The sequence below is a fragment of the Streptomyces sp. NPDC088252 genome (genome assembly GCF_044740965.1).
Taxonomy (GTDB): domain Bacteria; phylum Actinomycetota; class Actinomycetes; order Streptomycetales; family Streptomycetaceae; genus Streptomyces.
Genome location: NZ_JBIURS010000013.1, coordinates 102,323 through 144,862, shown reverse-complemented (window position 1 = coordinate 144,862; position 42,540 = coordinate 102,323). Strand labels below are relative to the sequence as shown.

At 71.3% G+C, this 42,540-nt stretch carries 36 protein-coding genes and 1 pseudogene; 25 read left to right on the top strand and 12 right to left on the bottom strand.

Translation table 11 applies throughout. The features are described 5' to 3' along the window. Nucleotides 1–137 precede the first annotated feature (137 nt). The gene (locus ACIOHC_RS25955; RefSeq protein ID WP_030933606.1) at nucleotides 138–494 is read right to left on the bottom strand and encodes an iron-sulfur cluster assembly accessory protein; all 357 of its coding nucleotides are present in this window, start codon (nucleotides 492–494) and stop codon (nucleotides 138–140) included. A gap of 223 nt (nucleotides 495–717) precedes the next feature. Here ACIOHC_RS25955 and nadA point away from each other — a divergent pair, with 223 nt between their 5' ends. After that, nucleotides 718–1,917, top strand: a complete 1,200-nt coding sequence (nadA, locus tag ACIOHC_RS25950; protein WP_351083297.1) for a quinolinate synthase NadA — start codon at nucleotides 718–720, stop codon at nucleotides 1,915–1,917. A gap of 552 nt (nucleotides 1,918–2,469) precedes the next feature. Further along, nucleotides 2,470–2,751: pseudogene (locus tag ACIOHC_RS25945) on the top strand (tetratricopeptide repeat protein); the annotation flags it as partial. Nucleotides 2,752–2,902: 151 nt separating this feature from the next. Here the strand turns inward: ACIOHC_RS25945 and ACIOHC_RS25940 are convergent. The 5 genes from ACIOHC_RS25940 to ACIOHC_RS25920 form a co-directional block, all read right to left on the bottom strand. Then, on the bottom strand, nucleotides 2,903–6,058 hold the full coding sequence (locus ACIOHC_RS25940; RefSeq protein WP_365694054.1) for an efflux RND transporter permease subunit: 3,156 nt from the start codon (nucleotides 6,056–6,058) through the stop codon (nucleotides 2,903–2,905). 164 nt (nucleotides 6,059–6,222) lie between these two features. Beyond that, on the bottom strand, nucleotides 6,223–6,918 hold the full coding sequence (locus ACIOHC_RS25935; RefSeq protein WP_351083293.1) for a response regulator transcription factor: 696 nt from the start codon (nucleotides 6,916–6,918) through the stop codon (nucleotides 6,223–6,225). Further along, a complete protein-coding gene (locus tag ACIOHC_RS25930; protein ID WP_351083291.1) occupies nucleotides 6,915–8,174 on the bottom strand; it encodes a sensor histidine kinase in 1,260 nt (419 codons plus the stop codon). Before ACIOHC_RS25930 ends, ACIOHC_RS25935 begins: the two co-directional genes overlap by 4 nt. A gap of 277 nt (nucleotides 8,175–8,451) precedes the next feature. Next, nucleotides 8,452–8,730 (bottom strand): hypothetical protein, encoded by a 279-nt coding sequence (locus tag ACIOHC_RS25925; RefSeq protein WP_351083289.1) that lies wholly within the window; start codon nucleotides 8,728–8,730, stop codon nucleotides 8,452–8,454. Between the two features lie 9 nt (nucleotides 8,731–8,739). Beyond that, nucleotides 8,740–9,522, bottom strand: a complete 783-nt coding sequence (locus ACIOHC_RS25920; RefSeq protein ID WP_114248945.1) for a PspA/IM30 family protein — start codon at nucleotides 9,520–9,522, stop codon at nucleotides 8,740–8,742. A 296-nt stretch (nucleotides 9,523–9,818) separates the two neighbouring features. Here ACIOHC_RS25920 and ACIOHC_RS25915 point away from each other — a divergent pair, with 296 nt between their 5' ends. From ACIOHC_RS25915 to ACIOHC_RS25905, 3 genes are all read left to right on the top strand, one after another. Next, entirely contained in the window at nucleotides 9,819–10,418 is a 600-nt protein-coding gene (locus ACIOHC_RS25915) for a DUF3043 domain-containing protein (RefSeq protein WP_351083287.1), read from the top strand. Nucleotides 10,419–10,513: 95 nt separating this feature from the next. Beyond that, nucleotides 10,514–11,272, top strand: a complete 759-nt coding sequence (locus tag ACIOHC_RS25910) for a methyltransferase domain-containing protein (RefSeq protein WP_365694049.1) — start codon at nucleotides 10,514–10,516, stop codon at nucleotides 11,270–11,272. Between the two features lie 196 nt (nucleotides 11,273–11,468). Then, on the top strand, nucleotides 11,469–12,545 hold the full coding sequence (locus ACIOHC_RS25905; protein WP_351083284.1) for a trypsin-like peptidase domain-containing protein: 1,077 nt from the start codon (nucleotides 11,469–11,471) through the stop codon (nucleotides 12,543–12,545). 92 nt (nucleotides 12,546–12,637) lie between these two features. Here ACIOHC_RS25905 and ACIOHC_RS25900 read toward each other — a convergent pair whose 3' ends face one another. Beyond that, nucleotides 12,638–12,847: a hypothetical protein gene (locus ACIOHC_RS25900; RefSeq protein WP_351083283.1), complete on the bottom strand. Its 210-nt coding sequence runs from the start codon at nucleotides 12,845–12,847 to the stop codon at nucleotides 12,638–12,640. A gap of 128 nt (nucleotides 12,848–12,975) precedes the next feature. Between ACIOHC_RS25900 and ACIOHC_RS25895 the strand changes: the two genes are divergently transcribed. From ACIOHC_RS25895 to ACIOHC_RS25875, 5 genes are all read left to right on the top strand, one after another. Further along, entirely contained in the window at nucleotides 12,976–14,178 is a 1,203-nt protein-coding gene (locus ACIOHC_RS25895; protein WP_351083281.1) for a bifunctional adenosylcobinamide kinase/adenosylcobinamide-phosphate guanylyltransferase, read from the top strand. Nucleotides 14,179–14,254: 76 nt separating this feature from the next. Continuing rightward, nucleotides 14,255–15,094 (top strand): class I SAM-dependent methyltransferase, encoded by an 840-nt coding sequence (locus ACIOHC_RS25890; RefSeq protein WP_351083279.1) that lies wholly within the window; start codon nucleotides 14,255–14,257, stop codon nucleotides 15,092–15,094. Between the two features lie 95 nt (nucleotides 15,095–15,189). Then, complete coding sequence (gene cobT, locus ACIOHC_RS25885; protein ID WP_351083277.1) at nucleotides 15,190–16,302, top strand: nicotinate-nucleotide--dimethylbenzimidazole phosphoribosyltransferase; 1,113 nt, start codon at nucleotides 15,190–15,192, stop codon at nucleotides 16,300–16,302. 85 nt (nucleotides 16,303–16,387) lie between these two features. Beyond that, nucleotides 16,388–18,193, top strand: a complete 1,806-nt coding sequence (locus ACIOHC_RS25880; protein ID WP_351083274.1) for a phosphatidylglycerol lysyltransferase domain-containing protein — start codon at nucleotides 16,388–16,390, stop codon at nucleotides 18,191–18,193. Continuing rightward, on the top strand, nucleotides 18,190–18,924 hold the full coding sequence (locus ACIOHC_RS25875; protein WP_351083272.1) for a hypothetical protein: 735 nt from the start codon (nucleotides 18,190–18,192) through the stop codon (nucleotides 18,922–18,924). The genes ACIOHC_RS25880 and ACIOHC_RS25875 overlap by 4 nt, the downstream gene beginning before the upstream one ends. Here the strand turns inward: ACIOHC_RS25875 and ACIOHC_RS25870 are convergent. Continuing rightward, nucleotides 18,867–19,628, bottom strand: a complete 762-nt coding sequence (locus ACIOHC_RS25870) for a hypothetical protein (RefSeq protein ID WP_351083270.1) — start codon at nucleotides 19,626–19,628, stop codon at nucleotides 18,867–18,869. The two genes, ACIOHC_RS25875 and ACIOHC_RS25870, sit on opposite strands and share 58 nt — an antisense overlap. A gap of 88 nt (nucleotides 19,629–19,716) precedes the next feature. On the opposite strand from ACIOHC_RS25870, the gene ACIOHC_RS25865 reads away from it, so the two are divergent. Further along, complete coding sequence (locus ACIOHC_RS25865) at nucleotides 19,717–20,496, top strand: adenosylcobinamide-GDP ribazoletransferase (RefSeq protein ID WP_365694045.1); 780 nt, start codon at nucleotides 19,717–19,719, stop codon at nucleotides 20,494–20,496. Nucleotides 20,497–20,617: 121 nt separating this feature from the next. Here ACIOHC_RS25865 and ACIOHC_RS25860 read toward each other — a convergent pair whose 3' ends face one another. Then, on the bottom strand, nucleotides 20,618–21,457 hold the full coding sequence (locus ACIOHC_RS25860; RefSeq protein WP_365694043.1) for an endo alpha-1,4 polygalactosaminidase: 840 nt from the start codon (nucleotides 21,455–21,457) through the stop codon (nucleotides 20,618–20,620). A 259-nt stretch (nucleotides 21,458–21,716) separates the two neighbouring features. On the opposite strand from ACIOHC_RS25860, the gene ACIOHC_RS25855 reads away from it, so the two are divergent. The 7 genes from ACIOHC_RS25855 (at nucleotide 21,717) to ACIOHC_RS25825 (ending at nucleotide 32,285) form a co-directional block, all read left to right on the top strand. After that, nucleotides 21,717–23,273, top strand: coding sequence for a leucyl aminopeptidase (locus tag ACIOHC_RS25855; protein ID WP_351083264.1), 1,557 nt, complete (start codon nucleotides 21,717–21,719; stop codon nucleotides 23,271–23,273). Between the two features lie 326 nt (nucleotides 23,274–23,599). Next, entirely contained in the window at nucleotides 23,600–24,988 is a 1,389-nt protein-coding gene (gene lpdA, locus ACIOHC_RS25850; protein ID WP_351083262.1) for a dihydrolipoyl dehydrogenase, read from the top strand. A gap of 62 nt (nucleotides 24,989–25,050) precedes the next feature. Beyond that, nucleotides 25,051–26,844, top strand: coding sequence for a 2-oxoglutarate dehydrogenase, E2 component, dihydrolipoamide succinyltransferase (gene sucB, locus ACIOHC_RS25845; protein WP_389637295.1), 1,794 nt, complete (start codon nucleotides 25,051–25,053; stop codon nucleotides 26,842–26,844). A 147-nt stretch (nucleotides 26,845–26,991) separates the two neighbouring features. After that, nucleotides 26,992–27,615, top strand: coding sequence for a GntR family transcriptional regulator (locus tag ACIOHC_RS25840; RefSeq protein ID WP_351083259.1), 624 nt, complete (start codon nucleotides 26,992–26,994; stop codon nucleotides 27,613–27,615). 271 nt (nucleotides 27,616–27,886) lie between these two features. Beyond that, nucleotides 27,887–30,556 (top strand): pyruvate dehydrogenase (acetyl-transferring), homodimeric type, encoded by a 2,670-nt coding sequence (aceE, locus tag ACIOHC_RS25835; protein ID WP_365694461.1) that lies wholly within the window; start codon nucleotides 27,887–27,889, stop codon nucleotides 30,554–30,556. 174 nt (nucleotides 30,557–30,730) lie between these two features. Next, nucleotides 30,731–31,702 (top strand): YafY family protein, encoded by a 972-nt coding sequence (locus ACIOHC_RS25830; RefSeq protein ID WP_351083254.1) that lies wholly within the window; start codon nucleotides 30,731–30,733, stop codon nucleotides 31,700–31,702. A 61-nt stretch (nucleotides 31,703–31,763) separates the two neighbouring features. Continuing rightward, complete coding sequence (locus ACIOHC_RS25825; RefSeq protein WP_351083300.1) at nucleotides 31,764–32,285, top strand: DUF4240 domain-containing protein; 522 nt, start codon at nucleotides 31,764–31,766, stop codon at nucleotides 32,283–32,285. 27 nt (nucleotides 32,286–32,312) lie between these two features. Here ACIOHC_RS25825 and ACIOHC_RS25820 read toward each other — a convergent pair whose 3' ends face one another. After that, complete coding sequence (locus ACIOHC_RS25820; protein ID WP_351083252.1) at nucleotides 32,313–33,083, bottom strand: SDR family oxidoreductase; 771 nt, start codon at nucleotides 33,081–33,083, stop codon at nucleotides 32,313–32,315. Between the two features lie 148 nt (nucleotides 33,084–33,231). Between ACIOHC_RS25820 and ACIOHC_RS25815 the strand changes: the two genes are divergently transcribed. Next, on the top strand, nucleotides 33,232–33,867 hold the full coding sequence (locus ACIOHC_RS25815) for a TetR family transcriptional regulator (RefSeq protein ID WP_351083250.1): 636 nt from the start codon (nucleotides 33,232–33,234) through the stop codon (nucleotides 33,865–33,867). Nucleotides 33,868–34,046: 179 nt separating this feature from the next. On the opposite strand, the gene ACIOHC_RS25810 is transcribed toward ACIOHC_RS25815, so the two are convergent. Further along, a complete protein-coding gene (locus ACIOHC_RS25810) occupies nucleotides 34,047–34,574 on the bottom strand; it encodes a GNAT family N-acetyltransferase (protein WP_351083248.1) in 528 nt (175 codons plus the stop codon). Between the two features lie 129 nt (nucleotides 34,575–34,703). Here ACIOHC_RS25810 and ACIOHC_RS25805 point away from each other — a divergent pair, with 129 nt between their 5' ends. Both ACIOHC_RS25805 and ACIOHC_RS25800 read left to right on the top strand, forming a co-directional pair. Then, nucleotides 34,704–35,603: a TIGR01777 family oxidoreductase gene (locus tag ACIOHC_RS25805; RefSeq protein WP_351083246.1), complete on the top strand. Its 900-nt coding sequence runs from the start codon at nucleotides 34,704–34,706 to the stop codon at nucleotides 35,601–35,603. Between the two features lie 229 nt (nucleotides 35,604–35,832). Then, entirely contained in the window at nucleotides 35,833–37,140 is a 1,308-nt protein-coding gene (locus ACIOHC_RS25800; protein ID WP_351083244.1) for an NAD(P)/FAD-dependent oxidoreductase, read from the top strand. A 45-nt stretch (nucleotides 37,141–37,185) separates the two neighbouring features. Here the strand turns inward: ACIOHC_RS25800 and ACIOHC_RS25795 are convergent, their stop codons facing one another. Beyond that, the gene (locus tag ACIOHC_RS25795; protein ID WP_351083242.1) at nucleotides 37,186–38,937 is read right to left on the bottom strand and encodes a regulator; all 1,752 of its coding nucleotides are present in this window, start codon (nucleotides 38,935–38,937) and stop codon (nucleotides 37,186–37,188) included. Nucleotides 38,938–39,200: 263 nt separating this feature from the next. On the opposite strand from ACIOHC_RS25795, the gene lipB reads away from it, so the two are divergent. From lipB to ACIOHC_RS25775, 4 genes are all read left to right on the top strand, one after another. Continuing rightward, complete coding sequence (gene lipB, locus ACIOHC_RS25790) at nucleotides 39,201–40,013, top strand: lipoyl(octanoyl) transferase LipB (RefSeq protein WP_351083240.1); 813 nt, start codon at nucleotides 39,201–39,203, stop codon at nucleotides 40,011–40,013. 144 nt (nucleotides 40,014–40,157) lie between these two features. After that, complete coding sequence (lipA, locus tag ACIOHC_RS25785) at nucleotides 40,158–41,123, top strand: lipoyl synthase (RefSeq protein WP_351083238.1); 966 nt, start codon at nucleotides 40,158–40,160, stop codon at nucleotides 41,121–41,123. Nucleotides 41,124–41,452: 329 nt separating this feature from the next. After that, nucleotides 41,453–41,653, top strand: a complete 201-nt coding sequence (locus ACIOHC_RS25780; RefSeq protein ID WP_114244165.1) for a hypothetical protein — start codon at nucleotides 41,453–41,455, stop codon at nucleotides 41,651–41,653. Between the two features lie 19 nt (nucleotides 41,654–41,672). Beyond that, on the top strand, nucleotides 41,673–42,380 hold the full coding sequence (locus tag ACIOHC_RS25775; RefSeq protein ID WP_351083236.1) for a DUF4191 domain-containing protein: 708 nt from the start codon (nucleotides 41,673–41,675) through the stop codon (nucleotides 42,378–42,380). The last annotated feature ends 160 nt before the right edge of the window (nucleotides 42,381–42,540 follow it).

Here is a 42,540-nt window from a genome sequence, read left to right as displayed (position 1 = left end):
CCCCGCCCCCGCCCCGCCCGGCCGGCCCGCGCCCCGCGCCCCCCCCCCCCCCCCCCCCGCCCCCCCCCCCCCGCCCCCCCCCCCCCCGCCCCCCCCCCCCCCCCGCCTCTGTGTCGTTCCGCGAGTGCCTTCAGGGCTCAGCTGAAGGAGTCGCCGCAGGCGCAGGAGCCCGTGGCGTTGGGGTTGTCGATCGTGAAGCCCTGCTTCTCGATGGTGTCGACGAAGTCGATGGAGGCACCGCCCAGGTACGGAGCACTCATCCGGTCGGTGACGACCTTGACGCCGTCGAAGTCCTTCACGACATCGCCGTCGAGCGAACGCTCGTCGAAGAAGAGCTGGTAGCGCAGGCCCGAGCAGCCGCCGGGCTGGACGGCGACGCGCAGCGCCAGGTCGTCACGGCCTTCCTGCTCCAGCAGGCCCTTGACCTTGGCTGCGGCGGCGTCGGACAGGAGGATGCCGTCGCTCACGGTGGTGGTCTCGTCCGATACGGACATCTGCTTCTCTCCCGGGTTGTACGGAGACTGCTTGCCGACGTTGCAACCGTCGGGACCGCGGATTCATTCCGGGCCGAGCGCTTGCCTGTTCCATTCATGCTCGCACACCGGCCGCTCCCGGGGATGCGTCACATCGACACTATGGCCATCGTCAAAGTGACGTGAACCGGATATGATAGATAACGTCAATTAGACGAAAAGGCTCAAAGAAAGGGTACGTGACGTGACCACGGCCCACCCCGTCCAGGATCTCGACGTCCAGCCGACGCCCCTCGCCCTGCTCCTGCTCGGCCGGGAGGCCGACCCGAAGAGCGAGCGCGGCGTCGAGTGCCCCGGCGACCTGCCCTCCCCGTCCGACCCGGACCTCGTGGAGCGCGCCCGCGCGGCGAAGGAGAAGCTCGGGGACAAGGTGTTCGTCCTCGGCCACCACTACCAGCGCGACGAGGTCATCCAGTTCGCGGACGTCACCGGCGACTCGTTCAAGCTCGCCCGGGACGCGGCGGCGCGCCCGGAGGCCGAGTACATCGTCTTCTGCGGCGTGCACTTCATGGCCGAGTCCGCGGACATCCTGACCACCGACGACCAGAAGGTCGTGCTGCCGGACCTGGCGGCGGGCTGCTCGATGGCCGACATGGCCACCGCCGAGCAGGTCGCCGAGTGCTGGGACGTGCTGACCGAGGCCGGGGTCGCCGAGCAGGTCGTCCCCGTCTCGTACATGAACTCCTCCGCCGACATCAAGGCCTTCACCGGCCGGCACGGCGGCACGATCTGCACCTCGTCCAACGCGAAGCGGGCGCTGGAGTGGGCGTTCGAGCAGCGGGAGCCCTCGGCGGGCAAGGTGCTCTTCCTGCCCGACCAGCACCTGGGCCGGAACACCGCGGTCCGGGACATGGGGATGACGCCGGCGGACTGCGTCCTCTACAACCCGCACAAGCCGAACGGCGGCCTGACCGCCGAGGAGCTGCGCAACGCCAAGATGATCCTGTGGCGCGGGCACTGCTCGGTGCACGGGCGCTTCTCGGTCGACTCCGTCAATGACGTGCGCGAGCGCATTCCGGGCGTCAATGTGCTGGTGCACCCGGAGTGCAAGCACGAGGTCGTGGCGGCGGCGGACTACGTCGGCTCGACGGAGTACATCATCAAGGCCCTGGAAGCCGCCCCGGCCGGCTCCAAGTGGGCGATCGGCACCGAGCTGAACCTGGTACGGCGCCTGGCGAACCGCTTCGCGGCCGAGGACAAGGAGGTCGTCTTCCTCGACAAGACGGTGTGCTTCTGCTCGACGATGAATCGCATCGACCTGCCGCACCTGGTGTGGACGCTGGAGTCGCTGGCCGAGGGGAACCTGGTCAACCGGATCGAGGTCGACCCGGAGACGGAGAAGTACGCGAAGCTGGCGCTGGAGCGGATGCTCGCGCTGCCGTAGGGGGTGCTGCCCGCGGCATGGCCGTGAGGCCCGGTCCACCGCTGGACGGTCGGTGGACCGGGCCTTCCTCTCGCTCGACAGGAGTACGGAACCTCCCGAGCCGCCTGGTTTCCTCCATATGACACCCGAACGGCCCTCTCCGTAATTACGCTGCTTCATCCACGGCAGAAGCGCACATTCACGGCGGTACGGCGCCGCATGACGTCTCGCAGCCGGGTCGACGACATGATGGTCGTCGTCCTGGGCATTCTCGGCAGTCGGCCGACGGACATGGACGGACACGAGGTCTGGGGCCTCTCGGGCCCGGCCCTCTGCGGCGCACGGTCGCCGGACATACGGGGCCACGACCGGGTGGCCGGGGGCGGACCGGTGCGGACGCTGAACAATGTCGGCCGACCTGGCCCAGGCTCTCGTCCGCACCGACGACCGCGCGTCGGCGATCCGGGAATTCGACGAGGTCGTGGCGGAGTCCGCTTCCGCCCGCCCCGCAACCGCCCGGCTCTCGGTGTCGAGCGGAGCATCTTCCTGCTGGACTGCCCAGGTACCCAGGCCTCTTTGGCAGCCGGGGACGGCGACGCGCTGCTGCACGCGGCCGTCGAGGGGCAGGTCTTCGACGGCAGGCTGTCCTCCCTCACCCACGCCCAGGCGGGCATGGTGCTCTCCGGGGCCGTCGAAGGCATCGAACCGGACGAGCTGGCCACGCTCCTCCCCCGCGCACCCGAGGAGACCCGTGCCCGGCTGCTGAGGGAGATCCTCGCCCTCAGCGTCCGGCACGCCCACCCGCACGGCGAGACGTGGCTCCGGATCGTCCAGGCTCTCAGCGGGGCCGCCTGACGCTCACCGCCCCGCACTCGTCGTCCGGGCCGCTGCCCGGGGCGCGTTCGTCTCCTCGCTCAAGTAGGAGCAGAGCTCAAGCAGCAAGCAAACCCGAAGAGGCCTGTCCCACGCGCGCGCGTGGGACAGGCCCCTCGTCGTACCGGGCAGGTCAGGCCTTCGCGGGCTCGGGCTCCTCGGAAGTGGTCTCCTCCGGCTGCGCCGGAGCGGACGGACCCGCCTTCCTGGCCCGCTTGATCGCCTTCTTCTTCGCGCGGCGCTCCTTGCGGAGCTCGACCATCGCGTAGAGCGTCGGCACGAGCAGCAGGGTCAGCAGCGTCGACGTGACCAGGCCGCCGATCACCACGACCGCGAGCGGCTGCGAGATGAAGCCGCCCTCGCCGGTGACGCCGAGCGCCATCGGGAGCAGGGCGAAGATCGTCGCGAGTGCCGTCATCAGGATCGGGCGGAGCCGGTGGCGGCCACCCTCGACGACTGCCTCGACGACGCCCATGCCCTGCGTCCGGTACTGGTTGATCAGGTCGATCAGCACGATCGCGTTGGTGACCACGATGCCGATCAGCATCAGCATGCCGATCATCGCCGGCACACCCATCGGGGTGCCCGTGACCACGAGCAGGCCGATGGCTCCGGTCGCCGCGAACGGGATGGAGACCAGCAGGATCAGCGGCTGGACCAACGAACGGAAGGTCGCCACGAGCAGCATGAAGACGATCGCGATCGCGGCCAGCATGGCCAGGCCGAGCTTCAGGAACGCGTTGCTCTGGTCCTCGGAGACACCGCCGATGGTGGCCGTGGCGCCGTCCGGGAGCTTCAGCGCGTTGATCTTCGTCTGGAGCGAGGCGCTGACCGCGCCGGTGTTGTCACCGACGGGCCTGGCGGTGATGGTCGCGGCGCGCTGGCCGTCGATCCGGGTCATCGAGACCGGTCCGGGGACCAGTTCGACATCGGCGATCCGACCGAGCTTCACCGGGCCGAGCGGGAGGTTCTTCAGCTCGGCCATCGTGGTCGCCGGGTGGGCGGACCTGATGACGACGTCACGCTCGGTGTCGTCCATGATCGCCTTGCCGGCCGGGGTCCCCCGCACCGCCCCGGCGACCGCCGCGCCGAGCGTGGCCTGGTCGAAACCGGCCTCCGCGGCCTTGGCGTTGGCCTTGACCGAGATCCGCGGGACGCTCTGCGCCAGGTCGCTCTGGACGTCGGTGACGTCCTTGAGCTCGGCCACCTCGGCCCGTACCTCTTCGGAGGCCTTCTTCAGGACGTCCGCGTCGGCGGCCTTGACCACGACGCTGAGGTCCTGGCTGCCGAAGCTGCCGCCCGCGGAGACGGTGGTGTCACCGATGCCGTCGAGCTTGCCGAGCTCCGTGTCCAGGCGCTTCTGCACGGCCTCGGAGTCACCCGCGTCCTTCAGGGTGATCTGGTACGAGGCCTGGTTGGATCCCGTACCGCCGCCGAAGGCCGCCATGAAGCCGGAGGAGCCGACGGTGACCTGGTAGTCCTTGACGCCCTTGTCGTCGGTGAGGACCTTCTCGACCTTCTTGGCCGCCGCGTCGGCCGCCGCCAGGCTGGTGCCGGGGGCCAGCTCCTGCTTGATGGAGAGGACCTCCTGCTCGCCCTGGTCGAAGAAGTTGGTCTTCAGCAGCGGGGCCATGCCGAAGGTGCCGAGCAGCACCACGATGGCGATGACGATGCTGGTGACACGGCGCCGGGTCGCGAAGCGCAGTACCGGGACGTACAGCCGCTGGAGCCGGCTGCGGGCTTCCTTCTCCTCGGCCTTGCGACGGGCCTCGTCCGGGTTCTCCGTGCTGCCCTTGGGGGCGCGCAGGAACCAGTACGACAGGACGGGGACGACGGTCAGCGAGACCAGCAGGGAGGCCAGCAGGGCCGCGGTGACGGTCAGCGAGAACGAGCCGAACAGTTCACCGACCATGCCGCCGACGAGACCGATCGGCAGGAAGACGGCGACCGTGGTGAGGGTCGAGGAGGTGACCGCACCGGCCACTTCCTTCACCGCGGTGATGATCGCCGACTGGCGCTCCTCGCCGTAGCCGAGGTGGCGCTTGATGTTCTCCAGGACCACGATCGAGTCGTCGACGACACGGCCGATCGCGATGGTCAGCGCGCCGAGTGTGAGCATGTTGAGCGACAGGTCACGGGTCCAGAGCACGATCAGCGCGAGGACCACGGAGAGCGGGATGGAGACCGCGGTGACCAGGGTCGAGCGCAGCGACGCGAGGAAGACCAGGATCACGATGACCGCGAAGAGCAGACCGAGCGCGCCCTCGGTGGTCAGACCGGAGATCGCCTTGGAGACGGCGGGCCCCTGGTCGGAGACGACCGTCAGTTCGGCGCCGGCGCCGAGGTCCTTGCGGAGGTCGGGGAGCTTGTCCTTGACCGCGTCCGAGATGGCGACGGCGCTGCCGTCCTTGTCCATCGTGGCCATCACGGCGAGGCTCGGCTTGCCGTTGGTGCGGGTGATGGAGACCGCGCTGGACGGCTCCTGCTTCACCGTGGCCACGTCGCCGACGCGGACCGGCTTGCCGGACCTGCCGGTTGCCGGGTCCTGGCCGGTGACCCTCAGGTCCTCGATCTGCTTCAGGGAGGTGAAGGCGCCGCCGACCTGGACGGTACGGCTCTTGCCCGACTCGGAGAAGGAGCCGGCGGGGACCGTGGCGCCGCCCGCCTGGAGCGCCTGGGAGAGCGTCGCGGCGTTCAGACCGGCGGCGCTGAGCTTCTTGTCGTCGGGGGTGACGGAGACCTGGAGGTCCTGCACGCCGTCGACGGAGACCTGGCCGACGCCGCTGATGTTCTCCAGGGCGGGAACGACCGTGCGGTCCAGCTGGTCGGCGAGGGCCTGCTGGTCCTTGTCGGAGGTGACGGCGAGGACGACGGTCGGGATGTCGTCCGTCGAACCGGCGACGACCTGCGGGTCCACGGAGTCGGGAAGCTGGGTGCGGGCGCGGTTCACCGCCTGCTGGATGTCGGCGACGAGCTGCTTGGTGCCCTCGCTGCCGAAGTCGAAGGTCGCCATGATGACGGCGTTGCCCTCGCTGGCGGTCGAGGTGGTGCCGGTGACACCGTCGACGGCCTTGACGGAATTCTCAAGCGGTTCGACGACCTGCTTCTCGACCACATCGGGGGACGCACCCTGGTAGGGGGCGAGCACCGACACCATCGGGAGTTCGATGGTGGGCAGCAGCTGCTGCTTGAGCTGCGGGATCGCGATCGCTCCGAATACGAGCGCGACGATCGAGATCAGTCCGATCAGGGCCCGTTGCGCGAGGCTGAATCTGGACAGCCAGGACATGGGTGGGTCTCTCTTCTGTGGCTTACGCGGCAGATGGGCGGGCGGCTGGGGGACAGACCCGACCCACCTATACGATCGCCGACCCGCAAGGGCTCGGGCGTCGGCCCAGGGTCGCTTTCTTATGCCGCGCATACCGCAGGTGGAGTACGCCGTATCTCCACCCGTTACTCCACCCGGGGGCGCACCAGGCCCGATTCATAGGCAATTACCACCAATTGGGCCCGGTCCCGGGCGCCCAGCTTCGCCATCGCCCTGTTCACATGGGTCTTCACGGTGAGGGGGCTGACCACGAGCCGCTCGGCGATCTCGTCGTTGGAGTGCCCGCCCGCGACCAGGACCAGCACTTCGCGTTCGCGGCCGGTGAGCGCGGCGAGCCGGTCGGAGTACTCCGCGCCGCTCGGTCCGCCGCCGTCCGAATTGCCGCCCTGCGCAAGGAAGCTGGCGATCAGCCCCTTGGTCGCGGCCGGTGAGAGCAGCGCCTCGCCGCCCGCGGCGACACGGATGGCGTTGAGCAGTTCCTCCGGTTCCGCCCCCTTGCCGAGGAAGCCGGAGGCCCCGGCCCGCAGCGACTGCACCACGTACTCGTCCACCTCGAAGGTGGTGAGCATGACGACCCGCACGTCCGCCAGTTCCGGATCGGCGCTGATCATGCGGGTTGCGGCGAGTCCGTCCGTACCGGGCATCCGGATGTCCATCAGCACCACGTCGGCACGGGTCGAGCGGGCCAGCGCAACGGCCTGCGCGCCGTCCGCCGCCTCGCCGACCACCTCCATGTCGGCCTCCGAGTCGACCAGCACCCGGAACGCGCTGCGCAGCAGCGCCTGGTCGTCGACGAGCAGCACCTTGATGGGCGGCGTCATGTGTTCTCCCCCGTCCGGCCCGCCGTGCCCGGCTCATCCGGCTCTGCCGTGCGGGCCTCGACGGGCAGGATCGCATGGACCCGGAATCCACCGCCGTAGCGGGGCCCGGCGGTGAGGGAGCCACCGAGCGCGGTGACGCGTTCGCGCATGCCGAGGAGGCCGTGCCCGCCGCCGTCCCCGTTGTGTACTCCCCCGCCCGAGCCGTTGTCGATCACGGTCACCTCGGCCGTGGCCCCGACCCGTACGACACTGACCTCGGCCCTCGCCCCGGGGCCCGCGTGCTTGCGCACATTGGTCAGCGCCTCCTGGATCACCCGGTACGCGGCCAGGTCGACGGCTGCGGGCAGCGGCGGCCGTCGGTCGGTGCAGGCCACCTCGACCGGGAGCCCGGCCCGCCGGACGGTGTCCACCAGCTCGTCGAGGACCGCCAGGCCCGGGGCCGGTTCGGTCGGCGCCTCCGGGTCGCCGGACTGACGCAACAGCCCGACGGTGGCCCGCAGTTCGTTCAGCGCGGAGCGGCTCGCCTCCCGGACGTGGGCCAGCGCCTCCTTGGCCTGGTCGGGGCGCTTGTCCATGACGTGGGCGGCGACCCCGGCCTGAACGTTGACCAGGGCGATGTGGTGGGCGACGACATCGTGCAGATCGCGGGCGATCCGCAGCCGCTCCTCGGCGACCCGGCGCCGGGCCTCCTCGTCGCGGGTGCGCTCCGCCCGTTCGGCGCGCTCCCGGATCGCGTCGACGAAGGCCCGCCTGGAGCGGACGGCGTCCCCCGCGGCCCCGGCCATACCGGTCCAGGCGAAGACGCCGAAGTTCTCCTGGCTGTACCAGGGCGGCGTGCCGAAGAGCATCGCGGCGGCCGTCAGCGCGGCCATCGTGAGCAGGCCCACCCGCCAGGTGGTGGGCCGGTCGGTGCGGGAGGCGACGGTGTACAGCGCGATCACGGTGCTCATCACCACCGGGGCCGGCGGGTCGAACCGCACCAGCTCGACGACGGTCAGCGCGGCGGTGGCCGCGAGCACCGGCATGGGGTTCCGCCGCCGCCAGACGAGCGCGACGGCGCCGAGCACCATCAGGAGCACGCTGGTCGCTTCGGGCGTACGGGTACCGAAGGTGGGTCCGTCGGGTCCGTTCGGCTCGACGAACGATCCGATGATCATGGCCACGAGCACGGCCAGGGCGAGCGCCGCGTCCAGCGCGAGGGGATGGTCGCGCAGCCAGTGCCGGACGCGCTGAACCCCGGTTCCGAGGGTGGTCACGTCAAGCTACGTTACGGCGTGTCGCGCGGGAATCGTCCCGGTCGTACGGAGGCATCGGCGCGGAACGCGCGGCTCGACGGAGCACCTGGAATGCACGGCACCCGGAATACGTCGAACGTCCGGAACGCGGTTCGGCCGGCACATCGGCGCCCCGTGCCCGGAGCGCGGTCCGGACGGCGCGGCCGGCCGGGCCCATCGGACCGGACACGTCGGTGCCCCGTGTCCGGCGGACCGGACACGGGGCACGGACTCGTGCGGGAGCTGGAGAACGCCCGGCTCAGCCGGGGATCAGACCGTCGTCCCGGAGCATGGCGCGCACCTCTTCGAGGGTCGCGTCGGACGACGGCAGGATCAGCCCGGACGGCTCCAGGGAGTCGTCCGGCAGGGGTGTGCCGAGCTCGCGCACCCTGGCGAGGAGCGCGTGGAGGGTGGAGCGGAAGCCGGGGCCGTCGCCGCGCTCCACCTCGGCGAGCAGTTCGTCGTCGAGCTCATCGAGCTCGGCGAGGTGACTGTCGGCCAGTGCGACCTGGCCCTCCCCCATGATCCGTACGATCATGACGCTGCCTCAACTCTTGTCGAACCTGTGCGGGGACTGCGACGACTGCTGCTGCGCGGCATCCTGCGGGCCGCCCTCGATCGCCTGCTGCTGGGTGGAGCCGCCGGCCAGCTCGGCCTTCATGCGCTGCAGCTCCAGCTCCACATCCGTACCACCGGAGATCCGGTCCAGCTCGGCGGCGATGTCGTCCTTCGCCGTCCCGGTCGGGTCGTCCAGGGCTCCGGAGGCGAGCAGTTCGTCGATCGCGCCGGCCCGTGCCTGCAGCTGCTGGGTCTTGTCCTCGGCCCGCTGGATCGCCAGGCCGACATCGCCCATCTCCTCGGAGATCCCGGAGAAGGCCTCGCCGATCCGGGTCTGCGCCTGGGCAGCGGTGTAGGTGGCCTTGATGGTCTCCTTCTTGGTCCGGAAGGCATCGACCTTGGCCTGAAGCCGCTGGGCCGCGAGAGTGAGCTTCTCCTCCTCGCCCTGCAGCGTGCTGTGCTGCGTCTCCAGGTCGGTGACCTGCTGCTGGAGCGCGGCGCGCCGGGACAGCGCCTCGCGGGCCAGGTCCTCGCGGCCGAGCGCGAGCGCCTTGCGGCCCTGGTCCTCCAGCTTGGACGACTGGCCCTGCAGCTGATTCAGCTGCAGCTCCAGCCGCTTGCGCGAAGTCGCCACGTCGGCGACCCCGCGGCGCACCTTCTGAAGCAGCTCCAGCTGCTTCTGGTACGAGTAATCGAGGGTCTCGCGCGGATCCTCGGCCCGGTCAAGGGCCTTGTTTGCCTTCGCGCGGAAGATCATCCCCATACGCTTCATGACACCGCTCATGGGCTTCGCGCGCCCCCTTCTGACGGACTGAGCTCCAGCACTCCAACAGAACCCACAGTACGGGCCCTGTCTCTATTACCGCACTGTTCGAGCACGGATGTGCTCCTCCCCAAGGACGACTGCGCCCGGTCACCACTCCGGCCCAGGGAGTAGGTGGCGGTCGGGGAAACCGGTGACGACGTCCGTGCGGAACCCGTGGGGACACCGGCGAGGACGCAGGCCGTTGCCGGATCGTTCCCGACCGGCCTGGGGTCCCGGCGATCGAACCCGTACCCTTGGGCCTTGTGTTCCGTAGCCGTTCGAAGGAAGAGAAGGCGCCCACCGGCAAGGTGACGGCGGACCTCTCCAAGCAGCCCCGCGACCCGCAGGCCCCCAAAGGTCGCCCCACCCCCAAGCGCAGCGATGCCCAGTCGCAGCGCCGTCGCGCCTCCAGTGGCGCGCCGCTCGACCGCAAGGAGGCCATGAAGCGGCAGCGCGAAGCGCGCCGTGTGGACCTGGCCAAGCAGCGTGAGGCGCTCGCCAGTGGCGACGAGCGCTATCTGCCGGTCCGTGACAAGGGCCCGGTGCGGCGCTTCGTCCGCGACTACGTGGACTCGCGTTTCTGTATCGCGGAGTTCTTCCTGCCGCTCGCCGTGATCATTCTGATCCTCAGCGTGATCCAGGTGCGGAACATCCAGAACATCTCCCTGCTGCTCTGGCTCATCGTGATCGTGCTGATCGTCGTCGACTCGATCGGTCTCGCGTTCCGCCTGAAGAAGCAGCTGAACGCGCGCTTCCCCGATACGCCGAAGCGCGGCGCGGTGTCCTACGGGCTGATGCGTACGCTTCAGATGCGTCGGCTCCGACTGCCGAAGCCGCAGGTCAAGCGCGGAGAGCGGCCCTGAGCACGGACATCTCCGGCTCGGTCGGCGGTCCTGCCGCCGACCTGCCGGACAGCGCCGCGCCCGCCCTGGTCACCGGATTCTCGGGAGCCACCCCGATGTGGCTGAAGGGGCTCGGCGGACTGCGCAACACCGTCCGCCAGGAGCTCGTCGCGCGACAGCTCGACGAGCAGATAGCCGCCCGCTTCCCGGTCGGGCAGCGGCTGCGCGTCCTCGACGTCGGCATGGGCCAGGGCACCCAGGCGCTGCGCCTGGCCAGGGCCGGTCACACCGTCACGGGCCTGGAGTCCGACGCGGAGATGCTGCGGGTGGCCCGTGAGGCGCTCGGCAGCGAACCCGCGGGCATCCGTGAGCGGGTCCGGCTGATCGAGGGCGACGGCCTGGACACCGGGGTGCACTTCCTGCCCGGCAGCTTCGACGTGGTGCTCTGCCACGGCGTGCTGATGTACGTCCGGGAGCCGGACGCGATGCTGGCCGGACTGGCGCGGATGCTGGCCCCCGGCGGACTGCTCTCGCTGCTCGTGCGGAACGCCGACGCGCTGGCGATGCGGCCCGGGACCGCCGGGGACTGGGACGCCACGCTGACCGCCTTCGACACGGATACGTACACCAGCCGACTGGGCCTCGCGGTTCGGGCCGACCGGCTGGACGCCCTGACGGCCACGCTGGCCGGGATCGCCGCGCCCCTGCACACCTGGTACGGGGTGCGCGTCTTCACGGACAACGTCGGCAACGACGTGGAACTGCCGGCCGCCGCCGAACTGGAGCAGGTGCTGGCCGCGGAGGACCGGGCCGGGCGGACGGACCCGTACCGCCGGGTGGCCGCTCTGCTGCATCTGTGCGGGGTCCGGGGCTAGGGGCTGCGGGAACACCTCGGAACACGAACACCCCGGAACCCGTCCGGCGGATCGGAGCCGGACAGGCGGCGGGGGCGTCCGATGAATCCCCGGGACCGGCCCGGAGGCGTGAGCCGGTCGTCAAGGACGCCGGGAGGGGTGCCCGGTCAGCCTCTCCCGAGAGGCCACCAAGGGGACTAAAAGCGACAATCCGGACATGGATGCATTTCACTCCCGCAGCCGTGTACGTCGTCTGCTGCTGCCGCTGACCGCAGGTTTCTGTGCGCTCGCCCTGGTCAGCGGCTGCTCGGACTCGAGCTCCGATTCACCGAGCCCCGACCCCACCACGTCGGGCTCCGCCACCCAGGCCGCCAGCGATCTGCAGAGCGACTACCAGGCCGTGATCAAGAATGTGCTGCCGTCCGTCGTGCAGATCGAAGCCGGCAACAGCCTGGGCTCCGGCGTCGTCTACGACTCCAAGGGCCACATCGTCACCAACGCCCATGTGGTCGGCAACGAGAAGACGTTCAAGGTCACCGTCGCCACCGGCGAGAAGGTGGAGAACGCCACGCTGGTCGCCTCCTATCCGGAACAGGATCTGGCCGTCATCAAGCTGGACACCGTGCCGAAGGGGCTGAAGCCCGCGAAGTTCGGTGACTCGGACAAGGTCGAGGTGGGGCAGATCGTGCTGGCGATGGGATCGCCGCTCGGGCTGTCCTCCAGCGTCACCCAGGGCATCGTCTCGGCACTCGGCCGGACCGTCAGCGAAAGCCGCGCGGGCGGGGGCACGGGCGCGACGATCGCGAACATGGTGCAGACCTCGGCGGCGATCAACCCGGGGAACAGCGGTGGCGCGCTGGTCAACCTCGACAGCGAGGTGATCGGCATCCCGACCCTGGGGGCGATCGACCCGCAGATGGGTGATTCCGCGGCCCCGGGCATCGGATTCGCGATCCCCGTGTCGATGGTGAAGACGGTCGCCGACCAGATCATCAAGAGCGGCAGGGTCACCGACTCGGGCCGGGCGGCGCTGAACATCGTCGGACGCACGGTCGTCGACGCGAACTACCAGCCGGCCGGAGTGGCCCTGGTCAGCGTGACGAAGGACGGCGCCGCGGACAAGGCGGGGCTGCAGGTCGGCGACATCATCACCAAGATCGGTGATCTGCCGGTCACGACGATCACGTCCCTGTCGGAGGCGCTGGCCTCGGACAAGCCGGGCCAGAAGGTCACCGTGACGTATCTGCGCAACGGGGCGGAGTCGACGGCGAAGGTCACCCTGGGCGAGATCTGACCTCACGCCCGATCCGCGGCCGTACGGGCTCGGCGGCAGGCCCGAGCCCGTACAACCGGAACCAGGACCGGCCCGCCACGCGTCGGGGCGGGTCAGCCCTGGTCGGCCTGGAGGCTCATGGGGCCGTAGATCTTCGTCGTGTCCTCGAAGAGCGTCACCTGGTCCGCCCCACCGTCGAGGAGTTCCTTCCAGTACTCACCGATCCAGGACTCCGCGTCGCCCTGCGTCGTGAATTCCTCCGGCCGCAGGGCCGGCTCCGTCTCCGTACCGTCGGACTTCTCGAACCGCCACGTCCACGCCATGTCCGCCTCCTGGGTCACTTTGCTGCCCGCAGCCTAGTGCCTCCAACCAGTGACGGAACGGGTCGTGCGCCGGTCCGGACACCCCCCAGGCCGCGCAGCCGGCGCGCGGACGCGGGAGGATCGGAGGCGTGGAACTGACTCTGCTCGGCACCGGAGCCCCCGACGGGCTGCCGCGGCCCGATTGCCCATGCGCCGCCTGCGCCACCGCCCGTGGGGCGCGCTCGCGGGCCGCGACCGCTCTGCTGATCGACGACGCGCTACTGCTCGATCTCACGCCGGGGGCCGTGTTCGCCGCGGCCCGTGCGGGGCACTCGCTCACCGGCGTACGGCAGGTGCTGCTCACCCACCCGCACGACGGGCCCGCCGTGGAGCTGCCTGCCGGGCTGCCTCCGGCGGGACGGGTACCGGACGGACGGGAGCTGACGCTGATCAGCGGGCATCGGGTGCGGGCGGTGCCGATGGACGCGCCGGGTACGGGCTACGAGGTGACCGCGCCGGAGGGCGCCCGGCTGCTCTACCTGCCGCCGGGCGGCGCCCCCTCCGGTCTCGCGGACCGGGTGGCGCAGCCGTACGACATGGTGGTGGGCGATGTCGTCGGGCGGCCGGACGCGGTGGCACGGCTGCGGGCCGTCGAGGCGATCGGGCCGGCCACCGAGATCGTCGCCGTCCACCTGGACCACGACGCGCCGCCCGGCGCCGAACTGGACCGTCGGCTCGCCGCGGCCGGCGCGCGGGCCGTGCCGGACGGGACGACGCTGATGGTGGGCGAGTACCACGCGGTGCCGGAGGTGCCGCGGCGCACGCTGGTGACCGGCGGCGCCAGGTCGGGGAAGTCGGTGGAGGCCGAGCGGCGGCTGGAGACGTACCCCGAGGTGGTCTACGTGGCGACCGGTGGAGGCAGGGAGGGGGACACGGAGTGGGCGGCCCGGATCGGACTGCACCGGGAGCGCAGGCCGGCCGCCTGGCGCACCGAGGAGACCTGCGAGCTGGTGGAACTGCTGGAATCGGACGGGCCGCCGCTGCTGATCGACTGTCTGTCGTTGTGGCTGACGGACGCGATGGACCGGGTGAACGCCTGGGACGACGCGGCGTGGGCGGGCGGCGGCGAGGACACGCTGCGGAAGCGGACCGCCGAGCTGGTCGCCGCGGTGCGCGGAACACGGCGCACGGTCGTCGCCGTGACCAACGAGACCGGCTCGGGCGTGGTGCCCGCGTCGGCTGCCGGGCGACGGTTCCGGGACGAGCTGGGGCGGTTGAACGCCGCGTTCGCCGACGAGTGCGAGCAGGTGCTGCTGGCGGTGGCCGGACAGATGCTGACGCTGCGCGGTTGACCGGAGCACGGCGACGGGAACGGGCTCGGGCACGGAACGCGAGATCGCCGACGGAAGAGAACCAGGAGGAGCGGACATGGCAGGCGTACGACCGATGCTGAACGGGGTTCCCGAGACCCTGTTGTGGACGCTGTACAACCGGGCGTACGAGGCGGGGCAGCGCTACCCGGTGCTGGACGATCCGATGGCCCTGCGGCTGCTGAAGGATCTGGACTACCCCTTCGAGGAGCGGTTCGGGCGGCCGAACGCGTTCCACTCGCAGGCCCAGGGGCTGCGCTCCCGCTGTTTCGACCTGGCCGTGCAGAGCTATCTCGCCGACCGGCCGCAGGCCACGGTGGTCGCGCTCGGCGACGGGCTGGAGACCGGCTTCTGGCGGGTCGACAACAACCGGCTGAACTGGCTGAGCGTGGAGCTGCCCGAGGTCGCCGAGCTGCGCCGGGCGCTGCTGCCCGCCTCCGACCGGCTGCGCACCCTGGCCCGGTCGGCGACCGATCTGTCCTGGCTGGACGAGATCGAGGACCCGGTGGGCCGCGGGGTCGTCGTGACGACGCAGGGGCTGCTGATGTATCTGCCTCCCCCCGAGGTACGGAGGATCCTGGCGGGCTGCGCCGAACGACTGCCCGGCGGCATCCTGGTCCTGGACACGATGGCGCGCTGGCTGGCCAGGGGCACGGTGGCCGGTACGTCGAAGGTCGGCCGGATGACCGTTCCGCCGATGCGCTGGGCGATGAACCCCGGCGAGCGGCACAAGCTGCGCTGCGCGCATCCGGCGATCACCGAGGTGCGGGCACTGCGGCTGCCGCGGGGGCGGGGCGCGATGGGTGAACTGATCCGGCTCCAGTCGCTGTTGCCGGGGCTGCGGACCCTGACACCCGCGATGACGCAGCTGCGGTTCGGAGGCGGAACTCCGCGCTGACCGGGCGTCAGAAATGTGACGGGTACTGTTCCGCAGTGAGCCCGCCGCCGGGCTCACCGGCCCATTGGACGCATCGACCCGCGAGGCAGACCCCCGTGAATCTGGACGACTTCTCCGACCTGATCGAACGCCCCGACGGCGGCGTACGGCGCGACGCCGAGGAACGCCGGGAGCGCCTGGCCGTTCCTCCGGGCGCCCTCGGCCGCCTGGACGAGCTGGGCGAATGGCTCTCCGCCGCCCAGCAGTCCGTACCGGTCAGGGTGATCGAGCAGCCACGCGTGGTGCTCTTCGCCGGCGACCACGGGGTGGCCGAGCTGGGTGTCTCCGGGCGCCCCGCCGGGACCGCGTACGAACTGGTGCGGGCCACGCTGGAGGGTTCCACCCCGCTCGCCGTGCTGGCCCGGCAGTTCTCCGTACCGGTGCGGATCGTCGACGCCGGTCTGGACTGCGACCCCGAACTGCTGCCCGAGTCCGTGGTCCGTCACCGGGTGCGGCGCGGCAGCGGCCGGATCGACATCGAGGACGCGCTGACGGCCGAGGAGGCCGAGCAGGCGGTGCGTCTGGGCATGACGATCGCCGACGAGGAGGCCGACTCGGGCACCGATCTGGTGGTGCTCGGCGATCTGAGCGTCGGTGGTACGACGGCCGCGGCCACGTTGATCGCGGCGCTGTGCGGCACGGACGCCTCGGTGGTCACCGGGCGCGGCGGTGCGGGCATCGACGATCTGGCGTGGATGCGCAAGTGTGCGGCGATCCGGGACGCGCTGCGACGGGCCCGGCCGGTCCTCGGTGATCAGCTGGAGCTGCTTGCCACGGTGGGCGGTGCGGATCTGGCGGCCACGACCGGGTTCCTGCTGCAGTGCGCGGTGCGCAGGCTGCCGGTGATTCTGGACGGGGTGGTCTCCTCGGCCTGTGCGCTGGTGGGTCAGCGGGCGGCGTTCCGGGCACCGGACTGGTGGTTGGCGGGCCAGGCGAGCGGAGAGCCGGCGCAGTCCAAGGCCCTGGACCGGATGGCACTCAACCCCTTGCTGGACCACGGCGTCATGGTGGGGGAAGGAAGCGGGGCATTGCTCGCACTTCCACTTGTTCGGGCCGCGGCCGCACTGGCGGCGGAGCTGCCCGAGCGCGCACCCGTCGCCGACGAGAAGGACGGTGCCGGCGAAGAGGCCGACGGAAGCGGAGCCGACCACGAGGCGACCGACGGCTGACGGACCCGGCGGAGCTGCGGTCGCCCAGCAAACGACCGCAGCACAGTCCCCTCATGCTGCGCGATGCAACATATGATCGCTTTTCATGGGAGAGGTCCGATTGTCCACCGAGGATTCCGGGCGGGGCAGCCCCCGGGCACAGAGCACCGCCCGGTCACGCCGCAGTGCCGCGTTCACCATCTGGTACCTGCGTGTCGTGTCGTTCATCAATTTCCTGAGCGCCGTCTGGGTCACGCTCGGAAACGACCTGCGCCGCCACAACACCGCGAACTACTTCACCCCGTACCTGCTCACCGCGGGCTTCTCCTCCGGGGTGGTCGCCCTCTTCCTCGCGATCACCATGCGCCGCCGCAAGCGGGCCGCCTGGATCGTGAACATGGTGGTGAGCAGTCTTCTGCTGCTGCTCTTCGTCCTGGTGATCCCGTTCCCGGAAGTGCGGCAGTATCCGCAGAACTGGATCTCGCTGGTGCTGACCGCCGTCTTCGTGCTGGCCCTGGTCCTCGGGCGGCGTGAGTTCTATGCGAAGGGCGACCGGTCCAACCCCCGGCTGGCCGCGATCGTCGCGGCCGGCGGACTCCTGGTCACCTCGCTGATCGCCGCGGGCCTGGTGACCCTCACCAACACCGCGCACGACGAATACCGCTCGACGTTCCTGGACCGCTGGCGCTACGGCACCCTGCGACTGGTCTCGATCACCGACAACGACACCAACTACCCCGGGATCACCACGCCCGGCTGGGTCAACGTCAGCATCAACATCCTCTCCACCCTGCTGCTGATCGCCGTCGTGTACGCGGCGTTCCGGGCCCGCCGCGCCGTCGATCCGATCACCTCCGAGGACGAGGCCCGGCTGCGCGCGCTCCTCGACAAGCACGGCGAGCGGGACTCGCTCGGGTACTTCGCGCTGCGCCGGGAGAAGAGCGTCATCTGGTCGCCCACCGGGAAGGCCGCCGTCGCCTACCGGGTGGTCGGCGGGGTCTCGCTGGCCTCCGGCGATCCCATCGGAGACCCGGAGGCGTGGCCCGGCGCGATCGAGCCGTGGCTGGCCGAGGCCCGTGAGCACGGCTGGATCCCGGCCGCGATGGGGGTGAGCGAGGAGGGCGGCACCATCTACGCGCGGCACGGCCTCGACGCCCTGGAGCTGGGCGACGAGGCGATCGTGGAGACCGCCGAATTCACCCTCGAAGGACGCGCGATGAGGACCGTCCGCCAGGCCTACAACCGGGTCAGGCGCGCCGGGTACGACGTGACCGTCCGCCGGCACGCCGACATCCCCGCCGACGAGATGGCCGAACTGGTCCGGCGCGCCGACGACTGGCGCGACGGGGCGACCGAGCGCGGCTTCTCGATGGCGCTGGGCCGGCTGGGCGATCCGGCCGACGGGCAGTGCGTCATGCTCGAATGCCGCGACGCGCCCACCGAGGAGGGGGGCGGTCCGGGCGAGTTGCGCGCGGTGCTGAGCTTTGTGCCGTGGGGGCCGAACGGCCTCTCGCTGGACCTGATGCGCCGTGACCGGGACGCCGAGAACGGCCTGATGGAGTTCATGGTCATCGAACTCCTGCAGCGCGCCGAGGAGATCGGGATCACCCAGGTCTCGCTGAACTTCGCGATGTTCCGGTCCGTCTTCGAGCGGGGTTCACGGCTCGGTGCCGGACCGGTGCTGAGGCTGTGGCGCTCCATGCTCAGCTTCTTCTCGCGCTGGTGGCAGATCGAGTCGCTCTACCGCGCCAACGCCAAGTACCGACCGATCTGGGAGCCGCGCTTCATGCTCTTCGAGAAGAGTTCGGACCTGCTGCGCATCGGCCTCGCGGCGGGCCGGGCCGAAGGGTTCCTGGAGGCTCCCGGACTGCCCAAGTGGCTGCACCGCTCGCATCTCGGGACCCGCGGATGAGACCGGTGCGCGCCCTGCGCAGAGCGGCCCTTCGCGAGTGGGGCCCGCTGTTCTCGACCGTACGCTACGCACTCGCCACCTCCCGGTTGCAGGCGATCCCGATGACGCTCGCGGCCGTCTGTCTGACGGCACTGGTCCAGGTGGTGCAGAACCAGTCCTGGGGGTACGGGCCGGTGCACGACCTCGGGGCGGTACGGGCCGAGGACCCGCTGTGGGCGGCCCTGCTGCGCACCCCGTTGTCGCTGTTCGTCCCGGCACTGGACCTGCCGGTGTGGGGGGCACTGGTGCAGATCCTGGTGGTGTTCGGGGCCGCCGAGATCTGTCTGGGCCGCCGGCGGACCCTGCTGATCGCGTACGTCGCGACGCTGGCCGGGACGATGTACGCGCGGATCGGTGTCTCGATCGATCCCGAAGGACTGTTCGGGCTGCCCGCGACGGATGCCAAGGTCGTCGACACCGGTCCGTCGGCGGCGGTGGTCGGGCTGGCCGTCTATGTGTGTTATGTCTATCGGGCCTGGTTCACCGGGGCACTGGTGATCGCGGCGATGGTGGCCGAAATGATCTTCAAGAACAACCTGGCGGGCAAGGAGCACCTGGCCGCGATCGCCGCGGTGCTCGTGCTGTGCGCCGCCACGGTCCGCCGGGACCGCCGCCGGCTCCGGCGCCGCCGGGCTCAGGGCTTGGGGCCCGGGGCAGGGGACCGGTCCGGGGCGCCGCCGATCAGGTCCTGAATTCGGCGGCGCGGGCCCGCCCAGCGCACATCGTGGTGGTAGGCGCGCAGCACAGCTCGCGCACGGGCGCGGTGGCGCTCGCGGTAGAAGCGCCTCGCCCACATCGAGGTCGGCCGGGCCAGCCGGATCGCCCCGATCAGCGCGACGAACGGAACGAGGGTGCCGAGGACCGCGAGCCGCGCCTTGCCCTTGAACAGGGAGATCAGCACGAAACAGAAGTTGACGACCAGGGTCAGGACGACACCGAGCCTGCTCTGCTGCTCCTCGCTGCTCAGCTCGTTCACGCCGAGCGGTGAGAAACCGGCCAGGACCAGCAGCACCAGCGCCGCCGTGAGGACCACGACCTCCACGCTCTGGCGGCCCTCCTCGGTCCAGTACACGTCGTCGAGGTGGAGGATCAGGGCGAACTCGTCCAGCACCAGACCCGCACCCATGCCGAAGATCACCGCGCAGACCGCAGCGGTGACGCCGTGGCGTCCGCTGGCGACCGCCCCGAAACCGCCGACGACGCTGAGCACCACCCCGGGCACCACGTGATGGATATGCATCCCACCGGGGGTGATGTTGCGGAACGGCCCCTTTCCCGCCCTGATCATCCGGGTGATGAACCGGGTGATGACGAAGGTGAGCACAAAGGCGGCCAGGGCGAGGAGCAGCGGCAGCTTCCCCGGCTCGACGATGTTGCGATCGAACCAGTGACCCATGCCACCCACTCCTGATAGGACGCTTCCGTCACGATCTGTCACGTTCTGTCCAATCTATCGGCCAGTCGCAGCGATTAGCCTGCGCGCCGTGACCTCCCTGAACAGCCATGGCCTGCGTTTCGCCTTCGGCACCCTGACCGTGCTCCCCGTCCGCGTCACCCGCTGGGACCGCGGTGCCGCCCGCGCCGGGATGCTGTGCGCGCCGCTGGCCGGCCTCGTCGTGGGGCTGCTCGCCGCGGTGCCCGGCGGCCTGTTGCTGCTGCTCGGCTCCGGCCCGCTGCTCGCCGCGGTCGCGTCCGTCGCCGTACCGGCCGTGCTGACCCGGGGGCTGCACCTGGACGGCCTCGCGGACACCGCGGACGGCCTGGGCAGCGGCAGACCCGCCGACGACGCCCTGCGGATCATGAAGCGGTCGGACATCGGGCCGTTCGGTGTGATCACCCTGCTGTTCGTGCTGTCGGCCCAGGTCGCGGTCCTCGACCAGCTGTACGTGCAGAGCTGGGTGCGGGGAGCGGTGGCGGCGGTCGTCGCCGCGGTCACCGCCCGGCTGGCGCTCACGCTGGCTTCGCGTCAGGGCGTGCCGGCGGCCCGTCCGGAGGGGCTGGGCGCGGCGGTGGCGGGCACGGTCACGCTCCGGGCCGCGGTGGCGGTCGGGGCCGTCGTGGTCGTGGCCTGCGCCGGGGCCGGCGCGCTCCTCGGCGGGTACGGAGCACCGCGCCACGCCCTCGCCGCGCTGGTCGCCCTCGGCGTCGCCCAACTGCTGCTGCGCCACTGCGTGCGGCGCTTCGGCGGGGTGACCGGCGATGTCTTCGGCGCCCTGGCGGAGACGGCGGCGACGGCGGCCCTGGTGATGCTGTCCCTCGGTTAGGTCCTGTCGTCCGGATCACGCCGGGCGCGGCCCCGGTGCCACGCCCCGCCGCGTCGCCGTCGGTCGGGTCCCGGCCCGGACGACCGGCCGGGACCTGTCCGCCCCCGCTCCGGCACAGCCCTCAGGCACGGGCCCCCGGACACTCCTGGCGCCATGCTCCGAGCTCGTACTTCTTGAGCAGTGAGCTGAGCCCCAGCCGCTTCGACCCGGCGCAGAACCGGGAGACCGGCAGCTCGTACTCCACGTGGAAGACGGGCTTGTCCGCCTTCACGAACGGGGTGAGCGCCTCGCACTCGTCGTACTGCGCGCACTGTTCGTTGACCGCGAAGTCGAAGTCCGGCTCCAGCGCCGGGATCTGGCCGAGGTCGTTCTTCAGGCCGACGGCGAGTCCGTGGCGGTGTGCGATACGCGCGATGAGCCGGTTGTAGCGCAGCTGGTCGGCGGCGGTCAGCGGGAAGCCCGTGCGGTTGCGGTAGCCGTCCATGTTGTCGGGCTCCACCGCGTCGAAGCCCTTCTTCGCGCACATCGCGATCCGTTCCTCCATCAGCGGCTCCAGGACGTCCGTGCGGCGAATGTCGAGCCAGCGTTCCCCCTCCCACCCGTTGCCCTTGCCCCGCACCGAGGCGGGGAACTTCCCGGCGTCCGGGCGGAATTCCTCCCAGGCACCGGTGGAGAGGTAGCAGATCACCTTGCGGCCCCGGCGGTGCAGATCGGAGACGGCCGAGGCCTTGTGCTCGAAGCCGTCGATGTCGTACACCGGCACGTCCACGGTGGGGTCCAGCCGGCCGGAGAGCTGCCACTGCCAGTCGATGCCGGCCTTCGGCCGCCAGTGGTCCTCCGCGCCGCTCTCCGGCGCCGAGGTGCAGCCGGTCAGCAGGATCAGCACAGCCAGCAGAATCGGCACGGTGACCGGCAACGCCGGTCCCGGTCGCGTCACGCGTGCAGCCCCATGGGCGCGCATGGTTCTCCCCCCATGGGTCCGTCACCGACAACGACCCTACTTCCACGGCGCGTTCGTGCCGCACGGCCCCCGATCCCGCGGCGCCCGGTCTCCGTCACGACGCCACGACGGGCCGCGGACGGCCCGCCGCCGTGATCCCGCAGCAAAGGCGCGCGTAGGCTCATTCCCGGCACATTGCGGCGGCGTCTACGATGCGCCGGGCACGGTCGGCCCACCCCTCGACCGACAACGAACTCAACGGAAGCGAGATTTCACCACCGTGACTGCTCTCACTCTCAGCACTGCCGGTGCGGCGACGCTGCGCGCCGACGCACTCGTCGTCGGCGTCGCCAAGGGCGCTGGAGCCAAGTCTGGGGGCCTGGTCCTCGCGCCGGGCGCCGAGGCCGTGGACAAGGCGTTCGGCGGAAAGCTCGCCGCCGTCCTGGAGGCCCTGGGCGCCACGGGTGCCGAGGGCGAGGTGACCAAGCTCCCCGCGCCCGACGGCCTCAAGGTCCCGGTCGTCATCGCGGCCGGACTCGGCTCCGTCCCGGAGAAGGACGCGGCGTACGACGCCGAGGCACTGCGCCGGGCCGCGGGCTCGGCCGCCCGTGCCCTGAACGGCTCGAAGAAGGCCGGCTTCGCGCTGCCCGTCGCGTCCGCCGAGGACGCCGAGGCGATCGCCGAGGGCGCGCTCCTCGGTGCGTACGCCTTCACCGCGTACCAGGGCGGCGAGGACAAGCTGGCGCCCAAGGGCAAGAAGAACGGCAACGGCGCGAAGCTGCCGCTCGGCGAGGTCGCCCTGCTCGGCACCAAGCCGCGCGACAAGGCGTTCAAGGCGGCCGCCGAGCGTGCCGTCGCGGTCGTCGAGGAGATCAACCGCGCCCGCGACCTGATCAACACCCCGCCGAACGACCTGTACCCCGAGTCCTTCGCCGCCGTGGCCACCGCCGCGGGCAAGGAGCACGGCATCAAGGTGCAGGTCCTCGACGAGAAGGCACTCGTCAAGGGTGGCTTCGGCGGTCTGCTGGGCGTCGGCCAGGGCTCGACCCACGGCCCGCGCCTGGTGAAGCTCGCCTACACGCACCCGAAGGCGGAGAAGACCCTGGCCCTGGTCGGCAAGGGCATCACCTACGACTCGGGCGGCATCTCGCTGAAGCCGGCCGGTCACAACGAGACGATGAAGTGCGACATGAGCGGCGCCGCCGCCGTGTTCGCGAGCGTCGTCGCGGCCGCCCGTCTGGGCCTCCAGGTCAATGTCACCGGCTGGCTGGCGCTGGCCGAGAACATGCCGTCGGGCAACGCCACCCGCCCCGGTGACGTGCTGCGCATGTACAGCGGCAAGACCGTCGAGGTCCTGAACACGGACGCCGAGGGCCGGCTCGTCCTCGCCGACGCGCTGACCCGCGCCTCGGAGGAGAACCCGGACGCGATCGTCGACGTGGCGACCCTGACCGGCGCCATGGTGCTGGCGCTGGGCAACCGCACCTTCGGCATCATGGCGAACGACGACGCCTTCCGTACCTCCATCCACGAGATCGCCGAGGAGGTCGGCGAGGCCTCCTGGCCGATGCCGCTCCCCGCCGACCTGCGCAAGGGCATGGACTCCCCGACCGCCGACATCGCCAACATGGGCGAGCGGATGGGCGGCGGCCTGGTCGCCGGTCTGTTCCTGAAGGAGTTCGTGGGCGAGGGCATCGCCTGGGCGCACCTGGACATCGCGGGCCCGGCCTTCCACGAGGGAGCGCCGTACGGCTACACGCCGAAGGGCGGCACCGGTTCCGCCGTCCGCACGCTGGTGAAGCTGGCCGAGCGCACCGCTGCCGGAGACCTCGGCTGACGCAGCAGCCGACCTACGGCCCCGGGCATACGTCCGGGGCCGTACGTGTTCTCCGGGTGGCATCGCCGCAGGGATCCGGCAGGTTTCGCTCTCAACGAAATCAATGGGGCTCTACGCAGCGGTAACCACCCGGGACGGATGATCATCCGTCCCAGACCCGGGCCCCGCGTCCCGCCCACCGTCGACAAGTGCGAAGATGGGTTCTCGGCAGGACAGGGCCCCCACCACAGGGCCGAATAACAAAAGCGGCCGAACACCAGCCGACCGGCCGGTCATCCCCCAGCGACGGGGCCCGGCGTACGGCGCACATGCATGGAGGACGTGACGTGGCGAACGACGCCAGCACCGTTTTCGACCTAGTGATCCTCGGCGGTGGTAGCGGCGGTTACGCCGCGGCCCTGCGCGGAGCGCAGCTGGGCCTGGACGTCGCTCTGATCGAGAAGGGCAAGGTCGGCGGCACCTGCCTGCACAACGGCTGCATCCCCACGAAGGCCCTGCTGCACGCCGGCGAGATCGCCGACCAGGCGCGCGAGGCCGACCAGTTCGGTGTCAAGGCCACCTTCGAGGGCATCGACATCGAGGCCGTGCACAAGTACAAGGACGACGTGATCTCGGGCCTGTACAAGGGTCTGCAAGGTCTCATCGCCTCGCGCAAGGTCACCTACATCGAGGGTGAGGGGCGGCTCTCCTCCCCTACCTCGGTGGATGTGAACGGTCAGCGCGTCCAGGGCCGCCACGTGCTTCTCGCGACCGGCTCCGTGCCGAAGTCGCTGCCGGGCCTGGAGATCGACGGCAACCGCATCATCTCCTCGGACCACGCGCTCAAGCTGGACCGCGTCCCGAAGTCCGCGATCGTGCTGGGCGGCGGCGTCATCGGCGTCGAGTTCGCCTCGGCGTGGACGTCCTTCGGCACCGATGTCACGATCATCGAAGGTCTGAAGCACCTCGTCCCGGTCGAGGACGAGAACAGCTCGAAGCTTCTTGAGCGCGCCTTCCGTAAGCGCGGCATCAAGTTCAGCCTCGGTACGTTCTTCCAGAGCGCCGAGTACACGCAGGACGGCGTCCGCGTGACCCTCGCCGACGGCAAGACCTTCGAGGCCGAGGTGCTGCTGGTCGCCATCGGCCGCGGCCCGGTCTCGCAGGGCCTGGGCTATGAGGAGGCCGGCGTCGCGATGGACCGCGGCTACGTCCTCGTCGACGAGTACATGCAGACCAACGTGCCCACCATCTCGGCCGTGGGCGACCTGGCCCCGACGCTCCAGCTCGCGCACGTCGGCTTCGCCGAGGGCATCCTGGTGGCGGAGCGGCTGGCCGGTCTGAAGACCGTTCCGATCGACTACGACGGTGTCCCGCGGGTGACGTACTGCCACCCCGAGGTCGCCTCCGTCGGCATCACCGAGGCCAAGGCCAAGGAGCTCTACGGCGCGGACAAGGTCGTCGCTCTGAAGTACAACCTCGCGGGCAACGGCAAGAGCAAGATCCTCAAGACCGCGGGCGAGATCAAGCTCGTCCAGGTCAAGGACGGTGCCGTGGTAGGCGTCCACATGGTCGGTGACCGAATGGGCGAGCAGGTCGGCGAAGCCCAGCTGATCTACAACTGGGAGGCGCTGCCCGCCGAGGTCGCGCAGCTCATCCACGCCCACCCGACGCAGAACGAGGCGATGGGCGAGGCCCACCTGGCCCTCGCCGGCAAGCCCCTGCACTCCCACGACTGATTCAGTCGACCGGGCGCGACGACCGACCTACTTCCGCACTTTCGTAAGGAGCAACTGAAACCATGTCGGTTTCCGTAACCCTTCCGGCGCTCGGCGAGAGCGTCACCGAGGGCACTGTCACCCGCTGGCTGAAGGCCGAGGGCGAGCGCGTCGAGGCCGACGAGCCGCTGCTCGAGGTTTCGACCGACAAGGTCGACACCGAGATCCCGGCCCCGGCGGCCGGCATCCTCTCCGCCATCAAGGTCGCCGAGGACGAGACCGTCGAGGTCGGCGCCGAGCTGGCCGTCATCGACGACGGCACGGGCGCGCCGGCTGCCGCCGCGGCCCCGGCCGCCGAGCCCGCCGCCGTCCCGGCCCCGGCGCCCGCCGTCGAGGCTCCCGCCGCCCCGGCCCCCGTGGCCGAGGCACCGGCCGCCGCCGCACCGGCCGGTGGCGCCGCCGGGACCGACGTCACCCTGCCGGCGCTCGGCGAGAGCGTCACCGAGGGCACCGTCACCCGCTGGCTGAAGGAGGTCGGCGAGGAGGTCACCGAGGACGAGCCCCTCCTGGAGGTCTCCACGGACAAGGTCGACACCGAGATCCCGGCCCCGGTTTCCGGTGTGCTGCTGGAGATCGTCGTCGCCGAGGACGAGACCGCCGAGGTCGGCGCCAAGCTCGCCGTCATCGGTGCCCCGGGTGCCGCTCCGGCGGCTGCCCCGGCACCGGCCGCACCGGCGCCCGTCGCCGCCCCGGCACCGGCCGCTCCGGCCCCGGCTCCGGCTCCGGCCGCCCCCGCTCCGGCCCCGGCCCCGGTGGCGCCCGCCGCTCCGGCTCCGGTGGCTCCGGCCGCTCCGGCGCCCGTCGCCGCCCCGGCCGCTCCGGCGCCCGTCGCCGCTCCGGCTCCGGTCGCCCCGGCCGCGACCTCCGGTGACGACGGCGCGTACGTCACGCCGCTGGTCCGCAAGCTCGCCGCCGAGAGCGGCGTCGACCTGGGCGCGGTCAAGGGCACCGGCGTCGGTGGCCGTATCCGCAAGCAGGACGTCGTCGCCGCCGCGGAGGCCGCCAAGGCCGCCGCCGCTGCCCCGGCTCCGGCCGCCGCCGCGGTGACCGCCGGAGGCCGTGCGGTCTCGAAGGCGCCGAAGCTGGAGGCGTCCCCGCTGCGCGGTCAGACGGTCAAGATGACCCGCATGCGCAAGGTCATCGGCGACAACATGATGAAGGCGCTGCACTCGCAGGCCCAGCTGACCTCGGTCGTCGAGGTCGACGTCACCAAGCTGATGAAGCTGCGCAACCAGGCGAAGGACGCCTTCGCGGCCCGTGAGGGCGTCAAGCTCTCGCCGATGCCGTTCTACGTCAAGGCAGCCGCCCAGGCGCTGAAGGCCCACCCGGTCATCAACGCCCGGATCAACGAGGACGAAGGCACCATCACGTACTTCGACTCGGAGAACATCGGCATCGCCGTGGACGCCGAGAAGGGTCTGATGACGCCGGTCATCAAGGGTGCGGGCGACCTGAACATCGCCGGTATCTCGAAGAAGACCGCCGAGCTGGCCGGCAAGGCCCGCGGTGGCGGCCTGACGCCGGACGACATGTCCGGTGCCACCTTCACCATCAGCAACACCGGTTCGCGCGGTGCCCTGTTCGACACGGTCATCGTGCCGCCGAACCAGGCAGCCATCCTGGGCATCGGTGCCACCGTCAAGCGTCCGGCCGTCATCGAGACCGCCGAGGGCACCGTCATCGGTGTCCGCGACATGACGTACCTCTCGCTCTCCTACGACCACCGTCTGGTGGACGGCGCCGACGCCGCCCGCTACCTGACCGCGGTCAAGGCGATCCTGGAGGCCGGTGAGTTCGAGGTCGAGCTCGGCCTCTGAGCACCACGGCTGTAACCAGCCTCACCAGCGGCGCCCCCGTCCGGAACACTTCCGGACGGGGGCGCCGCCGTATTGTCTAGACACCACCGGTCGCCCCGGCAGCCGTGATGGTGCGGACAGCACCGGTTTGCCCCGAAGGAGCCCCTCATGACCCCGCCCGTCGTCCACTCGCTGCGCGAACAGATCCGCGAGCACATCGTGGACGGGATCGTCAGCGGGCGCTGGAAGCCCGGTGAGCGGATCGTGGAGCGCCGGATCGCCACCGAGCTGGAGGTCAGCCAGACGCCCGTGCGCGAGGCCCTGCGGGAGCTGGAGACGCTCCGGCTGATCGAGTCGGCGCCCAACAAGGGCGTACGGGTCCGCAATCTCACGGCGGCCGACCTGGAGGAGAGCTATCCGGTACGGGCAGGCCTGGAGCAGATCGCGGCGGAGTTGGCGGCTCCGGCCCTCGGCGAGGACTGCTCGCGCCTCGCACCGCACGTGGCGGCACTCTACGAGGCGGACCGGCTGGCCGACGGCGAGGCGCAGGTCCGGCACACCGTGGGATTCCACCGCGAGATGGTGCGGGCCGCCGGGAACGCCGTGCTGCTGCACACCTGGGAGGGGCTGGGCATCGAGGTGTTCACCGCCCTGTCGATCCGGTGGCTGGGCACCGTGCAGAAGTCGTACGCGGAGGAGCACGAGGCGCTCATCGAGGCGTTCCTGCGCAAGGATCCGGACATCGGGGTGCTGGTCAAGGCACATGTGCTCGGCTGTGCGCCGCGCGCCTGAGGGGCGCGACCGAGGAGTCGGCGCATCTGTCGCGCGGGGTGCTCGCCCGCGCAGGTGAGCACCCCTTTTGCCAGCAAAATCCCGTCACTCCGTGCCCCGTCCCGCGGCACCGAATGCCACTTTTCTTCATATCGAGAAGTTTTGCCGCTCATCCTTTGATCGATCATCGATCGACGGCTTACAGTTCAGTCCGCGGGCCCACCGGCCCCATCGCCCTGTCCTGCCAGTCAGGGCCTTTCTCCACCCCCCTCCACTCCGGAAGGCGGCGATCATGACCGACCCCGTAGGAAAGCTTCCGAGCGAGCTCGACCAGCTCCCGGACCGCGACCCCGAGGAGACCGCCGAATGGGCGGCCTCCCTGGATGCCGTCACCAAGGCCGCGGGCCCGCACCGCGCCGCGTACCTGATGCGTCGCTCGCTGCAGCACGCCGAGGGCGCCGGTCTCGCGCTGCCCAAGCTGCTGGAGACCGATTACGTCAACTCCATCCCGACCGCCGCCGAGCCCGCGTTCGACGGCGACCTGGAGATGGAGTCCCGGATCACCGCCTGGAACCGCTGGAACGCGGCCGCGATGGTCACCCGCGGCTCCCGGCTCGGCGTCGGCGGCCACATCGCCACCTTCGCCTCGGCGGCCTGGCTGTACGAGACCGGCTTCAACCACTTCTTCCGCGGCAAGGAGGGGGACGGCTCCGGCGATCAGCTCTACATCCAGGGCCACGCCTCCCCCGGCATCTACGCCCGCGCCTTCCTCGACGGCCGGCTCAGCGAGCAGCAGCTCGACAACTTCCGCCAGGAGGCGGGCGGCGACGGTCTGCCGTCCTACCCGCACCCGCGGCGGCTGCCCTGGCTGTGGGAGTTCCCCACCGTGTCGATGGGCCTCGGCCCGCTCTCGGCGATCTACCAGGCGCGCTTCAACCGCTACCTGGCCAACCGCAACATCAAGGACACGTCGAACTCGCACGTCTGGGCCTTCCTCGGCGACGGTGAGATGGACGAGCCCGAGTCGACGGCGGCCCTCGCCCTCGCGGCGCGTGAGCGGCTCGACAACCTGACCTTCGTCATCAACTGCAACCTGCAGCGGCTCGACGGCCCGGTCCGCGCCAACTTCCGCGTGGTCCAGGAGCTGGAGGGCGCGTTCCGCGGTGCCGGCTGGAACGTCGTCAAGACGCTCTGGGGCAACGCCTGGGACGAGCTGTTCCAGCTGGACACCACCGGTGCGCTGGTCCGCCGGCTCCGGGAGGTCCCGGACGCGCAGTTCCAGACGTACGCCACCCGCGACGTCGCGTACATCCGCGAGCACTTCTTCGGCGCCGAGCCCGCGCTCGCCGAGCTGGCGAAGCTGCTCACCGACGCGAAGATCGCCGAGTGCTTCCACACCTCGCGCGGCGGCCACGAGGCCCGCAAGGTGTACGCGGCGTACAAGGCGGCCGTCGAGCACAAGGGCGCGCCGACCGTGATCCTCGCCCAGACGGTGAAGGGCTACACGCTCGGCCCCGGCTTCGAGTCGCGCAACGCCAACCACCAGATGAAGAAGCTCTCCGGCAAGGAGTTCCGCGCCATGCGGGACCTGCTGGAGCTGCCGATCCCGGACTCGAAGCTCGACGAGGGCCTGGTGCCGTACGGTCACCCGGGCCCCGACTCCCCCGAGGTCCGCTACCTCCAGGAGCGCCGTGCCGCCCTCGGCGGTCCCGCCCCGGCCCGCCGGGTCCACGCGGTGGCGCTGCCCGAGCCCGACGAGCGTGCGTTCGCCGCGTTGAAGAAGGGCTCCGGCAAGCAGGAGCTGGCCACCACGATGGCGTTCGTACGCCTGGCCAAGGACCTGATGCGGGACAAGGAGACCGGCAGGCGCTGGGTTCCGATCGTCCCCGACGAGGCGCGCACCTTCGGCATGGAGGCGCTGTTCCCGTCGGCCGGCATCTACTCGCCGCTGGGACAGACGTACGACCCGGTCGACCGCGACCAGCTGATGTACTACAAGGAAGCCAAGGACGGCCAGGTCCTCAACGAGGGCATCACCGAGGCCGGCGCGATGGCCGACTTCATCGCCGCGTCCACGTCGTACGCGACGCACGGCGAGCCGATGATCCCCTTCTACATCTTCTACTCGATGTTCGGCTGGCAGCGCACGGGCGACCAGTTCTGGCAGCTCGGCGACCAGCTCGGCCGCGGCTTCGTGGTCGGCGCCACCGCGGGCCGTACGACGCTGACGGGCGAGGGCCTGCAGCACGCGGACGGTCACTCCCACCTGATCGCCTCGACGAACCCGGCCGCGCTCAACTACGACCCGGCGTTCGCGTACGAGATCGCGGTGATCGTCAAGGACGGTCTGCGCCGGATGTACGGCCCCGAGGCCGAGGACGTCTTCTACTACCTGACGGTCTACAACGAGCCGAAGCCGCAGCCCGCGATGCCGGAAGGCGTCGAAGAGGGCATCGTCAAGGGCCTCTACCGCTTCAAGGAGGGCACGCCCGCGACGGCGGAGGCGCCGCGCGTCCAGCTGCTGGCCTCCGGTACGGCGATCCACTGGGCCCTGGAGGCGCAGGAGCTGCTGGCCGCGGACTGGGGTGTCACGGCCGACGTCTGGTCCGCCACCTCGTGGGGCGAGCTGCGCCGCGAGGCGCTGGAGTGCGACGAGGCGCTGCTCCGCGGTGAGCAGCGGGTGCCGTACGTGACCCGGGCACTGGAGGGTGCACCGGGACCGGTCCTCGCGGTCAGCGACTGGATGCGACAGGTCCCGGACCAGATCAGCCAGTGGGTGGAGCAGGACTGGTCCTCGCTCGGCACGGACGGCTTCGGTCTCTCCGACACCCGCGACGCGGCCCGCCGCCACTTCGGCGTCGACGCCCAGTCGATCACGGTCGCGGCCCTGGCCCAGCTGGCCCGCCGCGGCGAGGTGACCGCGTCCGCGGTCAAGGAGGCCCGCGAGCGCTACGGGCTCTGACGCGCGAAGGCGGCCGGGGACGCCCGCCCGCCGCTCCGTCCCCGACCGCCGGACGGGCTTGAAGGCCGAGCCCGTCCGGCGGTCGGGGACGTTCTCGCGCCCGGCCGACGACCGAGGCCACCCTGTGACGGGCACGCGGCTCACGACCCCGCTCACCACGGCCACAATGGCCCCATGCGTGCTGCCCGTCTCATCAAAATGGTGCTGCTCCTGCAGTCCCGCCCCGCCATGACCGCCGCCGAGCTCGCGCAGGAACTGGAGGTGTCCGAGCGGACCGTCACCCGGGACGCGCAGGCACTCTCCGAAGCGGGTGTACCGGTGTACGCGGACCGGGGCCGGGCCGGGGGCTATCGGCTCGTCGGGGGGTACCGCACACGGCTGACCGGACTCGCCCGCGACGAGGCCGAGGCGCTCTTCCTGTCCGGACTGCCGTCCGCGCTGCGCGAGATGGGCCTGGAGGACGCCGCGTCCGCCGCCCGGCTCAAGGTGTCGGCGGCGCTGCTCCCTTCCCTGCGCGGCGCCTCGGACAGTGCCGCCCGGCGCTTCCACCTGGACGCTCCCGGCTGGTACCAGGAGCCGGTCACCCCCGAACTGCTGCCCGCCGTCGCGGAGGCGGTCCGGGACGACCGGATCGTCCACGCCCGCTACCGCCGCAGCGGCCGGGACCACGAGGTGGAGCGTGAGCTGGCCCCGTACGGGCTCGTGCTGAAGGCCGGGGTCTGGTACCTCTGCGCCCGCGTGGCCGACGACTTCCGGGTGTACCGGATCGACCGGTTCTCGGCCGTCGCGGTGTCCGACGAGCGGTTCGCCCGTGACGAGCAGTTCGATCTGCGGGGCTTCTGGGACGAGCGGGCCGCCCAGTTCGCCCGCTCTCTCCTGCGTACCGAGGTGACGGTACGGGTGTCGCAGGAGGGTGTACGCCGACTGCCGTACGCCCTGGACCGTTCGGCGGTCCGCGAAGCGCTGGACGCGGCCGGTCCACCCGACGCGCGGGGGTGGCTCACGGCCGTCCTGCCGGTCGAGTCCCTCGATATCGCGTACAGCCAACTGCTGGGTCTGGGGCCCGAGTTGGAAGTCGTCGAACCGGCCGCTCTGCGGGACCGTCTCCGCGAGGCCGCCGAACGCCTGCGCGACCTCTATCGCTGAGGGCTTCTTCCCGCCGCGTCCGCGTGCATCGTCCGTCGCCAGGACCGATGCTTGACCCGTGATGGACGAGACGGAGTTCTGGGAGATCGTCGACAGCACCCGCGAGGCCGCCGAGGGCGACCCCGAGGACCAGGCCGACCTGCTCGTCGAACGGCTGATCCGGCTCGACCCCGAAGCCGTGCTGGATTTCGCCAGGCACTTCGAGGCCCGTTACCACCGCGCCTACCGCTGGGAGCTGTGGGGGGCCGCCGCCGTGCTGCTCGGCGGCGCGAGCGACGACGCCTTCGACTTCTTCCGCTGCTGGCTGATCGGACAGGGCCGGGAGGTCTTCGAGGGCGCCGTGCACGACCCGGACGGCCTCGCCGATCTCCTCGACGACTTCGACGAGGAGATCGACGGGGACGCCGAGGATCTCGGCTACGCCGCCGACGAGGCGTACGAACAGCTCACCGGCGTGGTCACCCCGGACCTCGGTCTGCCACCCCAGACCGCCGAGCCGGAGGGCACGCCCTTCGACCTGGAGGACGAGGCGGTCCTGGCGGAACGCTTTCCCGCGCTCTGGGCGCGGTTCGGGGCCGGCTGACCGTGCCCGGGGGGCCCTGCCGCCCGGTCAGAAGTGGGTTCCGCCGTCGATCCGGATCTCCGTACCCGTGATGAACGCCCCGTCCTGCGATCCGAGCATCGCGACGACGCCCGCGACGGTGTCCGGACTGGCGAAGCCCTCCCCGAGGGCCGGCGCCAGCTTCACGAAGAGCGACATGTCGGCATCGGCGGGCAGTCCCGGGCCGTTGCCGCTGGTCATGTCGGAGGAGATCGAGCCGGGCGCGACGGCGACGACTCGCAGCCCCTGCTTGCTGTACTCGCTCGCCAGCGCGTGCGTCATCGACTGGATGCCGCCCTTGCTCGCCGCGTACGCCGCCATGTAGGGGTGCGCGAAGCTCGCCGAGGTGGAGGAGAAGTTCACCACGACCGGCTGGTCGCCCGCGAGCAGGGCCGGTATCGCCTCACGGATCATCAGGAACGTACCCGTGAGGTTGACCGCGAGGATCTTGTTGAAGAACTCCAGCGACGTCTTGTGCGTGTGCTCGGAGCGCAGGATTCCGGCCGCGTTGACCAGTACGTCCAGGCCCCCGAGGGTGGCCACGGCGGAGGCGACACCCGCTTGGACCGCCGCCTCGTCCGAGATGTCGAGGACGAGGGTGGTGAGGCGGTCGGCCACACCGTTCGCCACGGCCGTCTCATGGGTGGCCTTCAGCCCGGCCTCGTTGACGTCGGCCGCGACGACGCGGCCGCCCTCGGCGAGGACGCGGTGGACGGTGGCCTGTCCGATGCCGGAGCCACCACCGGTGATGAGTGCGCGGCGACCTTCATAGCGGTTCATGTCTGTATCTCTCCCGATCCCGGTGACTGCTGTCCCGGGGACTGTCTCGACAGCATCTCGATCGATGTCCACCGTACGCCCATGTGGCACATTTTGCCACGACGGCATTTCACGCATGTCTCTTCCCTGTCGAGGTAATCTCCTGGGAATGAGCCCCAAGCCGAGTCAGCCGTCCCTCACCGAACGCCGCAAGGCCGCGACCCAGCTGGACATCGCGCGCGCCGCCGCCGCCCTGTTCGCCGAGCGCGGCCCCGACGGCACCACGGCGGAGGACATCGCGCACCGGGCGGGCGTCGCGCTGCGCACCTTCTACCGGTACTTCCGCTCCAAGCAGGACGCGGTGGGCCCGCTGCTCTCCGGCGGTGCCGAGCGCTGGCGGGCGCTGCTGGAGGCGGCCGAGCCGGGGGAGGCGCTCGCCGAGGTCCTGGAGCAGGCGGTCACCGAGGCACTCCGGGTGCCCGACGCACACGCCGCCGAGCAGCTCGGCTGGACGCGCGGGCTGCTGCGGGCGGCGGTGGAGGACCCGGCGCTGCGTGCCGTCTGGTACCGGGTCAATCAGGATTCGGAGGAACGACTGCTGCCGGTGCTGGCCCGGCTGGCGGGCGACGGAGCGGACCCGCTGGAGGTCCGGCTCGCCGCAGCGGCCGCCACGGACGCGGTACGTGTCGCACTGGAGGCCTGGGCACGGACGGAGGCGCCGGCCGACGGGCCCGGCTCACCCGCCGATCTGGCGGTGCGCTGCCTCCATGAACTCATCGGCGGCATGCGGCTGTTCAAGGGCTGAGAGCCTGTCGGGCGACCTCGGACCGGATGGCGGGCGCGGTCCGGTGCGTGCGATTCCGAGGCGGAGGAGGGAGTCGACGCGGAACGTCGGCGACCGACGACAACGCGGGAAGCGTGCGTGCCGGGGCGTGGCCGCCCGGTCGGAGGTCGCCCGACAGGCTCAGAGCGGGAGACGCGGGGTCACGGGGCGAGCGAACGGCCCATCATGACGTCGTCGACGTAACGCCCGTTCAGGAAGAACTCACCGGGCAGCACGCCCTCGACGACGAACCCCTCCGACTCGTACAGGGCCCGCGCGGGTGCGTTGTGCCCGAGCACCCGCAGCGTCATCCGGTTCGCCCCGTCGCCGCGCGCCGCCGCGCACGCCGCCCGCAGCAGGGCCCTGGCGACACCGCGCCCGCGCGCCCAGTCGGCCACGGCGAGGCCCTGTATCTGCCGGACGTGCGTGTTGCAGGCCAGCGGGGTCGGCGGGACCAGCTTGGTGTACCCGGCGAGGCACACCTCTCCCGCCTCGTTCTCCGCCTCGGCCACGAGGTAGTCCTCGGGCTTGTGCCGGTCGTCGAAGAACGGTTCGTACGGCGGCTGGGGCCGCGGTGTCACGGCGTGCAGCGTCGACCAGGTGGAACGGTCGAGCTCGCCGAGAGCGGCTTCGTCGGACGGAGCGGCGGGGCGGACGAGGCGGACCGGGTGCGCGTGGTTCTCAACCATGCGCGCCACTGTGCCACGCCGCCCTTCACCCGGTCAGCCCTGTTTCGGGCTCGGCGCCGGCCGCCGACGCGGCAGGCCGTCGGCCCGGCGAGCGGGGCGCGCGGGGTTCCGCTGCGGCAGGATGGACCCATGCTGCACTCCCGTATCGCTGTCACCGGAGCATCCGGACTCATCGGAGCGGCGCTGGTGCGCTCGCTGCGGGCCGACGGACACGAGGTCGTACGCCTGGTGCGGCGTCCCGCGCGGGCCGGCGACGAGGTGGAATGGGATCCCGGGCGCGGGTACGTCGACGTGGCGGGCCTGGTGGGCTGCGACGCGGTCGTCCATCTCGCCGGCGCCGGGGTCGGCGACCACCGCTGGACACCGGCGTACAAGCGGGAGATCCGGGACAGCCGGGTCCTCGGGACGACGGCGATCGCCGAGGCCGTCGCCTCACTGGACGTACCGCCGAAGGTGCTGTTGTCCGGGTCGGCCATCGGCTACTACGGCGACACCGGGGACCGCGCGGTCGACGAGAGCGCGCCGGCCGGCGAGGGCTTCCTGCCGTCCGTGTGCGTGGAGTGGGAGGCGGCCACGGCCGCCGCTCACGAGGCGGGCGTCCGGATCGCGCACGCGCGCACCGGTCTGGTCGTGGGCCGTGAGGGCGGTGCCTGGGGCCGGCTCTTCCCGCTGTTCCGCGCGGGGCTCGGCGGGCGGCTGGGCAACGGGCGTCAGTACTGGAGTTTCATCGCGCTGCACGACGAGGTCGCGGCGCTGCGGCACATCCTGGACACGGAGTCGCTGTCGGGCCCGGTGAATCTGACCGGCCCCGACCCCGTCACCAACGCGGAGGTGACAGCCGCGATGGGGCGGGTGCTGCACCGCCCCACGCTGCTGACCGCCCCGGCACCCGCCCTGCGGATCGCCCTCGGGGACTTCGCCCAGGACGTGCTGGGAAGCCAGCGGGTACTGCCGGGCAAGCTGCTGGACTCGGGTTTCGTGTTCGCCTTCCCCGGAATCGACGCGGCGATCCGCGCGGCGCTGCGCTGAGCGCACCGGGACGACACCGGCGTCCACGGGGCCGCACCGCTCGGAGTCGGAGCCCGCACATCCACCCCGGAATCGGACGGACATGCGACCCCGTGTGCAACGGTGCCCCGGCCGCGCGCGACTGCGCCCGCACCGGACGCCCTCCTAGCCTCCTTGCGAACTCGGGCATTCCGGGGGCCTGTTGGGGGCAAGAGCTTCCCAGTAGTTGCGCCGACTCGGGGAGGGGCACGTGCTCAGCTCGGCACATCACGCGGACGTCGTCATCATCGGGGCCGGGATCGCCGGCCTGTCAGCCGCTCACCAACTGATCAGCGCAGGGGTAAGTGTCAGTGTCCTGGAGGCCGGCCCCCGGGTCGGCGGCCGGATGACCACGGCCGACGTGGACGGCTTCCGGCTCGACCACATCGGCCCGCTGCTCAGCACCTCGTACCCGGAACTGCGCCGAATACCCGCCCTCGAAGGTCTCGCACTGCGCACCTTCGCACCGGGCGTGCTCGTCCACAGCGAGGGCCGTCAGTACCGGACGGGCGATGTACGGGGCGCGCGGGGCGCATTCAAGGCGGCGCGCGCCCGCGCAAGCGCCCCCCGTCCGCCGATGGGCGGGCCGATCGACCAGGCCAGGCTGGGCGCCGCCCTGACCCGGCTCGCCGCCACGCCGGCCACCCGCATCCTGGCCCGGCCGGAACAGACCGCGCTCGCCGCGCTGTCGCATCGCGGTCTGACCTCCCGTACCGTCAACGGCTTTCTGCGCCCACTGCTCTCCGCGCTTCTCGGCGATCCGGACCTCACCACGTCCAGCCGGTGCGCCGATCTCGCCCTGCGCGGCTACGCACGCGGCAGGCTGTGCGTGCCCGAGGGCGGCTCGGGCGAGCTGCCCGAGCTGCTCGCCGCCGCCCTGCCGCCCGGCACCGTGCGGACGGGTGTGCATGTCACCGCCGCCGACATCACCTCGGTCCGCACGAAGGAACACGGTGAACTGGGCTGCCGCTCACTGCTGTTGGCGACCGGCGCGGGTGCCGCCACCGAGCTGCTGCCCGGTCTGCGGATGCCGTCCTTCCACCCCGTGACGGTCCTTCACCACACCGCTCCCGCTCCCCCGCCGACCGGCGCCTCGCTGCTGCTGGACGCCGACCGTTCCGGCCCGGTCGCACACACCGCGGTGATGAGTGCGGTCGACCCCTCGCGCGCCCCGCGCGGCCGGACCCTGATCAGCTCGACGGTGCTCGGCACCCCGCCGTCCGACCTGGACCGCACGGTCCGCTCCCATCTCGCCGCCCTGTACGGCACTCCTACGGACGACTGGGAACTGCTGGCCGCCCACCACGATCCCGAGGCCGTCCCCGCGATGCCGGCCCCGCACGATCTGCGCCGCCCGGTCCGGCTGCTCGCCGGGCTGTACGTGTGCGGCGACCACCGCGACACGAGCTCGGTCCAGGGCGCCCTGTTCTCCGGGCGCCGCGCGGCCGACGCGATCCTCACCGACCTGGGCGTACGGCCGGGACACGGAAGCGGGGCGGTGCTGCCCGAAGCGGCGTAGGGCCCGGCCCCGGGGCGCAGGGCCCGTCCGGTCGCCGCCCCGGGCTCATCCCAGCGCGGCGACCCGCTCGCGGTACCCCCGCACCGCTGCCGCGTCCCTGAACGGCTCAAGGCGGCGCTCGAAGTCCCGTACGTACTCCGTCGCCCGTACCGACCGCATCTCCGCCGCCTGCTGCGCGGCCTCGGCGCCGAGCTCACACGCCTGGTCGAGCTCGCCGAGCCCGAGCCGCGCGCAGGCCAGCACCACCCGGCAGAACAGCCGACTGCGGGCGTACGCCGGGGCGCGGAGCTCAAGGGAGCGCTCCGCGTGCTGCGCCGCGGCCCGGTACTGCTGCAGGTCCCGGTGGCAGTGTCCGAACTCGTCGGCGAGCTGGGCCTCGTCGAAATACCGTGCCCAGTGCGGCATCTCGTCCCCGGCGCGGGCGCTCTCCAGCGCGCGTTCCGCCCGCGCCAGCGAGGCGGTGCAGGGCCTGGCCTCGCCGAGCACCCCGTGTCCGCGCGCCTCGACGGCGTGCAGCAGCGCCTGGACGACGGGCGGCGCCGACGAACCGATGCCCTGCTGAGCGACGCGCGCCAGCTGCACGGCCTCCCTGCCGTGCCCGAGATAGACCGCCTGCCGGCTCATGGTGACCAGGACGTAGCTGCCGTACGCGCGGTCACCGGCGGCCTGGGCGAGCCGCAGGGCCTGGACGAAGTAGCGCTGGGCCAGGCCGTGGGCCGCGATGTCGTACGAGGTCCAGCCCGCCAGCCGGGTCAGATCGGCGGCGGCGGAGAAGAGCCGGCGCCCGGTGGCCTCCCCGTACGTCCCGCGCAGCATCGGTTCCGTCTCGTGCTCCAGGTACCGGACGAGGGCCTGCCGGGCGTGGCCGCCGCCGTAGGCGTTGTCGAGGGTGCGGAAGAGCTCGCCGACCGAACGCAGCGCGGCGACGTCACCGCCGCTGACCCGCTGGCCGGGCCCCCGGTCGGACTGCCGCTGCCGGGGGACTCCGGGGGCGCCCGGCAGCCCGGCTCCCGGGGAGAGGGGGCCTGCCGAGGGGGCGGGGGATCCGGGTGGGGCGGACGGTCCGGAGGGCCGGGACGGCACGGGCCCACGGGCCGCGGCGTTGCGGCCACCGGCGCCGGCCGCCGCGGTCCCCGTCCCGCCGTGCCCGCCGCCGGGCCAGTGCGAACCGTACGCCCCGTGCAACCCCGGCGCCCCGCGCGTCCCGCCGGGGCCGCCGGCCCGCCTCGGAACGCCCACCTCAGCAGTCCCCGCGATCCCGGAGGCCCCGATGGACCTGCCCGGCCCACCGGCCGCACGGGCGCCGTCCGCCCCGTCCGGCACCGGCGGCGAGGACGCGCTCCCCCTTCCCACCCACTCATCGGCCCGGCCGATCAGCCAGTCCCTGCTGGGGACGACGAGTCCGGCCGGAGTGAAGGCGATCTTGCGCAGCTCCGCATGGCTGCCCGAGTCCTTGCGCCACAGACCGCTGACGATGTCGACCGCCTCGGCGGGCGTGGCCGCGAACTCCAGCCCCGCGTAGACGGGAGCGCACGCGTCGAGGCCCAGGTCCTGCGCGGAGAGGCGGCGTCCGAGGCGCCGGGTGAAGACCTCGGCGATCAGCGCGGGCGTGGTCCCGCGCGGCTGCTGACCGCGCAGCCAACGGGTCACGGAGGTCTTGTCGTACCGCAGGTCGAGACCGTGTTCCAGGCCGAGTTGGTCCACTCTTCGGGCGAGACCGGCATGGGAGAAACCGGCCTCGGTGATGAGCGAGGCGAGTCGGCGGTTCGGGGTGCGCTGCGGAGGTCGTTCCGACATCAGCTGTACGGTCTCCTGCCTTCGGGGCCGGGCGGGCGGCCCTAATGGAACGGCGTGAATTTAGCGGCCTCTGCGGCGGTCACAGCCACGATCGCTTCACTTTCATCCGATCGTGTGAGGATTGGGTGGTGGCACTGACGGGATCGACCTGCCGGGCCGCCGTTCGGTGACCGGTCGTACAGTGGCTCGGGGCCGATTGAGTGCAGGGTGGCGTGGCTCCGGGCACCCCGGCTCCAGTCACCGCGAGTAGGGAGGCAGCTGTCGTGAGCGAGCTTCGGTTCGTCCGGCTGGGATTCGGCGTGGAAGCCGTCGACTACCAGGAGGCCTGGCAGAAGCAGCGCGAGGTGCACGCGGCCAGATTCGAGGACGCCGTCCCCGACACCTGTCTGCTGCTGGAACACCCGCCCGTCTACACGGCGGGGCGGCGCACGACCGACAGTGAGCGCCCGCTGGACGGCACCCCGGTCATCGATGTGGACCGCGGCGGCAAGATCACCTGGCACGGTCCCGGGCAGTTGGTCGGCTACCCGATCCAGAAGCTGCCCCGACCGGTCGATGTCGTCGCGCACGTCCGCCGGCTGGAGGACGCCCTGATCCGTACCGCCGCCGAATTCGGTCTGGAGACCTCCCGGGTCGAGGGCCGCAGCGGGGTCTGGGTGCTCGGCGACCCGGTCGAGGAGCGTCCGGCGATCGGTGGCCTCTCCCTCGACTTCGATCCGCGGCTGCACGACGAGGAGTTCGACGCGCGGCTGAACGGCCCCGAGTACGCCCCGTCCAACGCCGGCCAGCGGCGCGAGGACCGCAAGCTGGCCGCGATCGGCATCCGGGTCGCGAAGGGCGTGACCATGCACGGCTTCTCGTTCAACGTGAACCCGGACAACACCTGGTTCGACCGCATCGTGCCGTGCGGGATCCGGGACGCCGGCGTCACGTCGCTCGCGTACGAGCTGGGCCGTGACATCGGAATCGAGGAGGTGCTCCCGGTCGTCGAGAAGCACCTCAAGGACGTCCTGGAGAACGCGCAACTCGCCCCGCGCACCATCGAACGCCCGACGGATGCCGCGGCCACGGCGTGACAGCCCCAGGACGCCTCGTTCGGACCATGCGGGAATAGGCCCTGCCGGCCACGGGTTGGCCGGACGTAAGGCCGTTTGAACCACGGGCGTACCCTGGTGTTCGCCGAAGAATCCAATGCAGTGAAAGCAAAGGGGAGTGCCGGAGTGTCCGCTGTCGCACCCGACGGGCGCAAGATGCTGCGCCTTGAGGTCCGGAACAGCCAGACCCCCATCGAGCGCAAGCCCGAGTGGATCAAAACCCGGGCGAAGATGGGCCCCGAGTACAACCAGCTGCAGAAGCTCGTGAAGAGCGAGGGTCTGCACACGGTGTGCCAGGAGGCCGGCTGCCCCAACATCTTCGAGTGCTGGGAGGACCGCGAGGCCACGTTCCTCATCGGCGGCGACCAGTGCACCCGGCGTTGCGACTTCTGCCAGATCGACACGGGCAAGCCGCAGGCGCTGGACCGGGACGAGCCCCGCAGGGTCGGCGAGTCCGTGGTCACGATGGACCTGAACTACGCCACCATCACCGGCGTCGCACGCGACGACCTGGAGGACGGCGGCGCCTGGCTCTACGCGGAGACGGTGCGCCAGATCCACGCGCTGACCGCGGAGCGAGAGGCCGGACGCACCAAGGTCGAGCTGCTGATCCCCGACTTCAACGCGGTTCCCGAACAGCTCGCCGAGGTCTTCTCCGCCCGCCCCGAGGTGCTCGCGCACAACGTCGAGACGGTGCCGCGGATCTTCAAGCGGATCCGCCCCGGCTTCCGTTACGAGCGTTCCCTGGAGGTCATCACGCGGGCCCGCGAGGCCGGCCTGGTGACCAAGTCCAACCTGATCCTCGGCATGGGCGAGACCCGTGAGGAGGTCAGTGAGGCGCTCCAGGACCTGTACGACGCGGGTTGCGAGCTGATCACGATCACGCAGTATCTGCGGCCGTCCGTGCGTCACCACCCGGTCGAGCGCTGGGTGAAGCCGCAGGAGTTCGTGGAGCTGAAGGAGGAGGCCGACGAGATCGGCTACTCCGGCGTGATGTCCGGGCCGCTGGTCCGTTCCTCCTACCGCGCGGGCCGTCTTTTCCAGCAGGCGATCGAGCGTCGCGGCGCCGTCGCGGCGGCGCCCGCCGTGTGAATCCGGGCACAAGAGGCTACCGCTCAGTAACAGCTGATTCGCCGCGGCCCGTACGCTCCCCGCAGGTCGGGGGCGCGTATGGGCCGCGTCGACGTGCGCCGAGCCCGGATCAAGGTTTCATTGGTGTTTGACCGACCGGTCATGCGCTGGTAACACCGGGCAGTGACGCTGGATGTTCAGGTGCAGTGGTTCCACAGGCCACTGCCACCGCCTCTTCCCGCATCCGACGCACGCCACCCACTTCGCGCAACGCAGTCCCGGGTAGCTCGACCCGGGCAGCTGAGTCCACGCCACTCAGTCCGCACATCCGCTCCGAGGAGATTTCCACGATGCAGGCCGTGCCGGTACGCGCCACCGCCATCCCTTCCGTCACCGATGCTCTCCGTGCCGTCGAGTCGCTGCTGCTGAGCAGCGGCCAGCGCACCGCTCGCCGTAATGCCTGGACCGCCGTCCTGGAGGACCGGCGCCGGGCCAAGGACCGCGTCGAGACCGAGTACGTACTGGAGGCCGCGGCCGACCACCGTTCTTGAGCCACGTAAACTTCGGTGCATGGCGAGGAAGGCAAACACTGAAGGCGCGGACAGCGCCGAGAACGCGGGGCGGCTCAAGCAGATCGCCCTGACCTACAAGATGACCCGGCGGACCGACTCCAAGATCGGTCTTGTCGTCGCGGGTGTGGGAATCGTCACCTTCGGTGTCCTTCTCGCGGTCGGCTTCCTGATCGACCACCCGGTCTACCTGGGCATCCTGGGCTTCGTGCTGGCCCTCCTCGCGATGGCGATCGTCTTCGGACGGCGTGCCGAGCGCGCGGCCTTCGGGCAGATGGAAGGACAGCCGGGCGCGGCGGCGGCGGTGCTGGACCGGGTCGGCCGCGGCTGGACCACGACACCCGCGGTCGCGATGAACCGCAGCCAGGACGTCGTCCACCGCTCCGTGGGCAAGGCGGGCATCGTGCTGGTCGGCGAGGGCAACCCGAACCGGGTGAAGCTGCTGCTCGCGGCCGAGAAGAAGAAGATGGCGCGCATCCTGGTCGACGTACCGGTGCACGACATCATCGTCGGCAACGACGAGGGCCAGGTGCCGCTCAAGAAGGTGCGCACCAAGATGCTGAAGCTGCCGCGCGTACTGACCGGCCCGCAGGTGACGGTCGCCAACGACCGGCTGCGCGCGATGGGCGACCTGATGAGCAACATGCCGCTGCCCAAGGGCCCGATGCCGAAGGGCACGCGAATGCCGCGCGGCGGGAAGATGCGCTGACGCCTCCGTCGTACCTGCTGTTCCCGCACATGGCCGCTGCACGTGGGAAGGGGGCGGGGGGGGGGCCCCCCCCGGGGGGCCACCCCCCCCCCCCCCCGGGGCGCCGGCGCGGGCGCGCCCACCGCGCGGGCGGGCCCCCCCGCGGGGGGGGGTTCGCCAG

Coding starts and splice junctions, on each gene's coding strand:
- ACIOHC_RS25810 (WP_351083248.1), bottom strand. CDS start 34,574: ATGGTTGAGAACCACGCGCACCCGGTCCGCCTCGTCCGCCCCGCCGCT.
- ACIOHC_RS25925 (WP_351083289.1), bottom strand. CDS start 8,730: ATGATCGTACGGATCATGGGGGAGGGCCAGGTCGCACTGGCCGACAGT.
- ACIOHC_RS25795 (WP_351083242.1), bottom strand. CDS start 38,937: ATGTCGGAACGACCTCCGCAGCGCACCCCGAACCGCCGACTCGCCTCG.
- aceE (WP_365694461.1), top strand. CDS start 27,887: ATGACCGACCCCGTAGGAAAGCTTCCGAGCGAGCTCGACCAGCTCCCG.
- sucB (WP_389637295.1), top strand. CDS start 25,051: ATGTCGGTTTCCGTAACCCTTCCGGCGCTCGGCGAGAGCGTCACCGAG.
- ACIOHC_RS25820 (WP_351083252.1), bottom strand. CDS start 33,083: ATGAACCGCTATGAAGGTCGCCGCGCACTCATCACCGGTGGTGGCTCC.
- ACIOHC_RS25825 (WP_351083300.1), top strand. CDS start 31,764: ATGGACGAGACGGAGTTCTGGGAGATCGTCGACAGCACCCGCGAGGCC.
- ACIOHC_RS25815 (WP_351083250.1), top strand. CDS start 33,232: ATGAGCCCCAAGCCGAGTCAGCCGTCCCTCACCGAACGCCGCAAGGCC.
- ACIOHC_RS25840 (WP_351083259.1), top strand. CDS start 26,992: ATGACCCCGCCCGTCGTCCACTCGCTGCGCGAACAGATCCGCGAGCAC.
- ACIOHC_RS25775 (WP_351083236.1), top strand. CDS start 41,673: ATGGCGAGGAAGGCAAACACTGAAGGCGCGGACAGCGCCGAGAACGCG.
- ACIOHC_RS25860 (WP_365694043.1), bottom strand. CDS start 21,457: ATGCGCGCCCATGGGGCTGCACGCGTGACGCGACCGGGACCGGCGTTG.
- ACIOHC_RS25900 (WP_351083283.1), bottom strand. CDS start 12,847: ATGGCGTGGACGTGGCGGTTCGAGAAGTCCGACGGTACGGAGACGGAG.
- ACIOHC_RS25905 (WP_351083284.1), top strand. CDS start 11,469: ATGGATGCATTTCACTCCCGCAGCCGTGTACGTCGTCTGCTGCTGCCG.
- ACIOHC_RS25940 (WP_365694054.1), bottom strand. CDS start 6,058: ATGTCCTGGCTGTCCAGATTCAGCCTCGCGCAACGGGCCCTGATCGGA.
- ACIOHC_RS25920 (WP_114248945.1), bottom strand. CDS start 9,522: ATGAAGCGTATGGGGATGATCTTCCGCGCGAAGGCAAACAAGGCCCTT.
- ACIOHC_RS25780 (WP_114244165.1), top strand. CDS start 41,453: ATGCAGGCCGTGCCGGTACGCGCCACCGCCATCCCTTCCGTCACCGAT.
- ACIOHC_RS25955 (WP_030933606.1), bottom strand. CDS start 494: ATGTCCGTATCGGACGAGACCACCACCGTGAGCGACGGCATCCTCCTG.
- ACIOHC_RS25830 (WP_351083254.1), top strand. CDS start 30,731: ATGCGTGCTGCCCGTCTCATCAAAATGGTGCTGCTCCTGCAGTCCCGC.
- ACIOHC_RS25875 (WP_351083272.1), top strand. CDS start 18,190: ATGAGACCGGTGCGCGCCCTGCGCAGAGCGGCCCTTCGCGAGTGGGGC.
- ACIOHC_RS25935 (WP_351083293.1), bottom strand. CDS start 6,918: ATGACGCCGCCCATCAAGGTGCTGCTCGTCGACGACCAGGCGCTGCTG.
- ACIOHC_RS25890 (WP_351083279.1), top strand. CDS start 14,255: ATGGCAGGCGTACGACCGATGCTGAACGGGGTTCCCGAGACCCTGTTG.
- ACIOHC_RS25880 (WP_351083274.1), top strand. CDS start 16,388: ATGGGAGAGGTCCGATTGTCCACCGAGGATTCCGGGCGGGGCAGCCCC.
- ACIOHC_RS25910 (WP_365694049.1), top strand. CDS start 10,514: ATGTGGCTGAAGGGGCTCGGCGGACTGCGCAACACCGTCCGCCAGGAG.
- ACIOHC_RS25870 (WP_351083270.1), bottom strand. CDS start 19,628: ATGGGTCACTGGTTCGATCGCAACATCGTCGAGCCGGGGAAGCTGCCG.
- ACIOHC_RS25805 (WP_351083246.1), top strand. CDS start 34,704: ATGCTGCACTCCCGTATCGCTGTCACCGGAGCATCCGGACTCATCGGA.